At 61.3% G+C, this 53523-nt stretch carries 63 protein-coding genes and 1 pseudogene (1 of these 64 only partly in view); 32 read left to right on the top strand and 32 right to left on the bottom strand.

What is annotated here, in order from left to right:
* Positions 1-446, bottom strand: the 5' portion of a protein-coding gene (locus tag ACSV9I_RS17195) for a Tll0287-like domain-containing protein (protein ID WP_438330072.1). The gene continues 451 nt to the left of window position 1, outside the view; the window shows 446 of its 897 coding nt (coding positions 1-446); its start codon is at positions 444-446; its stop codon lies off the left edge, out of view.
* A 263-nt stretch (positions 447-709) separates the two neighbouring features.
* On the opposite strand from ACSV9I_RS17195, the gene ACSV9I_RS17190 reads away from it, so the two are divergent.
* A complete protein-coding gene (locus tag ACSV9I_RS17190; protein WP_438330071.1) occupies positions 710-1273 on the top strand; it encodes a methylated-DNA--[protein]-cysteine S-methyltransferase in 564 nt (187 codons plus the stop codon).
* Between the two features lie 68 nt (positions 1274-1341).
* On the opposite strand, the pseudogene ACSV9I_RS17185 reads toward ACSV9I_RS17190, so the two are convergent.
* A pseudogene (locus tag ACSV9I_RS17185) lies at positions 1342-1479 on the bottom strand (GMP synthase); the annotation flags it as partial.
* A gap of 64 nt (positions 1480-1543) precedes the next feature.
* Between ACSV9I_RS17185 and ACSV9I_RS17180 the strand changes: the two are divergent.
* From ACSV9I_RS17180 to ACSV9I_RS17170, 3 genes are all read left to right on the top strand, one after another.
* Positions 1544-1891, top strand: a complete 348-nt coding sequence (locus ACSV9I_RS17180) for an ArsC family reductase (protein ID WP_438330070.1) — start codon at positions 1544-1546, stop codon at positions 1889-1891.
* A gap of 4 nt (positions 1892-1895) precedes the next feature.
* Entirely contained in the window at positions 1896-2369 is a 474-nt protein-coding gene (gene ybaK, locus ACSV9I_RS17175) for a Cys-tRNA(Pro) deacylase (protein ID WP_054156336.1), read from the top strand.
* 73 nt (positions 2370-2442) lie between these two features.
* Complete coding sequence (locus ACSV9I_RS17170; RefSeq protein ID WP_438330069.1) at positions 2443-3693, top strand: aminopeptidase; 1251 nt, start codon at positions 2443-2445, stop codon at positions 3691-3693.
* Here ACSV9I_RS17170 and ACSV9I_RS17165 read toward each other — a convergent pair whose 3' ends face one another.
* The 7 genes from ACSV9I_RS17165 to ACSV9I_RS17135 form a co-directional block, all read right to left on the bottom strand.
* On the bottom strand, positions 3694-4812 hold the full coding sequence (locus tag ACSV9I_RS17165) for an endonuclease/exonuclease/phosphatase family protein (protein WP_438330068.1): 1119 nt from the start codon (positions 4810-4812) through the stop codon (positions 3694-3696).
* 131 nt (positions 4813-4943) lie between these two features.
* Positions 4944-5279 (bottom strand): hypothetical protein, encoded by a 336-nt coding sequence (locus tag ACSV9I_RS17160; protein WP_156318437.1) that lies wholly within the window; start codon positions 5277-5279, stop codon positions 4944-4946.
* A 136-nt stretch (positions 5280-5415) separates the two neighbouring features.
* Positions 5416-5796, bottom strand: coding sequence for a DUF6481 family protein (locus ACSV9I_RS17155; protein ID WP_054156340.1), 381 nt, complete (start codon positions 5794-5796; stop codon positions 5416-5418).
* 34 nt (positions 5797-5830) lie between these two features.
* Positions 5831-6055, bottom strand: a complete 225-nt coding sequence (locus ACSV9I_RS17150) for a hypothetical protein (protein WP_054156341.1) — start codon at positions 6053-6055, stop codon at positions 5831-5833.
* Between the two features lie 133 nt (positions 6056-6188).
* Positions 6189-6398: a cold-shock protein gene (locus ACSV9I_RS17145; protein ID WP_025427963.1), complete on the bottom strand. Its 210-nt coding sequence runs from the start codon at positions 6396-6398 to the stop codon at positions 6189-6191.
* A gap of 309 nt (positions 6399-6707) precedes the next feature.
* Positions 6708-8333: an exodeoxyribonuclease VII large subunit gene (gene xseA, locus ACSV9I_RS17140; protein WP_438330067.1), complete on the bottom strand. Its 1626-nt coding sequence runs from the start codon at positions 8331-8333 to the stop codon at positions 6708-6710.
* A gap of 105 nt (positions 8334-8438) precedes the next feature.
* A complete protein-coding gene (locus tag ACSV9I_RS17135; RefSeq protein ID WP_438330066.1) occupies positions 8439-10274 on the bottom strand; it encodes a hypothetical protein in 1836 nt (611 codons plus the stop codon).
* A gap of 154 nt (positions 10275-10428) precedes the next feature.
* On the opposite strand from ACSV9I_RS17135, the gene ACSV9I_RS17130 reads away from it, so the two are divergent.
* The gene (locus ACSV9I_RS17130) at positions 10429-11448 is read left to right on the top strand and encodes a glycosyltransferase (RefSeq protein WP_438330065.1); all 1020 of its coding nucleotides are present in this window, start codon (positions 10429-10431) and stop codon (positions 11446-11448) included.
* Positions 11445-11819 carry a GtrA family protein gene (locus tag ACSV9I_RS17125; protein ID WP_438330064.1) on the top strand — a complete coding sequence of 125 codons (375 nt, stop codon included), beginning with the start codon at positions 11445-11447 and terminating at the stop codon, positions 11817-11819. The genes ACSV9I_RS17130 and ACSV9I_RS17125 overlap by 4 nt, the downstream gene beginning before the upstream one ends.
* 15 nt (positions 11820-11834) lie before the next feature.
* Here the strand turns inward: ACSV9I_RS17125 and ACSV9I_RS17120 are convergent, their stop codons facing one another.
* Positions 11835-12821 carry a Gfo/Idh/MocA family protein gene (locus ACSV9I_RS17120; RefSeq protein WP_438330063.1) on the bottom strand — a complete coding sequence of 329 codons (987 nt, stop codon included), beginning with the start codon at positions 12819-12821 and terminating at the stop codon, positions 11835-11837.
* A 191-nt stretch (positions 12822-13012) separates the two neighbouring features.
* On the opposite strand from ACSV9I_RS17120, the gene ACSV9I_RS17115 reads away from it, so the two are divergent.
* The 4 genes from ACSV9I_RS17115 (at position 13013) to ACSV9I_RS17100 (ending at position 16106) form a co-directional block, all read left to right on the top strand.
* Positions 13013-13573 carry an isochorismatase family protein gene (locus tag ACSV9I_RS17115; RefSeq protein WP_054156347.1) on the top strand — a complete coding sequence of 187 codons (561 nt, stop codon included), beginning with the start codon at positions 13013-13015 and terminating at the stop codon, positions 13571-13573.
* 14 nt (positions 13574-13587) lie between these two features.
* Positions 13588-14556, top strand: coding sequence for a GlxA family transcriptional regulator (locus ACSV9I_RS17110; RefSeq protein ID WP_438330062.1), 969 nt, complete (start codon positions 13588-13590; stop codon positions 14554-14556).
* Positions 14557-14704: 148 nt separating this feature from the next.
* Positions 14705-15655 carry an aldo/keto reductase gene (locus ACSV9I_RS17105; RefSeq protein ID WP_438330061.1) on the top strand — a complete coding sequence of 317 codons (951 nt, stop codon included), beginning with the start codon at positions 14705-14707 and terminating at the stop codon, positions 15653-15655.
* 4 nt (positions 15656-15659) lie between these two features.
* Positions 15660-16106, top strand: a complete 447-nt coding sequence (locus ACSV9I_RS17100) for an N-acetyltransferase family protein (RefSeq protein WP_438330060.1) — start codon at positions 15660-15662, stop codon at positions 16104-16106.
* A gap of 6 nt (positions 16107-16112) precedes the next feature.
* Here the strand turns inward: ACSV9I_RS17100 and ACSV9I_RS17095 are convergent, their stop codons facing one another.
* Positions 16113-17003, bottom strand: a complete 891-nt coding sequence (locus tag ACSV9I_RS17095; protein WP_438330059.1) for a LysR substrate-binding domain-containing protein — start codon at positions 17001-17003, stop codon at positions 16113-16115.
* A gap of 147 nt (positions 17004-17150) precedes the next feature.
* Here ACSV9I_RS17095 and ACSV9I_RS17090 point away from each other — a divergent pair, with 147 nt between their 5' ends.
* Positions 17151-18146 (top strand): aldo/keto reductase, encoded by a 996-nt coding sequence (locus ACSV9I_RS17090; protein ID WP_438330058.1) that lies wholly within the window; start codon positions 17151-17153, stop codon positions 18144-18146.
* Between the two features lie 3 nt (positions 18147-18149).
* Here the strand turns inward: ACSV9I_RS17090 and ACSV9I_RS17085 are convergent, their stop codons facing one another.
* Positions 18150-18899: a helix-turn-helix domain-containing protein gene (locus ACSV9I_RS17085; RefSeq protein ID WP_438330232.1), complete on the bottom strand. Its 750-nt coding sequence runs from the start codon at positions 18897-18899 to the stop codon at positions 18150-18152.
* A gap of 281 nt (positions 18900-19180) precedes the next feature.
* On the opposite strand from ACSV9I_RS17085, the gene ACSV9I_RS17080 reads away from it, so the two are divergent.
* From ACSV9I_RS17080 to ACSV9I_RS17070, 3 genes are all read left to right on the top strand, one after another.
* On the top strand, positions 19181-20095 hold the full coding sequence (locus ACSV9I_RS17080; RefSeq protein WP_438330057.1) for a DMT family transporter: 915 nt from the start codon (positions 19181-19183) through the stop codon (positions 20093-20095).
* A 162-nt stretch (positions 20096-20257) separates the two neighbouring features.
* Positions 20258-21280 (top strand): ribosome small subunit-dependent GTPase A, encoded by a 1023-nt coding sequence (gene rsgA, locus ACSV9I_RS17075; RefSeq protein WP_438330056.1) that lies wholly within the window; start codon positions 20258-20260, stop codon positions 21278-21280.
* A gap of 151 nt (positions 21281-21431) precedes the next feature.
* Positions 21432-21593, top strand: a complete 162-nt coding sequence (locus ACSV9I_RS17070) for a hypothetical protein (RefSeq protein ID WP_438330055.1) — start codon at positions 21432-21434, stop codon at positions 21591-21593.
* A gap of 131 nt (positions 21594-21724) precedes the next feature.
* Here ACSV9I_RS17070 and pheT read toward each other — a convergent pair whose 3' ends face one another.
* From pheT to infC, 10 genes are all read right to left on the bottom strand, one after another.
* A complete protein-coding gene (pheT, locus tag ACSV9I_RS17065; protein WP_438330054.1) occupies positions 21725-24148 on the bottom strand; it encodes a phenylalanine--tRNA ligase subunit beta in 2424 nt (807 codons plus the stop codon).
* A gap of 12 nt (positions 24149-24160) precedes the next feature.
* Positions 24161-25246, bottom strand: coding sequence for a phenylalanine--tRNA ligase subunit alpha (gene pheS, locus ACSV9I_RS17060; protein ID WP_438330053.1), 1086 nt, complete (start codon positions 25244-25246; stop codon positions 24161-24163).
* Positions 25239-26114, bottom strand: a complete 876-nt coding sequence (locus ACSV9I_RS17055; RefSeq protein ID WP_438330052.1) for an RIO1 family regulatory kinase/ATPase domain-containing protein — start codon at positions 26112-26114, stop codon at positions 25239-25241. The genes pheS and ACSV9I_RS17055 overlap by 8 nt, the downstream gene beginning before the upstream one ends.
* 98 nt (positions 26115-26212) lie before the next feature.
* Positions 26213-26617, bottom strand: a complete 405-nt coding sequence (rplT, locus tag ACSV9I_RS17050; protein WP_054156358.1) for a 50S ribosomal protein L20 — start codon at positions 26615-26617, stop codon at positions 26213-26215.
* A gap of 37 nt (positions 26618-26654) precedes the next feature.
* A complete protein-coding gene (gene rpmI, locus ACSV9I_RS17045; RefSeq protein WP_054156359.1) occupies positions 26655-26858 on the bottom strand; it encodes a 50S ribosomal protein L35 in 204 nt (67 codons plus the stop codon).
* A 164-nt stretch (positions 26859-27022) separates the two neighbouring features.
* A complete protein-coding gene (locus ACSV9I_RS17040) occupies positions 27023-28354 on the bottom strand; it encodes a sensor histidine kinase (protein WP_438330051.1) in 1332 nt (443 codons plus the stop codon).
* On the bottom strand, positions 28351-29016 hold the full coding sequence (locus ACSV9I_RS17035) for a response regulator transcription factor (protein ID WP_054156361.1): 666 nt from the start codon (positions 29014-29016) through the stop codon (positions 28351-28353). The genes ACSV9I_RS17040 and ACSV9I_RS17035 overlap by 4 nt, the downstream gene beginning before the upstream one ends.
* A gap of 3 nt (positions 29017-29019) precedes the next feature.
* On the bottom strand, positions 29020-29547 hold the full coding sequence (locus ACSV9I_RS17030) for a PepSY domain-containing protein (RefSeq protein ID WP_438330050.1): 528 nt from the start codon (positions 29545-29547) through the stop codon (positions 29020-29022).
* 146 nt (positions 29548-29693) lie between these two features.
* On the bottom strand, positions 29694-30263 hold the full coding sequence (locus ACSV9I_RS17025) for a hypothetical protein (RefSeq protein WP_438330049.1): 570 nt from the start codon (positions 30261-30263) through the stop codon (positions 29694-29696).
* A gap of 188 nt (positions 30264-30451) precedes the next feature.
* Complete coding sequence (infC, locus tag ACSV9I_RS17020; RefSeq protein WP_438330231.1) at positions 30452-30988, bottom strand: translation initiation factor IF-3; 537 nt, start codon at positions 30986-30988, stop codon at positions 30452-30454.
* A 177-nt stretch (positions 30989-31165) separates the two neighbouring features.
* Between infC and ACSV9I_RS17015 the strand changes: the two genes are divergently transcribed.
* Together ACSV9I_RS17015 and ACSV9I_RS17010 are read left to right on the top strand one after the other, a co-directional pair.
* Positions 31166-31957 carry an alpha/beta hydrolase gene (locus ACSV9I_RS17015; protein WP_438330048.1) on the top strand — a complete coding sequence of 264 codons (792 nt, stop codon included), beginning with the start codon at positions 31166-31168 and terminating at the stop codon, positions 31955-31957.
* 193 nt (positions 31958-32150) lie between these two features.
* The gene (locus ACSV9I_RS17010) at positions 32151-32768 is read left to right on the top strand and encodes a transglutaminase-like cysteine peptidase (RefSeq protein ID WP_054156364.1); all 618 of its coding nucleotides are present in this window, start codon (positions 32151-32153) and stop codon (positions 32766-32768) included.
* 15 nt (positions 32769-32783) lie between these two features.
* On the opposite strand, the gene ACSV9I_RS17005 is transcribed toward ACSV9I_RS17010, so the two are convergent.
* Together ACSV9I_RS17005 and mbfA are read right to left on the bottom strand one after the other, a co-directional pair.
* A complete protein-coding gene (locus ACSV9I_RS17005) occupies positions 32784-33971 on the bottom strand; it encodes an MFS transporter (protein ID WP_438330047.1) in 1188 nt (395 codons plus the stop codon).
* A 91-nt stretch (positions 33972-34062) separates the two neighbouring features.
* Entirely contained in the window at positions 34063-35046 is a 984-nt protein-coding gene (gene mbfA, locus ACSV9I_RS17000) for an iron exporter MbfA (RefSeq protein WP_438330046.1), read from the bottom strand.
* A 128-nt stretch (positions 35047-35174) separates the two neighbouring features.
* Between mbfA and ACSV9I_RS16995 the strand changes: the two genes are divergently transcribed.
* The 5 genes from ACSV9I_RS16995 to ACSV9I_RS16975 all read left to right on the top strand — a co-directional run bounded on the left by ACSV9I_RS16995 (position 35175) and on the right by ACSV9I_RS16975 (position 39037).
* Positions 35175-35645, top strand: coding sequence for a group III truncated hemoglobin (locus ACSV9I_RS16995; protein ID WP_438330045.1), 471 nt, complete (start codon positions 35175-35177; stop codon positions 35643-35645).
* A gap of 164 nt (positions 35646-35809) precedes the next feature.
* The gene (locus tag ACSV9I_RS16990; protein ID WP_438330044.1) at positions 35810-36907 is read left to right on the top strand and encodes a TRAP transporter substrate-binding protein; all 1098 of its coding nucleotides are present in this window, start codon (positions 35810-35812) and stop codon (positions 36905-36907) included.
* A gap of 120 nt (positions 36908-37027) precedes the next feature.
* On the top strand, positions 37028-37228 hold the full coding sequence (locus ACSV9I_RS16985; RefSeq protein ID WP_438330043.1) for a hypothetical protein: 201 nt from the start codon (positions 37028-37030) through the stop codon (positions 37226-37228).
* Between the two features lie 177 nt (positions 37229-37405).
* The gene (locus ACSV9I_RS16980; protein WP_438330042.1) at positions 37406-38095 is read left to right on the top strand and encodes a winged helix-turn-helix transcriptional regulator; all 690 of its coding nucleotides are present in this window, start codon (positions 37406-37408) and stop codon (positions 38093-38095) included.
* A 96-nt stretch (positions 38096-38191) separates the two neighbouring features.
* Positions 38192-39037: a class I SAM-dependent methyltransferase gene (locus ACSV9I_RS16975; protein ID WP_438330041.1), complete on the top strand. Its 846-nt coding sequence runs from the start codon at positions 38192-38194 to the stop codon at positions 39035-39037.
* Positions 39038-39093: 56 nt separating this feature from the next.
* On the opposite strand, the gene ACSV9I_RS16970 is transcribed toward ACSV9I_RS16975, so the two are convergent.
* The 4 genes from ACSV9I_RS16970 to ACSV9I_RS16955 all read right to left on the bottom strand — a co-directional run bounded on the left by ACSV9I_RS16970 (position 39094) and on the right by ACSV9I_RS16955 (position 41876).
* Entirely contained in the window at positions 39094-40122 is a 1029-nt protein-coding gene (locus ACSV9I_RS16970) for a histone deacetylase family protein (RefSeq protein ID WP_438330040.1), read from the bottom strand.
* Between the two features lie 134 nt (positions 40123-40256).
* Positions 40257-40613 carry a hypothetical protein gene (locus tag ACSV9I_RS16965; RefSeq protein WP_438330039.1) on the bottom strand — a complete coding sequence of 119 codons (357 nt, stop codon included), beginning with the start codon at positions 40611-40613 and terminating at the stop codon, positions 40257-40259.
* 122 nt (positions 40614-40735) lie between these two features.
* Positions 40736-41272 carry a GNAT family N-acetyltransferase gene (locus ACSV9I_RS16960; protein ID WP_054156372.1) on the bottom strand — a complete coding sequence of 179 codons (537 nt, stop codon included), beginning with the start codon at positions 41270-41272 and terminating at the stop codon, positions 40736-40738.
* Between the two features lie 31 nt (positions 41273-41303).
* Positions 41304-41876, bottom strand: coding sequence for a helix-turn-helix domain-containing protein (locus tag ACSV9I_RS16955; RefSeq protein WP_438330038.1), 573 nt, complete (start codon positions 41874-41876; stop codon positions 41304-41306).
* A 122-nt stretch (positions 41877-41998) separates the two neighbouring features.
* Between ACSV9I_RS16955 and ACSV9I_RS16950 the strand changes: the two genes are divergently transcribed.
* The gene (locus ACSV9I_RS16950; RefSeq protein ID WP_438330037.1) at positions 41999-42745 is read left to right on the top strand and encodes an MOSC domain-containing protein; all 747 of its coding nucleotides are present in this window, start codon (positions 41999-42001) and stop codon (positions 42743-42745) included.
* On the opposite strand, the gene ACSV9I_RS16945 is transcribed toward ACSV9I_RS16950, so the two are convergent.
* Complete coding sequence (locus tag ACSV9I_RS16945; protein WP_438330036.1) at positions 42730-44421, bottom strand: FAD/NAD(P)-binding protein; 1692 nt, start codon at positions 44419-44421, stop codon at positions 42730-42732. The two genes, ACSV9I_RS16950 and ACSV9I_RS16945, sit on opposite strands and share 16 nt — an antisense overlap.
* A 172-nt stretch (positions 44422-44593) precedes the next feature.
* Between ACSV9I_RS16945 and ACSV9I_RS16940 the strand changes: the two genes are divergently transcribed.
* Positions 44594-44824 carry a DUF2171 domain-containing protein gene (locus ACSV9I_RS16940; RefSeq protein ID WP_054156376.1) on the top strand — a complete coding sequence of 77 codons (231 nt, stop codon included), beginning with the start codon at positions 44594-44596 and terminating at the stop codon, positions 44822-44824.
* A gap of 98 nt (positions 44825-44922) precedes the next feature.
* On the opposite strand, the gene ACSV9I_RS16935 is transcribed toward ACSV9I_RS16940, so the two are convergent.
* Complete coding sequence (locus ACSV9I_RS16935) at positions 44923-45327, bottom strand: ketosteroid isomerase-related protein (RefSeq protein WP_054156377.1); 405 nt, start codon at positions 45325-45327, stop codon at positions 44923-44925.
* Between the two features lie 81 nt (positions 45328-45408).
* Here ACSV9I_RS16935 and ACSV9I_RS16930 point away from each other — a divergent pair, with 81 nt between their 5' ends.
* From ACSV9I_RS16930 to lepA, 4 genes are all read left to right on the top strand, one after another.
* Complete coding sequence (locus ACSV9I_RS16930; RefSeq protein WP_438330035.1) at positions 45409-46002, top strand: GNAT family N-acetyltransferase; 594 nt, start codon at positions 45409-45411, stop codon at positions 46000-46002.
* Positions 45999-46874, top strand: a complete 876-nt coding sequence (locus ACSV9I_RS16925) for a carbon-nitrogen hydrolase family protein (protein ID WP_438330034.1) — start codon at positions 45999-46001, stop codon at positions 46872-46874. Before ACSV9I_RS16930 ends, ACSV9I_RS16925 begins: the two co-directional genes overlap by 4 nt.
* 76 nt (positions 46875-46950) lie before the next feature.
* Positions 46951-47220: a CopG family ribbon-helix-helix protein gene (locus ACSV9I_RS16920; RefSeq protein ID WP_438330033.1), complete on the top strand. Its 270-nt coding sequence runs from the start codon at positions 46951-46953 to the stop codon at positions 47218-47220.
* Between the two features lie 405 nt (positions 47221-47625).
* Positions 47626-49476, top strand: a complete 1851-nt coding sequence (gene lepA / locus ACSV9I_RS16915) for a translation elongation factor 4 (RefSeq protein WP_438330230.1) — start codon at positions 47626-47628, stop codon at positions 49474-49476.
* 48 nt (positions 49477-49524) lie between these two features.
* Here lepA and ACSV9I_RS16910 read toward each other — a convergent pair whose 3' ends face one another.
* Positions 49525-50337 carry an NAD(P)H-binding protein gene (locus tag ACSV9I_RS16910; RefSeq protein ID WP_438330032.1) on the bottom strand — a complete coding sequence of 271 codons (813 nt, stop codon included), beginning with the start codon at positions 50335-50337 and terminating at the stop codon, positions 49525-49527.
* Positions 50338-50408: 71 nt separating this feature from the next.
* On the opposite strand from ACSV9I_RS16910, the gene ACSV9I_RS16905 reads away from it, so the two are divergent.
* Positions 50409-50810: a winged helix-turn-helix transcriptional regulator gene (locus tag ACSV9I_RS16905; protein ID WP_438330031.1), complete on the top strand. Its 402-nt coding sequence runs from the start codon at positions 50409-50411 to the stop codon at positions 50808-50810.
* Here the strand turns inward: ACSV9I_RS16905 and ACSV9I_RS16900 are convergent.
* A complete protein-coding gene (locus ACSV9I_RS16900; protein WP_438330030.1) occupies positions 50786-51142 on the bottom strand; it encodes a winged helix-turn-helix transcriptional regulator in 357 nt (118 codons plus the stop codon). The two genes, ACSV9I_RS16905 and ACSV9I_RS16900, sit on opposite strands and share 25 nt — an antisense overlap.
* Before the next feature lie 99 nt (positions 51143-51241).
* On the opposite strand from ACSV9I_RS16900, the gene ACSV9I_RS16895 reads away from it, so the two are divergent.
* From ACSV9I_RS16895 to ACSV9I_RS16880, 4 genes are all read left to right on the top strand, one after another.
* Entirely contained in the window at positions 51242-51547 is a 306-nt protein-coding gene (locus ACSV9I_RS16895; protein WP_054156384.1) for a putative quinol monooxygenase, read from the top strand.
* Between the two features lie 57 nt (positions 51548-51604).
* Positions 51605-51835 (top strand): type II toxin-antitoxin system CcdA family antitoxin, encoded by a 231-nt coding sequence (locus ACSV9I_RS16890; RefSeq protein WP_438330029.1) that lies wholly within the window; start codon positions 51605-51607, stop codon positions 51833-51835.
* Positions 51836-51837: 2 nt separating this feature from the next.
* Positions 51838-52137 carry a CcdB family protein gene (locus ACSV9I_RS16885; RefSeq protein WP_438330028.1) on the top strand — a complete coding sequence of 100 codons (300 nt, stop codon included), beginning with the start codon at positions 51838-51840 and terminating at the stop codon, positions 52135-52137.
* A gap of 82 nt (positions 52138-52219) precedes the next feature.
* Positions 52220-52585 carry a YegP family protein gene (locus ACSV9I_RS16880; protein WP_054156387.1) on the top strand — a complete coding sequence of 122 codons (366 nt, stop codon included), beginning with the start codon at positions 52220-52222 and terminating at the stop codon, positions 52583-52585.
* Positions 52586-53523: the final 938 nt, after the last annotated feature.

Below are 53523 nucleotides of genomic sequence, written 5' to 3'. Positions count from 1 at the left end.
GGCCGTGCGAGAAAGTAGCGGCGCTCGGCGCCTTCGCCCGCCTCGCCGGAAAGTTCGGCAAGGCCCGCATCTCTCTGGAAATCCTGGAGCAGCGTTACCTCCCAGTCGTTCGCCCGGTCCGCGATATTGGTCGGATTGAGCGATGCCTCGCGATAACGATAGTCGGGAAATTCTTTGCGCAGCAAGGCCAGCGTCGTCTGCGCCCCATAGGACGGCACCATCTGGGGATGAAACTCTTCATAACCGAGTTTCCGGACGATCGGCGCCAACTGACTGCTTGTGTAGTTTCGCATGGCAAGCCCCATTTCCAGCAGAACGCGGGACTTTTCGTTGACCTCGCTCCGGGCCTGGCGAAACTCCAGTGTGTAGGAGATGTAACCTGCAATCAGCAGGCCGAATACGAAACAGACGGCAAGGATCAGGCCGAGACGAAACTCTATTCGCATAGTCCCTCCGGGAGTTGGCAGTGTCACGGTTATGCGAAGTGATGCAGATGATGCGGTGCAGCATAATCCTTGCAGAGGAAGTGGCAATCTGTCGTATCGTCCAAAAATGGCTGGTTTTCTGGTTTGGCGCGTCGGGGAAAGGCTGGCAAGCCGACTGCTTGGCTGCCCTGCACACCCGTTGAAAGTCTTTGCGGTCCAGGCATGAATCGGGTTGATCGATCACGTGAAGCGGGCCAACCTGTACCGTCAGGAGAGGATGCTTGATGATGGTGACCAACCACGCGTTTGCTGTGTTCGAAACTAAGAGTGGCACCTGCGCGATCGCCTGGAGCGATGAAGGAATTTGCGGCTTTCACCTGCCGGGTGACGAGACGGAGCAGGCAGAGCGCGCCATACGCCGACGTTTCGCGGGGGCGGAGCGCGCGTCTCCGATCCCTGAAATCGCTGTCGTCATCGATCGCGTGCGAGCCTACTTCGAAGGCGAACGCAGCGACTTCTCCGATCTGCGCCTTGACCTTTCCGCCCAAACGGAACTGTACCGCGAGATCTATATGGCCACCCGCCGTCTTGGCTGGGGCAGCACGACGACCTATGGCGGCCTCGCCGGAGAGCTTCAGTTTGGGCCGGCAGGCGCGTGGACGGTCGGCCAGGCCATGGCCAAGAACCCGATCCCGCTGATCATCCCATGTCACCGGGTTCTCGCGGCAGGACGAAAGATCGGCGGCTTTTCCGCCCCCGGCGGATCAGATTCGAAGTTGCGAATGCTGGAGCTGGAAGGTGTCGAATTGCCAGACACGACGCCGGCGCAGCAGTCCTTCTCCTTCTAAAGGACATAAGAAAAACGGAGGGCGATAGCCCTCCGTTTCATTGGTTTACTGAGCCTGAGGCGTTCGCCTCACTCCCACTCGATCGTGCCCGGCGGCTTCGAGGTCAACTCGTAGACGACGCGGTTGATACACCGGACTTCGTTGATGATGCGAGTCGCCGCCCGTCTGAGGAATTCCCTGTCGTAGTGGTAGAAGTCGGCGGTAAGGCACCGCTAGGAATCGGGTAGGCGCTTTGCTATCTCTCGCCCGGACTGTTGAGGAACGAAAAGAATGGCAACGATCTACGGCATCAAGAACTGCGACACAATGAAGAAGGCGCGCACCTGGCTGGACGATCATGGGGTCGCGCATGACTTCCACGATTACAAGGCCAAGGGCATCGATGCGGCAACCCTCGACACCTGGATCGGCCAGGTCGGTTGGGAAGTGTTGCTGAACAAGGCCGGAACAACCTTCAAGAAGCTCGACGACGCGCAGAAAGCGGATCTCGATGCGGCAAAGGCCAAGGCGCTGATGCTGGAGCAGCCGTCGATGATCAAGCGGCCGGTGCTGGATGTGGACGGCACGCTCACGGTCGGCTTCAAGCCCGAGATCTATCAGCAGACCTTCAAGGCCTGATCCCATGGCCAAGACCACACGCGCCACACAGTTTCTCGACAAGGCCGGTGTGGCCTATACCACCGCGACCTATGACTATGACCCGAATGCCGAGCGCATCGGGTTGCAGGCGGCCGAGGCGATCGGCGAGCACCCCTCTCGCGTTTTGAAAACACTGATGGCCGAGCTCGACGGCAAGCCTGTTTGCGTTGTCGTCCCCTCTGACAAGGAGGTGTCGATGAAGAAGCTGGCCAGCGCCTTTGGAGGCAAGTCGGCGGCGATGATGAAACCGGCCAATGCCGAAAAGCTCACTGGCTTCGTGGTCGGGGGCATCAGCCCCTTTGGACAGAAGAAGCAGGTCCCGACAGCGATCGAGATATCGGCGATGGAAGAGGTGTTCGTTTACATGAATGGCGGACAGCGCGGCCTGCAGATCCGCCTTTCACCAAGGGATGCGCTTGCGGCGTTGGGCGCGATCGCCGCCCACCTTACAGCCTGATCGTCTGCCTCAGTCTGGACTTCGCCAACTTTGCCCTTAAGTCTGACGTGACTGTCAAAACAGGAATGCCTCCATGACCCTTCCCGATTTTTCCACCTCCATCGATCCCGTCAAACTCGACAAGCTTGCCGAGGTGGCGATCAAGGTCGGCCTGCAGCTGCAACAAGGTCAGGATCTCGTTCTGACCGCTCCGCTTGCCGCCGTGCCGCTGGTGCGCCTGATTACGGCCCATGCTTACCGGGCGGGTGCCGGCATCGTCACCACCTTCTATTCCGACGAGGAAACCACGCTTGCGCGCTATCGGCACGGCCACGACGACAGCTTTGACCGAGCTTCGAACTGGCTCTATGACGGCATGGCCAAAGCCTATGAAAATGGGGCCGCGCGTCTGGCCATTGCCGGCGACAATCCGATGCTGCTCGCCGAGCAGGACCCGATCAAGGTCGGCCGCGCCAACAAGGCGAATTCCATCGCCTACAAACCGGCGCTGGAGCACATCTCCAATTTCGACATCAACTGGAACATCTGCTCTTATCCCAACCCGTCCTGGGCAAAGCTCGTGTTCCCGGATCTGCCGATCGAAGAAGCCGTGCGCAAGCTGGCTGACGCCATCTTTGCTGCTTCGCGGGTTGATCGCGACGACCCGATTGCCGCCTGGGCCGAGCACAATGCGGAACTGAGGAAGCGTTCGACCTGGCTGAATGGCGAACGTTTCTCGGCGCTCCATTTCACTGGCCCGGGTACTGATCTCACCGTAGGCCTTGCCGACGGGCATGAATGGCATGGCGGCGCCTCGACAGCAAAGAACGGCGTCACCTGCAATCCGAACATTCCGACCGAAGAAGTCTTCACCACGCCGCATGCACTGAAGGTGGAAGGTCATGTCTCCTCGACCAAGCCGCTCAGCCATCAGGGCACGCTGATCGACGATATCCAGGTGCGCTTCGAAGGCGGCCGTATCGTTGAGGCCAAGGCTTCGAAGGGCGAGGCTGTGCTCAACAAGGTGCTCGATACTGACGAAGGGGCACGGCGTCTCGGCGAAGTGGCACTGGTGCCGCATTCTTCGCCAATCTCAGCCTCCGGCGTGCTCTTCTACAACACGCTGTTCGACGAAAATGCTTCCTGCCATATCGCGCTTGGCCAGTGCTATTCGAAGTGCTTCCTCGATGGGGCCTCGCTCAGCCAGGAGCAGATCAAGGCGCAAGGGGGCAATTCATCGCTCATCCATATCGACTGGATGATCGGCTCGGACAAGGTCGACATCGACGGCATCCGTGCCGATGGCTCCAAGGTGCCTGTCATGCGCAAGGGCGAATGGGCGTAATCAAAGGTCGAGATCGACCCACAGCGCCGCGTGATCGGAGGCCGCGTCCTGCGGCCTCTTCAATTCCTCATAGGTATCCCAGCGCTTCGGTTTGGAGCCAGGCCACATGCCTGTCCGGACGATGCCGCCCTTGTCTACCTTTGCAAAGAGTTTCGGCGAGAGCAGCATGTAGTCGATCTTGTTGGACGGATTGCACAGACCATAGGTCCCGGCATACCCACCATTATCAAAAGAGGGGTGGGTAAAGACGTCCTGCATCGGACTGTCCTTGACCAGAGGCTTCAGCGGATCACTGTCCGGCGTATCGTTCAAGTCTCCCACCACAGCAATGTAATCCCAGCCGTCTGCCAGTCGTTCTGCGCAGATCTCGGCGACCCGGGTTGCCTGCGCCGTGCGGCGCCGGTTGGACTCTGCCGTGCCGCCGAACCCCTTGCTCTTGAAGTGGTTGACCATCACGAGCAGCCGCTCCCCCTTCGCCGTGGTCACCTCGAATTCGGGGCAGTCTCTGGAAAAGACCGTGCGATCACTGCCATCGGACAGGCGGTCATCAACATGGCTTCGCATCCGGCCGATTGGAAATGCCGGCCCGGAGAGCAGGCCGACATCAATGCCGCGCTCATCGTTTCCGTCGATCAGCATGACATGGCGAAAGGCCGTTCCCTCAACGAAGGGCAGGATCTCGTCGTTGAAGGCTTTCAGAACTGGCCGGCTTTCCGCCTCGACCACGCCCAGCACGTCGGCCTTCAGGTCGCGGATGACGCGAGCGGTGTTGCGCATGGCATGTTCATTGATCGGCTCGTCCCGAAGCTCCAGCGAGCCGACCCAGTCTGCACGACCGGTCGCGGTGATCTCGACGCCACCGGCCTTGGGTCTCACGAGAAGACCTCCATGGTTCCGGCGCAGGATGACAAAGGGGCCGGTATCGCTCTTTTCCATGCCGAGTTCGACCACCAGTTCTGCCATCCGGCGACGGTCTTTGTCACTGTAGGTGATCTCACCCAGCAAGGCGTTGAGCTCGGCGAATTTCTCCAACACTGGCCGGCCTTCCGCCCAGGTGTCCAGATTCATCGCCTTGGCGCGATCAAACAGGTTTTCGACATTGTAGACAGCAAGGCGCATGACATCCCTCCCTGGATACTCTGTCCAAGGAAGCTATCACAACATCATGATACTCGCATGTCGGGAAATTGGGCGCATTGCACCGGATAAGGGCGGAGGCCTCGCAACGGAGACCTCCATATCGTCGGTATTCAGCGGTAGTAGACGACCTTGCCGCCATTGAAAGCGGTCTGTACCCAGAGCACATTATGCGGAGCGATGCCGCGTGCTTCGAGGGCTGCGACGAGGCTCGGATCTTCCTTCACTTCGCCCTGTGCCCGTCCAAGCGAGTTGCCGGTCGGATAGCGGGCCTGCATGGGATAGGTGTGGCGCTCGAAACCACCGCGATCAACGCGGATCGCCGTGACATTGCCATTATACTGCTTGCCAAGCAGGATTTCCTTCGGCGTCCAATCGCCGGCGCTTGCCGCGGTTGCTCCAAGGGTTGCTGCCGCGAGTGCGACAGCCAGCGTGATCTTCATCTTCATATCAAACTCCAATGTCGGCGGGGACCGTAAGCGATCCCGACTCCGCCGATATGGTGTTTATCATAACTAATTTCGATGGTGATCACGCGTCGTTGACCAGAAATGTTGGTCAAGCGTCGAAAGCGATGCCGCTCGTTCAGCGCTGACGGGCCTTGCGGGCTGCATAGCGACGATCGCGCTCAGCCTTGCGGGCCGCTTCGTCTTCGATGACGCGGGAGATGCGGCCGTTTTCGGCTGCGTCACGCGCATCTGCTTCCGCACGGGCAGCGGCAGTGGCTGCGGCTTCCCGCTCTTCGGCTTCCGCCTTTGCGCGCGCCAGTTCGGCGGCCTTCATTTCTTCACGCTCGATCCGGCGCTGTTCGCGCGCTTCAGCGATCGCGACGCGTTCGGCCTGACGTGCTTCCTGATCCGGCAAGGATGCCTCACGCGCCGCACGGAATGCGGCCAGCTGCGCAGCCTTGGCATCGGCGGCAGTGCCGCGACGCTCGGATAGTCCATTGTCTCTCGTAAACTTCAAGTTCAGCTCCAGTTGGTGTGTCTAGTTGCAGGGGTCAGGTCTTGAGCGCGCGCTTGGCGACCAGAGCGGCCGTGGCGCTTTCCACGTCGTGGCGCTCCTTGGCAAGGCGAGCCTCGCGCAGGCGCATCGTCTTCTCGTCACGTGCAACCGTGATTGAGACCTGTTCGTCGATCGCCCGTCCACGCGCCAGGAACTGCGATTGCGTCTTGGCAAAGGCGGCCTCTGCCGTCTGGCGGGACTTGGTGAGAATCTCGGTCATGTCGTTTCCTTTCGGGAAGCTTTACCGGAGATAAAAATAAAAAAGGCCAGGCATTTGGCCTGACCTTCCAAGGGATCTTGCTTTCGGCAGTGCCAGTACATCCGTGGTCAAGGGAAAGCAGATCCCGGATCTATCAGGCAGCCTGCAGGTTGCAAGCAGACATCTTGCCCGACTTGTTGTCGCGCTCCATGTCGTAGGCAATCTTCTGGCCTTCGACGATTTCGCGCATTCCGGCGCGCTCGACGGCAGAGATGTGGACGAAAGCGTCCGGGCCGCCGTTGTCAGGCTGAATGAAGCCGAAGCCCTTGGTGGAATTAAACCATTTAACTGTGCCAGTGGTCATGATGAACCCTTTCATAGCGCATAGATTTCCGACAGCGCGACTGCACTCCGGACAGAATAACGATTTTTGAAAGGAAGGTTCGCTCAAAGCGCTTGTGCGCGGTAACCAAATCTAGGCAAACAAATATCGACAAGCCCTACATAAGAGACAATCCAGCAAAAGTCAACCTTCAGTCGTGGCTTTGAGAATTTCCGCAGCTTCGCCTTGTTTCTTCATTCCAAAAGCGGATTTTTTCTGGCTCTTTTCGTCAGAAATCCGAGAAATATTGAGTGAATTCGCAGAAAATCCAGAAATTTCGGTGACTCAGCGTCAGAAAAGACTGCCTTGGCCGGCTGGTGGCTCAGCCTTTCTCGCCGGTTTCGGTCCGGCTCCAGACTTTGCGGACGATGGCCCGAAAGCCTGAGAGGGCGACGGTTCTGGCGGCATGACACCTTCACCGGCCACCGCCTGGACGCGACCGTCCGAGAATTCGATGGCGATCGACTGCCCATGCGACAGCTCTTCTGCACGCGAGACGGGTCGGTCATTTTCGTCGCGGATAACAGCATAGCCGCGCGCCAGAACATTCTTGTAGGACAAGGACTGCAAAACGCGATCCTGCGAGACAAGCGACTGGCGCGCCCGGCGCAGGTCATTCGCCATGGCGCCATCGGCCCGGCGGCCGAGGCTTTCCAGCCTGTCCTTCGAGCGCTCTGTCATCGCCTTCAGGCGGGCAGGCACAGCCGTCAGCGTTGCATCATAGCGGCCGAGACGCGCCTTGTGGCGCTCAATCAGCCGCTCGACGATGCGCTCGGCAAGCGTGGCCCGCTCCAGAACCCGCTGCCGGCGCTCCACCAGCCGGCGCGCCAGCATGTCCGGAGACAGCTTGGCCGCGGCACGCTCGAAGCTGCGACGCTTGTTCATCGTGTTCAGCTCAAGGCCGCGGCCGAGCCCGGTTGCCGCCTCGTCAAACCGACGGCGCGGCAGGGCGAGAAGCTGGTCGAGCGAGGGCAGCGCCCGAACCAGCGCGCGCAGGTTCTGGCGTCGATGATCCATCTGGCGACTGATCGCACCGGAGAGGCGCGCGCCCAGGGTGGCGATCTGTGCTTCGAGTTCCGCCTTGACCGGAACGGCCATTTCCGCAGCCCCCGTCGGGGTCGGCGCACGGACATCCGCCGCATAATCGATCAGGGTCCAGTCGGTTTCATGACCGACCGCCGAAATCAACGGGATCTCGCTTGCCGCTGCTGCTCGGACGACGGCCTCGTCATTGAAGCTCCACAGGTCTTCCAGACTGCCGCCGCCACGGGCGACAATCAGCACGTCGGGACGCGGGATATCCCCGGCTTCATCCAGGGCATTAAAGCCCCTGATGGCATTGGCCACCTCATCCCCGGAACCCTCGCCCTGCACTTTGACGGGCCAGACCAGCACATGCACGGGAAAGCGGTCGGAGATGCGGTGCAGGATATCCCGGATGACGGCACCTGTCGGTGAGGTGACGACGCCGATGGTCTTTGGCAGGAAGGGCAGCAATTGCTTCGCAGCCGGATCGAAGAGGCCTTCTGCGGTGAAGCGGCGCTTGCGCTCCTCGATCAAGGCCATCAGTGCGCCGGCACCGGCGGGCTCGAGCTGTTCGATGACGATCTGATACTTGGACGAGCCCGGGAAGGTGGTGATCTTGCCCGTGGCGATCACTTCCATGCCCTCTTCAGGCCGGTACTTCAATTTCGAGAAGGAGCCCTTCCAGATCACCGCATCAATGCGCGCCTTGTCGTCCTTCAGGCTGAAATAGGCATGACCGGAGGAATGCGGGCCGCGATAACCAGAGATTTCGCCGCGCACCCGCACGTGATCGAAAGCCGTCTCGATGGTGCGCTTGATCGACCCCGACAGTTCCGAAACGGAGAATTCGGTGAGATTGGTCGGCGAATCGCTGTCGAAAAAAGTGCTCATGATCGAGCAATAGCCGAAATGGTCGCGTGTTTCAGCCCGATCTGACCGGCGGATAGCCGATTTCCAATGCCACGCTTTCCCAGAGAGTGCTCTATAGCCGTCGCCTCAGGGCAGCACGACACGATAGATCTGCAAGCTGGTTTCGCCCTTGACCGTGATGGGCACGAGATAGGCGGGCACCACACCCCGACCGAGCGTGGCGTAAAGACCATCCGGCTTGGTTTCGGCAATCCGCTGCGTCTGGCCCTCGTCGGGGCAGAATGCCAGGATGCCGGCCTTGACGCCGCGCAGAAAGGCAGGCGCTTCTTCCGGCGTTGCAAGGCCGATATGGATCTCGGTCAGCATGCCGGCCTGATTGCGGTGATACGGCCCCGTCAATGCGCGATGATGGGTGAAGCGCAGGATCTCGGCGCCGTAGTCGGAAGGTGCCACGACCAGGGTCGCAGGCTCCCTGGCAAGCGCTGCAAACGCATCCGGCGTCTCGCAGGCAGGCTTCGCCTCGACGGCCGGTTGAGTGGCGAAAATGTCCTTCAAGCGGCTCGACACACCTGCCGTGCCTTCCGCTACCATTACGCCGCCGAGGCCCCAGACGCTCGGCACAGAGAGAAAGGCCGTCAGGGCGAAAAGCAGTCCAGCTCCCAGATGCTCCGGTTGATCATTGGCCTTGCCGCGCAATTCTGAGATCAGCAGCGCGAGGGGCGGGATTGCCAACAGGTTGGCGAAGATACCACCCCGGACCTGTACCAGCGCAACGAGGAAACTCACGAACAAGAGTGCCAGCAGGATACCATGCTGCACGAGGCGGTCCCCGTCCACGACACGGAAGACACAGACCGCGATCGCAAAGAAACCGACGGCATAGAAGACACCGATCGTCGCCGGCTCTTCCGCCAGCTGGGCAAAAAAGGATCGCGCCTCGATGACGCCATTGAGCCACAGCGTATGGAGCAGTGGATCGAGCTCATTCAGCGGGTTCTGCAGGCATTGCGGCGCGACGAATATGGCAGCGCCCGCCACCAGAAGGCCAATTCCCGCCAGCACTGCGAAGCGTGGGGTCAATCCAAGCGCGCGCGGCAGGAAGGAAGCGGCAAACAGCAATCCCGTGCCCACGGCCAGAATCGCGTAGTAGCCGATCGACAGGCTGTCGCAGGTGACAACGGCATAGTGCTGCGGTGGCACGGTCGCGACGAAAAGCAATGACAGCCCAAGGAGCAGGGCAAGCGAAAAGGCACGAGCAGCCGCAGCAAAGACCGGCCCGTAAAGGCCCCACAACACGGCAACGATGGCGCAGACGACGGCGATCAGCGGCGTCGTTTCTGCCCCGATGGCGAGCGCTGCCGCACAGGCGAGACCGGCCACAGCGTAACTTGGGCCCGCTCGGCGCGGATCGAGCAAAGCGGCCGCGATGACCGCGACAAGGACCAGTTGCAGATTGTGGTGATCGATGGCACCCGGCAGGAAGCGGTTGCTGGTGATGACGAAGACCGCTGTCAGCATCAGGGCAACATGGACGGTCACGGCCGTTCCGATACGCCGGCCGGCAACGGCCATGGCGATCATCAACGGCGCTACCAGCAGAAGCGGCCAGACGGCCAAAGCCACAGCTTCGGCCTGTTGCATCGGCAAGAACTGGGCGAAGAGCCGGATAAGAAGCATGATCGGCAGGTCGACCAGACGCGACCAGTGCATCAGCGTGCCGCCATCGGGCCCCAATCGATACTGCGTCAGGTCGAACCACCCTTGGCCGGCGAGGAGATCACGCACCTGAACGAGGCGCATGACGTCATCATTGTCCTCCCCCACGTAGTCGCGCATCGCGGGCAGATTGAGCAGGAGCACGATCCCGATGGTCAGGAGCACATAGGCTGCGGCAACCCAAGCGAGGGGCGCGGTCGGTGCACGACGAGCAGGGTCCGGGCCCAGTCCAAAGGGTTCAGCCATGGCGATTGTACTCCTCGCAGCGGCTCTTCTACGGCCTTGTCCTGCAATATTACGGGGCGTCCTGTTTGCCGAAACCTAGCCTTAACCTTCTCAAGAAATAGTAAAGCGACAGGCGGTCACCGGGATCGCCAGATATGTGACAGGTTTTGCGTTCATGAGTGCTTCGGCCGCCATCCAACCCGATATCGCCGTTCTTTTGCCCTGCTATAACGAGGCTGCAACGATCGGTCAGGTGGTGCGCGATTTTCGGAACGCGCTGCCGGACGCACGCGTCTATGTCTATGACAACAATTCCACCGACGGCACGGCCCTGACCGCCATGCTCGCTGGCGCCACCGTCGTGCGCGAGCGCCGCCAGGGCAAGGGCCATGTCGTTCGCCGCATGTTCTGCGATATCGATGCCGACATCTACATCATGGCTGATGGCGACGGCACCTATGGGCCTGCCGACGCCGAGGAACTTGTCCGCACGCTGATCACCGAGCGGGCCGACATGGTGGTTGGAACACGACGCGGCGTGCATGACGATGCCGGCCGTAACGGACATGCCTTCGGCAACCGCCTGTTCAACTCACTTTACCGGCTGCTCTTCGGCAATGACTTCACCGATATCCTCTCCGGCTATCGTGCCTTTTCGCGCCGTTATGTGAAGAGCTTCCCGGCTGTCTCTGGCGGCTTCGAGATCGAAACCGAAATGTCGGTGCATGCCTCTCGGCTGAAGCTGCCGGTCTGCGAGATCGAGCTCGACTACGGACGCCGGCCGGAGGGTTCGCACTCCAAGCTTTCGACCTTCAAGGACGGTTTCAAGATCCTCTGGATGTTTGCCATGCTGATGAAGGAAACGCGGCCCTTTGCCTTTTTCGGTCTGATCTCGGCCGCCCTGATGGGGCTCAGCCTCGGCTTCATGATGCCGGTGCTGTTTGAGTTTTTCACCACGGGCTTTGTTGCCCGTGTGCCGACCTGGATTCTCGCGGTCACGCTGATGCTGACCTCATTCCTGTCGTTCACTGCAGCGCTGATCCTCGATTCCGTCGCGCGGTCCCGGGCCGAGCAACTCCGGATCCACTATCTGACCCTGCCCTCCCTGTCACAGCTGTCTGCCCCGCCGAAAGTGCAGACAACACAGCCGAAGCGGGCGCCGAAAACGAAGTCCGACACGTCGCGGGCCGCATGACCAAATTCCTGCGCTTCGCCATTGTCGGGGCCACGGGTTTCGCGGTCGATATGGGCGTGCTCTGGCTGTTGCTCACTTTCACGCCGATCGGCCCGCTGGCCGGCCGGGTGATCGCGATTGCGCTTGCCATGATCGCGACCTGGCAGCTCAACCGGAACTTCACTTTCGGAGCCTCGAAGCGCACCATCGTCGTCGAGGGTTTTCGCTACGGCTTCATCGGGGTGATTACGTCGATCGTCAATTATGGCGTTTATGCGGGGCTGCTCATCGCCGCCCCGCTGCTCAGCCCCTATGCGGCTCTGATCGCCGCCTCAGTGGCGGCGATGCTGTTCAGCTTCTTCGGCTATTCACGTTACGTCTTCCGGCGCTGACGCTTCAAATGCCGGTCAGACCGGCTCCCAGCCATCCTTGTCCGCTGCGCGATAGATGGCGTCGATCAGCTTCTGGTTCGCCTTGGAGCTTTCCAAGGTCACCACCTCGCCGGTCGTTCCCGCCACGGCCCGGGCGAATGCTTCTGCTTCCAGCTTGTACTGACGGCTGTCGGGGAAGCGGAAGATTTGCGAGACATTGTGGCCGCGATTGGTCAATTCGATTTCCTCGGCACCCCAGCGATCGGCATTGAAGGGGGACTTGACCTCGATGAAACCATCCGTGCCGTGGAAGACCATGAGCTGGCGGTTGGCCATCTGGGTCGAGACGTAGAAGTTCAATTCAAAGTCCGAGAAGTCTGCCTTGACGCTGGCATAGATGTCCGTGCCGAAATCCGGATCGCGCTCGATGGTCGACTGGACGCGCACCGGCTCCTTGCCGGTGACGAAGCGCGTCGTGATCGTCGGATAGACACCGATATCGGGCAGCGCGCCACCACCAAGTTCAGGGATGTTGCGCATGTTGCCGGGGTCGCGATTGAAGTAGGTGAAGGAGCCCTGCACCATCTTCAGCGTGCCGATGGCGCCCTCGCTCAGAAGTTCGCGGACCTTCAGCCAGACGGGGGCGTACGTCACCATGTAGGCTTCCGTGATCAGCACCTTGTTGCGCTCGCGCGCCGCGATGATCTCGTCGATCTCGGCCGCCTTCAGCGCAATCGGCTTTTCGCAGAGCACGTGCTTGCCGGCATTGGCGGCCTTGATCGCCCATTCGACATGCTGCGAGGTCGGCAGCGGAATGTAGACAGCATCGATGACGTCCGAGGCCAGCATCTCTTCGTAGGAGCCAAAGGCATGCGGCACGGAGAAGCGGTCTGCCATCGCCCGGGCCTTGGCCAGATCGCGGCTTGCCACCGCCGTGACGACGGCATTTTCCGCGTCCTGAATGGCGGGAACGACGAGTTCTCGGCCGATCTTGGCCGTCGACAGAATTCCAAAACGCAGCATCGCAAATCCTCCTCAAGATGTCGGGGCGGACATTAGGGGAAGGCTTGACGAGGCGCAATGTCGTTCGGGAAGGCAAGCGAAATCCAGGAACACAGGCGTGACCGAAAATGTCCGCGTTTCGTCCGGCCTGCGCATGGTGGCTCATTTCCAGAGCTTTATGCTAGTCTCCATCACAACGACAGGAGACAAATATGTCCGCTCACGACACAGCCCTCATCGTGATTGATGTGCAGGAGAGCTTTCGCCATGCCCACTACTGGGACGGATCAGAACTTGACGCCTACCTCTCAAGGCAGCAAGCCCTCATCGACGGAGCGAAGGCTGTCGGCATGCCCATCGTGCAGATTTTTCACGTCGGCAAAAATGCGCCCTTCACGCTAGAAGGCGGCCTCGTACGCACGATGGATGGAATTGCGCTTGCGCCCGATGTGACGTTTCACAAACACGTCCATTCGGCCCTGGTCGATACGAGCCTTGAGACCTGGTTGCGGGAACGAGGCATCCGCCGGGTCATTGTTTCAGGCATCCGCACCGAGCAGTGCTGCGAAACCACCACCCGACACGCATCCGATCTCGGCTTCAAGGTTGACTTTGTCACCGAGGCAACGCTGACCTTCCCGATGACGCATGCCTCTGGCCACGTCTTCTCGGCGCAGGACATCCGGATCAGAACCGAACTGGTTCTCGCCGGCCGCTTTGCCCGGATTGCCACGGTCGAGCAGGCGCTCGCACCGCTTGCCACACAAGGCTGAGACGGAGACCCAAGATGGAAGTGATCCCGGTTCTCATTCTCGTGCCGCCAGACACGCTGCTGATCGATATTGCCGGTCCGCTGGAGGTGTTGCGCTACGCGAACCAGGAGCAGGACCGGGTGCGCTTCGACTACCACTACATCTCCGCCGAGCGGCGCCAGCAAACGTCGATCGGGCTCTTTCTCGATGGGCTGGAGCCTCTGCCGGACAGACTGCCGGGGAATGCCGTTCTCGTCATTTCCGGCAGTCTTTCGGTCGGCAAGGGCGAGATGATGCGCGATCCCCAGCTGAAAACCCTGACGCGCTGGCTTGCCGGCAGCGTGCGGCATGACACCCGGCTTGTCACGATCTGTTCGGGCGCGCTGCTCGCCGCCGCAGCAGGTCTCATGGAAGGGTATGAGTGCACCACGCATTCCGATTGTCTTGGCACCCTGCGCCAGCTCGCTCCGACAGCGACCGTGCTCGAGAACCGCCTTTATGTGGAGGATCGACATCGCTTCTCCAGCGCCGGGATCTCAACCGGCATTGACCTCATGCTGCATATTGTAAGCCGTTTTGTCTCGCCGCAGGCCGCACTCGCCGCAGCCCGCAAGATGGTGATCTATCTCAGACGCAGCGGTCAGGATCCGCAACTGTCGCCGTGGCTGTCAGGACGCAACCACATCCATCCGGCAATCCATCGGGCACAGGATGCCATTATGGCCGACCCGGCACGGCAATGGTCGCTTCAGGGACTGGCTGAAATCGCCCATCTCAGCGAACGGCACCTGTCTCGCCTCTTCCGCGAGCATGTCGGGCAATCCGTTGTCGACTACATCAACCTCATGCGCGTGACGCTGGCGCAAGAATTGCTCAAGCAATCGAGGCTCGACATGGAGAGCCTGGCGCTGCGGGCAGGCTTCGCCTCGTCCCGTCATATGCGTCGGGTTTTTTCCCAGCACCACGGCGTGCCGCCCAGCCAGTTTCGCAAGACGGCGAATTGAGCCGATCCGTCGCGAATTGCGGACCGTGGCGGCGCTGGACCGCGCGCTGTCGGGACAATCTCGCTTGTGCATCGATCAGTGCTTTTGAATGGTGTCTTCGAGCTCTTCTTGCTAGCGTTCCCTGCCCCCGATCCATTCCGAGGATTTCATGCAGAAACGTGCACTTGGCCGAACAGGCCTCTCTATCGCCCCCGTCGTCTTTGGCGGCAATGTCTTTGGCTGGACAGCGGATGAGAAGACATCCTTTGACCTGCTGGATCGCTTCTTCGACGCAGGCTTCAACACGATCGACACGGCGGATGTCTACTCCGCCTGGGTCGACGGCCATAAGGGCGGCGAGAGCGAGACGATCATCGGCAAGTGGCTGAAGCGCGGGTCTTTCGCGCGCGACAAGGCGATTATCGTGACCAAGGTCGGCTTCGACAACGATGGGACCAAGACTGGGCTTTCGGCCAAATGGATCGAGCAAGCCGTCGAAGGCTCGCTGAAGCGGCTCGGAACGGACTATATCGACCTCTATCTCGCCCATAAACCCGATATCGAAGTGCCGATCGAGGAGACGCTCGAGGTTTTTTCGCGGCTGAAGGACCAGGGCAAGATCCGCGCCATCGGCTGCTCAAACTATGAAGCCAGTGAACTTCAGGCCTCGCTTGATGCAGCAGCGCGGGACGGACTTCCGCGCTTCGACGTTCTGCAGCCGGAATACAATCTCTACACCCGCGAGCGGTTCGAAGGGCCGATCCGGGATCTCTGCCTTGCCGAAGACATTGGCGTCATCAGCTACTACGCGCTGGCCGCCGGCTTCCTCACCGGCAAGTATCGCGCCAAGGCCGATACCGAAGGCGCTGCCCGTTCCTACCGCGTCGGCGACTATCTCGACACACGCGGCCTCGCGATCCTCGGCGCCCTTGATCAGGTAGCCGCCGAAACCGGGATAAGTCCTGCAACAGTCGCCATCGCCTGGGTCGCGGCACGGCCGGGCATCACCGCACCGATCGCGTCTGCCACCAGCCTCGGCCAACTCGAGAGCCTGATCGCTGCCGGGCAACTGGTTCTGACGGATGCGCAACTCGCCCATCTCAACGACGTCGGAACCTGATGTCATGGCGCTTGTTATCCGCGATGCCATCGCCGCCGACGAGGCCAGCTGGCGTGGCCTCTGGAGCCAATATCTGACCTTCTACAAGGTGGAGCTTGCCGAGGACGTGACCGCCCATACCTGGGCCCGCATCCTTGATCCATCCTCGCGTGTTGCCATGCGGGTGGCGGAAGTCGACGGGGTACTGGCCGGTTTCGCCATACACCATTTCCACGATTCCACCTGGGTCAAGACGCCGGACTGCTATCTGGAGGACCTGTTCCTCGATGCCGCATTTCGTGGTCGCGGCATCGGCCGGGCGCTGATCGACGATCTCATCGCGATGACAAAGGCAAAGGGCTGGTCACGGCTCTACTGGCATACCGACCGGGGCAATGAAACGGCGCGCAAGCTTTATGACACTTACGCAGTGGAAGACGGCCATGTCCGCTATCGGCTGAAGCTTGGTTGACCGCTCTCAGCCGCGCCAGTGGAAGAAATCGATGAAGGCGCGCAGCGCCGGGCGCATCTGGCGGTGCTTCGGATAGTAAATCGAGAACCCATCGAAGGGCGGGCACCAGTCTTCCAGCACCCGGATCAGACGGCCCTCTCCGATGTCCGTCTCAACCCGGGCGTCGAAGATGTAGGCAAGGCCAGCGCCGTCTATTGCGGCGCGGCGCATCAGGGTCTGGTCGGACAAAATGAGGCTTCCGCGCACATCGACGGAGATAGCGCGGCCATCCTTCTCGAACTCCCAGCGATAGATGAGGCCGCTTGAAAAGCGCCGGCGAATGCAGATGTGGCTTGAAAGGTCGCGCGGGTGAAGCGGCCTTGCATGCTCCATGAAATAGCCGGGCGCTGCGACGACAGCACCGCGCCAAGGTCCACTCACCCTTACGGCGACCATGTCGGCCTCCAGATGTTCGCCGAGGCGCAGACCCGCGTCAAAGCCCTTCTCGACAATATCCTCGAAACGGTCGTCTGTGACGATCTCAAGCTCAATCTCGGGATAACGGCGGGAGAATTCGCCGAGGCGCGGCGCTATCACGTCCTGCGCCGCCAGAAGCGGCATGGTGATCCGCAAGGGACCGGCAGGATGGCCGCGTTCATCCGAAAGGGCTGTCAGCGCGGTCTCGATATCGGCAAGCGCTGGCCCCAAGATCGCGAGAAGCCGGCGTCCTTCCTCGGTCGGGGCGGCGCTGCGGGTGGTGCGCGCCATCAGTCGCAGACCAACGCTCCGTTCCAGCGCCGAGATCGCATGACTGACCGCCGAGGGGGCAATGCCGAGTTCTGCGGCGGCTGCGCGAAAACTGCCGTGTTGAGCCACGGATGCCAGCACCGCCAGTTGCGAAAGTTGAGTCCGGTTCATTGTTCGAATTTATAGATCAACACATGACGATTTACACCCATTTTCAGCATTGAGACTGAACCCTACATTGCGCTTGTCTGCTGTGTCGGTTCGAGCCGGCATGGTACATTCACATTTCAGGTTCACGTCCTAAAGGAGGCTGTCATCATGCAGTCACGCCGTCTCGGTTCCCTCACCCCCTCCGCCATCGGCCTCGGCTGCATGGGCATGAGCCATGCCTATGGCACCAATCTGGAGGAGGCTTCCGCCCAGGCGCTTATCGACCGCGCAGTCGAACTCGGCGTTACCTTCTTCGACACGGCCGAGGTATACGGTCCCTTCACCAATGAAGAACTGGTGGGCAAAACGCTCGGGCGGCACCGCGACAAGGTGCTGATCGCCACCAAGTTTGGCTTCACCATTGGCGACGCGGAAAAGGCGGAACGCCCTTCCGGGCTCGACAGCCGGCCGGAGCATGTCCGCGCCGTCGCAGAAGCGTCCCTGAAACGGCTCGGCATCGAGACGATTGATCTTTTCTACCAGCACCGCGTCGATCCTGATGTGCCGATCGAGGAGACGGTCGGGGCGATGGCAGACCTGGTGAAAGAGGGAAAGGTGAAGGCCCTGGGCTTGTCCGAAGCCAGTGCTGCAACTTTGCGTCGGGCCCATGCGACCCATCCGATTGCTGCCATCCAGAGCGAATACTCGCTGTGGACCCGCGACCCGGAAACGAACGGGGTTTTCGAGACCTGCCGCGAACTAGGTATCGGCTTCGTTCCTTTCTCTCCGCTCGGGCGGGGCATGCTGACCGGCGCCTTGAAGGATTTGTCCAAGCTCGGTGCAAACGACTTCCGCCGGGGCCTGCCGCGTTTCGACCAGGAGAATTTCGACGCCAATCTGGCGCTGGTCACCGCTCTGGAAGACATGGCCGCCGACAAGGGCGTCACAGCCGGACAGCTGGCACTGGCCTGGGTTCTGGCCCAGGGCGATTTCATTGTGCCGATCCCCGGCACCACCAAGATCGCCAATCTGGAAAGCAATGTCGCGGCGACCGCGATCACGCTCACACCTGACGAAATGACGGCGCTCGGCTCGATTGTCGCGCCCGACAAGGTGGCCGGTGCTCGCTACAACGAAGCGATGTCGAAGATGGCTGGTCGGTAACGATCAGCCGCTGCCCGTCACGCTGCGGCGATAGGCAGACGGCGTCGTCCCGGTCACGCCCTTGAACATCCGTGTCAGGTGGCTCTGGCTGCTGAAGCCGCAGATCGCGGCGATCTGAGCGATCGGTTCGCCGTCGGCCAGCATCTGCCGTGCGCGGTCGATGCGACGGTGAAGGATGAAGCCGTGGGGTGAAACCCCACAGCTGATCCGGAACATCCGCTGCAGATGGAATTCGCTCAGATCTGCGATCCTCGCCAGATCCTGCAAGCTGATCGAGCTGTCGAGGTTGGCCTCGATATGGTCGATCAGCCGGCGGCGCATCGCCGGTGCAAGCCCGCCGCGCAACGTGATCCGCTTTTCGCCGCCATAGCGCGGATCGCCGAAGAGATCGCCGACCACCGATACCAGCGCCTGCTCGGCCAGGAGCCTCTCGCCTGTGCGCGTCGCCCGCGCCAGCTGGCCCAGCGCGCCTGCAAGATGCGGTGCCTCGTCAAAGGTGGCTTCCGGGATCACCATCAGCCGCGCATCGCGATCAAAGGTCTCGGCAAACAACCGGCGCAATTCCTCGTCCGAGACATAGAGGTGGATGAATTCGAACCGGTCGGTGATTTCCCATTGCGAGGACGCACCCTGCGGCATGACGCAGAGCGCGCCGGGCCAGCCATGGATCGAGCCTGCATCCAGCCGCCGCGTCCCGTCGCCGCCCTCCAGATAACAGCTGAAGGTGTGGCCATCATTGCGCTCGTAGCTCATCCGGTCATGGCTGTTGCGCCACAGGGCACTTGCCCGTCCCTGCCCCAGGTCGAGCGCATCCAGCCGCTCGGCGCGGGGCGAGGCGGATAGCGAACTGAAGACGGAAGAGGCGTGCAGCATTCGAAGGCCCAGATGATCAGAGGCACACTCTAGCGCAACCGCGCCTCGGCGGCACGGTCAAATCGGGTGTTTGCTCTCGCCTGGTCCATGTTCACCGCAAGATCGTGCAAGAACTCCGAAGTGTCGCGGCGCTAGGTGTCGTCCATCATCAAGGGACGCTCATGACCAACTTCCTGCTGTTTTCCTCCACCGTGCTGATCTGGGGCACGACCTGGATTGCCATTGCCCTGCAGATCGGTCCGGTGCCGGTTCTGGTCTCGGTGTTTTACCGCTTTGCCACCGCGGCGTTGATCTTTCTTGTCGTGCTCATTGTCATGGGTCGCCTGAAGGTGCCGCCGCTGCGCCAGCAACCCTTCATCCTTGCCCAGGCGCTCTGCCTGTTCTGCTGCAACTTTCTCTGCTTCTATCACGCCGCAAGCTACGTCCCCTCCGGCCTGATCTCAGTCGTCTTTTCGCTGGCGACGATCTACAATGCCGTCAACGCCCGGATTTTCTTTGGCGACAGGATCAGCCCGCGCACGCTTCTGGCTGCTGCGCTCGGCGCCACCGGGCTGGTGCTGCTGTTCGGCATGGATATTCTGGTCAGCATGAATCCCGACAGCTGGAAGGGCATCGGCTTGTCTGCCCTCGGCACGCTTTTCTTCTCGCTTGGCAATATGGCGTCCCGGCGCAACAGCGCGGATGGCGTCCCGCCAATCACGGCCAATGCCTGGGGCATGAGCTACGGTGCTCTCACCCTGTTTGCCCTGATCCTCGGGACCGGAACTCCGATCGTAGCACCGCCGACCGCCACCTATCTCGCCGCCATGCTGTACCTCGCCGCCATCGGCTCCGTCGTCGGCTTCACCACCTATCTGATGATGGTCTCCCGCATGGGCTCACAAAAAGCCGCCTATGCGACCGTCCTCTTTCCCGTGGTGGCGCTTACGCTGTCGAGCCTGTTCGAGGATTATCACTGGACGCCACTCGGCGTGCTTGGCCTGATGCTGACGCTGGCCGGCAATGCGGTGATGTTTGCAAGGCTGCCGATGCGCCGTCCCGTGCTCGCTGCGGAAGCGGTCGATCTCAAGGGCTAATGGCGCGGGTCCCGACGCGGGAACGGCATGAGGGTGCCATTCTCCGGGACCGGGCAGATTTCACGCGTCAGCCGGCGCAATCTGCGCTAAGAGAGGCCTCAACGCCTTGTCCAAAAAACTGAAAGCGCCCATGGCCCCACGTTTTCATCCCGTGATCTGCCCTTGACCGGCCTTACCGACACCAAAGCACTTGAGCGGCTCGGTTTTTCCGCCTTCTTCACCGATCAGGTGACAGCGGAAGAAGCCGACCTTCTGGTTCGCCGCATTTCGTCCGTGCACCGTGACCGCCTCGACGCGATCGATGGCAGCGGTCCGGTTGCGATCGAACTTCCGCCCAACAGCAATACAGCAGACTATGCCGTCGGCGACTGGGTCCTGGCCTCGCCCCATACCAGCCTTGTGGTGCGCCGGCTCGATCGCCAGACCGTGCTGCAAAGACGCACCGAAGGCGCCTTCGGCCAACAACTGGCTGCCGCCAATGTCGATACGCTGTTCATCGTTACCTCCTGCAACGCGGACTTCAACGCCTCGCGGCTCGAGCGCTATCTGATCATGGCAAACGAGGCCGGCACGCGCCCGGTGATCGTGTTGACCAAGGCCGACATCGTGGATGATGCCTCCGTCTTTGCCGATGAGGCGAAGGCGCTGCAGCGCGACCTTCCTGTTGTCATCGTCAATGCCCGCACGCCCGAGGCCTTGGAACCTTTGAAGCCCTGGTGCGGGCCTGGCCAGACCGTTGCCTTGGTTGGTTCGTCCGGCGTTGGGAAATCGACGCTGGTCAACACGCTGGCCGGTCCGGATTCCGAAACCTCGCAGAAAACCGGTGCGATCCGCGAACATGATGCCAAGGGCCGTCACACCACGACGGCGCGCTCCCTGCACGTCATCGCAGGCGGTGGCTGGGTGATCGACACACCGGGTATTCGCACGCTCTATGTGAGCGACGTGACCGACGGGATCGACACGCTGTTTGCCGAAATCACCGACCTTGCGCCGGATTGCAAATTCCGCGATTGCTCGCATTCCCACGAAAAAGGCTGCGCCGTGCAGGCCGCAATCAAGTATGGTTCGCTTGATCCGGCGCGCCTCGATCGCTGGCGCCAGTTACAGGCGGAGAACCGGGAGCGCACGCCCGTCTATACAGGGCCCAAGGGCAACAAAAAGCTGGGCAAGAAGAAGTATTGAGTTTTCGCTTCAGGCACCCCACATAGAGGTTCTGGACGACGCCCTTCGCACGCGTCGCGCGGGCTCCACACTGGCGAGCCGCTTTTCCCCGTTCAACGCGACATCACTGGCTTCGGCGTCCTGCCGGAGCGTTTTCGGATTGGAGACCATCATGGCAGACGACAAGAACACGGCCGTCGCGGCCCAGGCTTACGAAGCCATTCCCTTCGCCAAGAAGCATCGCATCTCGGTCGAAGACGCCAAGGAGATCCTGGCCAAGCACGGCACGGACCGCAAGTCCGCCGACAAGGAAGGCCGTCGCGTCAGCCTCTAAGGCCTGATGTGATAAGCCCCCTTCCGGTCCTTGGCCGTAAAGGATTACCAAGCCAGATCAAAAAGCCCTTTCTCCGGAATACGGAGAAAGGGCTTTTTCTTGTTTGGCATGGGCTGCCTGTCGGCAACCGATCAGGCGCGCAGCGTACCACCCGTCGACTTCTCGACATTGCCGACGATCTTCTTCGTCAGCGCATCGAAATCCTCGTCGGTCAGGGTCTTGTCGCTCGGCTGGATCAAAACCTCGATCGCCACCGACTTCTTGCCTTCACCAACGGATGCGCCTTCGAAGATATCGAAGACATTGACGCCCGTGATCAGCTTGCGGTCGGCGCTGGTCGCCGCCTTGATGATCGCGCCGGCTTCGACCGCCTTTTCGACAACGAAGGCGAAGTCGCGTTTGACCATCTGGAAGGGCGAAAGCTCCAGCGCCGGCTTGGTGCGGGTCGCCTTCTTCTTCGGCTCCGGCAGGGCATCGACATAGATCTCGAAGCCGCAGAGGGTGCCTGACACGTCGAGCGCTTCCAGCGTCTTCGGATGGAATTCACCGAAGGTGCCGAGGATGACCTTGGGGCCGGCCTTGATCGTGCCGGAACGGCCGGGGTGATACCATTCGGGGCCACCCTGCTCGATCTGCACATTGCTCATTGGAATGCCGCAGGCTTCGAGCACGGCGAGTGCATCGGCCTTGGCATCGAAGACGTCAACCGGCTTGCCGCCGCCCTTAGCGCTGTTCGACCAGGAGCGACCGGCACCGGCCATCGAGGCCGTGCCGCGACGCACGCCGCCAGCCACGCGACGCTGCGTCTCGGGCGTATCGCCTTCATAGGTGCCGGAGACTTCGAAGATGGCCACATCGCCAAAGCCGCGATCGGCATTGCGCTGGGCTGCCGTCAGCAGGCCCGGCAGAAGCGAGGGACGCATGTCCGACATGTCGGCGGCGATCGGGTTGACGAGCTTCAATGCCGGCTTGCCGCCGCCAAAGAGCGCAGCCTGATCGGCCGGAATGAAGGACCAGGTCACTGCTTCCATCATGCCGCGCGACGCGAGCGCCCGGCGGGCGGAGCGCGTGCGGATCTGCAGCGTGGTCAGGATCTTGCCGTTCACCGAGCCGGTGGGCGGCAGCGGTTCCGGCTTGATGTTGTCGACGCCATGCATGCGCATGACCTCTTCGACGAGATCCGCCTTGCCGTCGACATCAGGGCGCCAGGAGGGAACGGAGACCTTGGCGGCCTTGTCGTCGCCCGAGAGGATCTCGAAACCGAGGCCGGTCAGGATCTGGCGGGATTCGTCGTTGGAGACGGTAAGGCCCGTCAGCCGCTTCACTTCCGCGAAGGGGAAGTCGACGACCTTCTTTTCGTGGCCCTTATAACCTTCGACCTTGGCCGCTGCAGCCGTGCCGCCGCACATTTCAAGAACCAGCTCGGTCGTGCGCTCCAGACCCGGGATCATGTATTCCGGGTCTACGCCACGCTCGAAGCGATAGCGCGCATCGGTGATGATGCCATGGGCGCGGCCGGTCTTGGCGATGTTGATCGGATCCCAGAGCGCCGACTCGATCAGCACGTTGACGGTGTTTTCGTCACAGCCCGAATGTTCACCACCCATGATGCCGCCGATCGATTCCGGACCGTTGTCGTCAGCGATGACGACGTTGTTCGGGTTCAGCTTGTAGGTGCGGGTGTCGAGCGCGAGGATTTCCTCGCCCTCCTTCGCCCGGCGAACCACCAGCGCACCCTTGACCTTGTCGGCGTCGAAGACATGCATCGGACGGCCCTGGTCGAAGGTCATGTAGTTGGTCACGTCGACCAGCGCGGAGATCGGACGCAAGCCAATCGACAGCAGGCGCTGCTGCATCCACTTCGGGCTCGGACCGTTCTTCACGCCGCGCACCAGGCGATAGGCGAAACCGGGGCAGAGATGGTCTTCGAGCTCCAGCTTGACCTCGACCGGAGTGTCACCCTCGACCTTGAATGCCGGTGCCTTCGGCGCCTTGAGCGTGCCAAGACCGGAGGCTGCGAGATCGCGGGCGATGCCAAAGACGCTCGTGCAGTCCGGACGGTTCGGTGTCAGGTTGATCTCGATGACCGGATCGTCGAGGCCGGCATAGGACGCGAAGGAGGTGCCAACCGGCGCATCCTCAGGCAGATCGATGATGCCGTTGTGGTCGTCGGAGATGTTGAGCTCCTTTTCGGAGCACATCATGCCATGGCTCTCGACACCACGGATCTTGCCGACGGAGAGCGTGACATCGATGCCCGGCACATAGGTGCCCGGACGCGCCAAAGCGCCGATCATGCCGGCGCGGGCATTCGGTGCGCCGCAGACGATCTGAACCGGCTTGCCGTCGCCTGCATCAACCGAGAGCACCTTCAGACGGTCGGCTTCCGGATGCTTCTCGGCCGTCAGGATCTTGGCGATGACGAAGGGTTTGTAGGCCGCCTTGTCATCGACATCCTCAACTTCGAGGCCGATCGCCGTCAGGCGCTCGCAGATTTCCTCGAGCGAGGCGTCGGTTTCCAGGTGATCCTTGAGCCAGGAGAGTGTGAATTTCATGTGTCTATCTCCTTAAACGCTCAGACCGCCAAACAGCGTCGGCACGTCGAGCGGGCGGAACCCATAGTGGCTCATCCAGCGCACATCGGCGTTGAAGAAGTCGCGCAGATCCGGCATGCCGTATTTCAGCATGGCGATGCGGTCGAGGCCCATGCCCCAGGCGAAGCCCTGGTACTCGTCCGGATCGAGACCACCGGCGCGCAGCACATTCGGGTGCACCATTCCGCAGCCGAGGATTTCCATCCAGTCCTTGCCTTCGCCGAACTTGACGATCGGGCCCGAGGAGCGGTCGCACTGGATGTCGACTTCGAAGCTCGGCTCCGTGAACGGGAAGAAGGACGGGCGGAAACGCATGGTGACGCTGTCGACCTCGAAGAAGGCCTTGCAGAATTCTTCGAGGATCCAGCGCATGTGGCCGACGTTTGCGGTCTTGTCGATGACGAGGCCTTCGACCTGATGGAACATCGGCGAATGGGTCGCGTCCGAATCCTGGCGATAGGTCTTGCCCGGGATGACGATGCGGATCGGTGGCTTCTGCGCCTCCATGGTGCGGACCTGCACAGGCGAGGTGTGCGTCCGCAGCACCTTGCGCTCACCATTCTCGTCCGGTGACAAGAAGAAGGTGTCGTGCATCTCGCGGGCCGGATGGCCCTCGGGGAAGTTCAGTGCGGTGAAGTTATAATAGTCGGTCTCGATATCCGGACCTTCAGCAATCGAGAAGCCCATGTCGGCGAAAATCGCGGTGATCTCATCGACGATCTGGCTGATCGGATGGATGCGCCCGCGCTCGGCCGGCGAGGAGCGCACGGGCAGCGACACGTCCAGCGTCTCTGCCTTCAGGCGCGCGTTGATCGCGGCATCCTTCAAGGCGCTCTTGCGCGCCGTGATCTCGTCGGTGACTTCGGTCTTCAGCGCGTTGATCGCTGCCCCCCGGGTCTGGCGCTCTTCCGGCGTCATCGAACCCAGCGTCTTCAGGAGTTCGGACACAGAACCCTTCTTGCCGAGGGCGGCCACACGCACGGCCTCGATTGCCGGCTCGTCGCCGGCTGCGGCGATCTCCGCCAGAAGCTGTGCCTTCAATGCGTCTAGTTCAACCATCTTGTCCTGCCTTGGCGATGTTCGAGCCCTCTGCCGCACCCAGCGGAGCCCTTGTCAGAAATTCTGTTGCCATGATGAAGCGTCGCAGATCACTACCCATGTGAACGCGGCCGATCAACCGGGCGAGCGGCAAAATTCGGCCGATCACACGTGTCAGGCCGCGCAATTCGCGCAGGGCCGCTGCGGGCGCATGCTGCGACCACGCTTCTAGCGCCTGCGGGCATGTCCGGTGCGGCTCAATCGCCACAGAGGACACGACGAGGAAGTAGAGCAGCACGTCCCGCGCCTGTGCCATTGGAAGCGGCATGGCCGAGGCCGGGTCTTCTTCGAAATCCATGAAGCCGACCTCGCCGTCGCGGAGGAAGAAATCGCGAACATGCGGACGGCCGTGACAAAGGCCATTGGCATGGACGCGGCCCAGCGCCTCCGCCGCCTGCACCAGCAACGCATCATGGGCTGCCGGATCCTCCTGTCGCAAGACCTTGAGCCGATGCGCGAGCGTCAAGCCCGCATCGTCCATCACCATGGCCGTTTTCGATGCATAAAGCACCGTCGGCACGGGAAAACCCTTTGCGGCGAAAGCCTTCATTCGTGCCATTTCCCGTGCCTGCATCGCCTCTGGTGCAAGCTGCGGCGAAGGACGAAGGTAGGGAATTCTCAAAAGGGCAGCGGCCAAACCCTGCAGGGGAACGAGGACGGGCAGAACCTTGCTCCCCTGGCGCTTGATCCACAGGCGGCCGCGCGGAAGGTCAAGACATTGCACCCTGCCGTCACTTGAGACGAGGGCCCTCAGGACTTCAGCGATTTCGTCGTCGGTTAGCTCGGCGCCACTTGTCAGCGCACCAAAACTTTCACCCAGATAGGCCATCTCCAACCCCTGCCACCCTCGCGGCATAAGAAAAACCCGCGCTGGTTTCGCCAGCGCGGGTTTCCCAAAATAATCGATAAAGTTCGGGAAGCGCTGGCTTACTTGACCGCGCTTTCAAACTCGTTCGCAGTGCCGGCATCCTTGAGGTATGCGAGCGCCTTCTTGGCAGCTTCCACGAGCTTGCCGAAAGCAGCCGCTTCATGGATGGCCATGTCGGACAGGACCTTGCGGTCGACTTCGATGCCAGCCTTGTTGAGGCCGTCGATGAAGCGGCCGTAGGTCAGGCCGTGTTCGCGAACAGCAGCGTTGATACGCTGAATCCACAGAGCGCGGAAGTTGCGCTTGTTGACCTTGCGGTCGCGGTAAGCGAACTGCTTGGAACGATCGACGGCAGCCTTTGCGGCCCGGATCGTGTTCTTGCGGCGGCCGTAGAAGCCCTTGGCTGCCTTGAATACCTTGTTGTGCTTGGCGCGGGAAGTTACGCCACGTTTTACGCGTGCCATGTCATGATCTCCTTAATTGTCCAACAGCGAATGGGTCTCAGAGACCGTTCGGCAGGTAGTTCTTGATGACCTTCTTGCCGTCAGCTTCAGCCAGAACCATCGTACCGCGTGCGTTGCGAATGAACTTGTTGGAACGCTTGATCATGCCGTGGCGCTTACCAGCGCCGGCCGCGAGGACCTTGCCGGTTGCGGTGATCTTGAACCGCTTTTTGGCGGAGGATTTCGTCTTCATCTTGGGCATTTTGCTACTCCATTGTTCTTGTATCGAAACAGGCTGACGAATGCCCGTTTTCAAGCATAAAGAACGGCCACGGCATGCCCTGCCGGACCGTTCGGACGGGGGCTTATAACCGCGAAGCCCATAAAGCGCAACGGGTCACACGCCTGAATCTTGAGCTTTGGCCTTCAGGTGCGGGCCGGAAGCGTCAGAGATATGCGCAATCCACCGATCGGCGCCCTTAAAATCGCGATCTGCCCGCCATAGGCGGCGAGAATTTCGGCGGTGATGGCAAGGCCAAGCCCCGTCCCTTCACCCTCTTCCAGATGAACCCCTCGCGTGACGATTCCGGCCAAGGCAGCCTCATCCACACCTGGTCCGTCATCATCGATATCGAGCCGAACCGTATCACCCGTTTCAGCCTGGCGCGTCGCCTTGATGGCGATCAGCGAGTTTGCGAAGCGCGTGGCATTGTCGAGAACATTGCCCAGAGCCTCCGCAAGATCGGCCGGATCCATTTCCACCATCAGCCCTTCATCGATCGAAACACTCCAGGCAATGCCGCGCGGAACCGTGACCGGCTGCAGGACGGAGACGAGCTTTCCGGTCAGCAGAGCGAGATCGGTCTGGGTCATCTGCTCCACGCCGAGACGCGCCGACTGTAATTGCCGATCCGCCCGCTGGCGGATCAATTCCACCTGCTGGCGCACCAGCAGGCGGTCACGGTCGGAAAAATTGTCAGCGAGCTGTGAGAGCACGGTCAGGGGCGTTTTCAGGCCATGGGCGAGGTCACTGGCGCGCGCCCGGGCCCTTGCAATTGCGGTCTCGCGATCCTTGAGCAGATGATTGAGTTCTCCAACCAGCGGCATCAATTCGCTCGGCCCCTCGCCTGTCACCTGGTCGGCAAGGCCGGAGCGAACGCGGGCAACGGCGCTCTGCAGCCGCCACAGCGGCGCCAGCCCGACCGCCACCTGAAGGACCGCTGCACAGATCAGAACGCAAGCGGTCAGAACCAGCATGGCCCAGAGCGAGCCATGATAGTCAGCGAGCGCCTGATCGATCATCTTCCGATCGAAGCCTGCCAGAATGGTGAAGGTGAGCGGTCCACTGCTCGTTTCGAGGACGACCTCCCGCTCCTCCACCAGAACGGCGTCGCCATCCGGCCCCACCGCCTCGCAAAAGCCGTAGGGACCCGGCGGAATATCACCAGCAGGCAATTCGATATCCCACAGCGATCGCGACTGCAGCACCTCTCCGCTTGCCGGTCTGACTTGCCAGTAGAGACCGCTGCCGGGCAGATCGAAACGCGGATCACTCGGCTCGGCCGATAGCGAAAAGCCGTTTTTCCCGACCTCCAGGCTCGCCGCCAACTGATCGATGATCGCCGACATGTCGGCGCGGTAACGATCGGCGACATAGCTGGAAAAGACACGACTGAGCCCAAAGCCAACCAGCAGAAGCGCAAAGGCAACCGCAAGGACCGCCGCGACCAGCAGGCGCAGGCGCAGCGATCGGATCATGCTCCCTCACCGATCAAGGTATATCCGAACCCCCGGCGTGTCGCGATGGCGCCGGGATGCGTCTTGCGGCGGATCCTGGCGATCATTGCCTCCACGGCATTGCGGGCCGCATCATCGTCACGGCCCTGGACCTGACGTGCAATCTCCAGCGGATCGAAGACGCGGCTTGGTTCGGCAATCAGCAGCGCCAGCAGGCGGTATTCAAGCGGCGTCAGCTCGATCGGCCGGCTCTCGAAGGTGACACGCCGGGCGGCGTCATCGAGCACAAAGGCTCCGGCCGTTACTGTTGCCTTTGCCCGGCCACCGGCACGGCGCAGCAAGGCCTTGAGCCGGGCGATCAGCTCTTCACTGCGGAACGGCTTGGGCAAATAATCGTCGGCCCCGGCCTCGAAGCCGTCCACCCGCTCCATCCAGGAGCCTCGCGCCGTCAGAACGAGCACCGGCGTTTCCACACCTGATGCCCGCCAGCGTTTCAGGATCGAAAGGCCATCCATGCCCGGCAGCCCGAGATCGAGAACGATCGCCGCGTAGTCGCCGGTCTCGCCTTCCGCCCAGACTTCCGGGCCTGTTTTGACATGCTGAACGAAGTAACCCTCCGCCTCCAGCTTGCCCCGGGTGTGATCGGCGATGGTCTGGTCATCTTCGGCAAGCAGAAGGCGCATGCGTCACCATCCGAACAGATTGAGTTTCCGCCCCGTCGAAGCATCGAGCTTGATGGTTTTGACACGCGGACCGTTTTGCATCTTGAAGGTATAGTAGGGCTTTGCGGACTTTAAGTTCAAGTCGACGGAGATCACCCTTCCGGAGTCGATCGCCTCCACCTTTTTCAGGATCTCGCGAAGCGGCAGGATACGACCGTTCTCGACGGCTTCGCGCAGCCGCTGGCGGTCCTTGCCGCTGCCGGAGCGACCAGACGAACCGCTGCCATTGCCGCTGCTGTCGTCCTTGTCGTCATCCTTCGCGTCGTCGTCGCTGTCATCATCCCCGTCATCGCTGCCACTGCTGTCATCCCCGTCGTCACCATCATCGTCGTCGTCGTTGGAACTGCCGGAGTTGTCGCTATCTTTGCCGCTGTCGCTGTCGCTGTCGTTGTCGTCGTCTTCTCCATCTTTCGCCATGGCGACGCGCACGCTGCCCGGTCCGGCCAGGCAGGTCGCGCTCAACAGCAGCACTAGGAAAAGACGACGGTCCATATTCACTCTTCAACACCACAAGACACATTAGCGCGCGTTGGTTGCGCCGCCAACTCAGAAAGAGCATCCCCGCCCGGCGGAGCCGGACGGGGGCGGAACGACGGGGGGCACCCGCGGCGGATCGGGTTCGCCGTCCCGGTAGAGGGTCAGGGAGCGGGAATGACTGTTACCCCTGTCAGGGTGCCCTTCGGCGCGCGCAATTTGATTTCCTTCTGGCCATGCTCTTCCTCGACTTCGAAGCCAAGGCGCTTGCCATTCTGGTCTACGGGGATCATCGAGCCGCTCAAAAGCCCCTGCAACTGGCCTTCGTTGACGATCAGACGGATTTCGTCGCGATCACCGCCACGGCCGCGGCCCTTGCGATCGTCGCTATCATCATAGGCGTCGTCATAGTCATCATCGGAATCGTCCGAGCTATCATCGTCGTCGTCATCATCCGAGCTATCGTCGTCATCGTCGTCGTGGGAATCGCGGCCCGAGCTGTCATCGTCATCATCGTCGCTATCGTCGTCGCTGCTGTCGTGATCGCTGCCGCTGCTACCGCCGCTGTCGTCGTCACCATCATCACCGTCGTCATCGCCACCACGGGCCTGGGCCTGCTGATCGACATAGGCCGACAGCGATCCGGGGAACATGTCGCCGGCAACCGGAACAAGTGTAAGGGCTATCAGGGCTGTGCTCGATACGAGCAAGACGCGTCTCAATGCTGTTGTCATGGTGCAGATCCTCCAGGTCCGATGGTGAAGTCCTTCCGTGAAGTCCTTCGATGGAGTGATCATGCCTCAATGGCCCTGACAGACCGGCTTTGGCGTCAGTCAGCATTCTGTCAGCGAAAACAGGAATTGCGGGCATGAAAAAGCCGCCTCGAGGGCGGCTTGATCGGGACCGGACTGAAACAGTCGGTTCAGCGCGGTGCAAGCACCATCATCATCTGGCGGCCTTCGAGCTTGGGCTCGGCTTCCACCTTGGCAACGGTCAGAGTGTCTTCCTTGACCTGAAGCAGAAGCTTCATGCCGAGTTCCTGGTGGGCCATTTCGCGGCCGCGGAACTTCAGGGTCACCTTGACCTTGTCGCCTTCTTCAAAGAAGCGGTTCATCGCCTTCATCTTCACCTCATAGTCATGGGTGTCGATGTTCGGGCGCATCTTGATTTCTTTGACTTCAACGATCTTCTGCTTCTTGCGTGCTTCAGCCGCCTTCTTCTGGTTGGCGTATTTCAGCTTGCCGAGATCGAGGATCTTGCAGACCGGAGGCTCCGCATTCGGAGAAATCTCGACCAGATCCAGGCCGGCCTCTTCCGCCATGCGCAGAGCCTGATCCGTCGGCACGACACCGAGGTTCACGCCCTCTTCATTGATCAGCTGGACTTTCGGTATGCGGATTTCTCGGTTGGAGCGCGGCCCGTCCTTCACGGGGGCATCGGTCTTGAACGGTCTGCGAATGGTCGTGGTCTCCTTAAAAATTACCAGAATGCCGCAGGATAGCCCGCGCACACGCACGTTTCATGGCTATGTGATATCTGCGGCGACAGTGTCAATAGCACGCTTCCGAAAGAAAATCACCTGTTGTCCGCGTCCTGGCGAATGTGTTTTACAACCGGCAACACAAAGGAGCGAAAGATGAGCCATAGCGCGAACATCCTGGCGGAGACGACGATCACCGTCGGCGCGGCCGAAGAGGCCCGCAACATCGCCACAATCACGCGGATCGGCGCCGTGGACAAGCCGGCGCTCGTCTGGCTCGGCGGCTACCGATCCGACATGTCGGGCACAAAAGCGATCGAGATGGACGCGCTGGCGGGCGAACAGGGATTGTCCGCCATCCGCTTCGATTATTCCGGCCATGGCGTCTCGGGCGGCGAGTTTGTGAAAGGCACGATTTCGCGCTGGACCGAGGAAGCCATCGCCGTGATTTCCGCCTCCGGTCAGAAAAAGGTCGTGCTTGTCGGCTCATCGATGGGCGGATGGATCGCACTGCGCGTCATTCAGGAGGCGCGTCGTCGCGCGCTCGGCTTCAGCGTCACAGGCCTCGTCCTCATTGCTCCCGCCCCTGATTTCACCAGTGATCTCATCGAGCCGCATCTCACAGAGGCCGAGCGGCAATCGCTGACCGACCGGGGCTATTTTGAAGAGCCGTCCGAATACAGTTCCGAGCCGAACATCTTCACCCGCGCACTGATTGAGGATGGTCGGCAGAACAGGGTCTTGACCGACCTCATCGAGACGGGGTGCCCGGTGCATATCCTTCAGGGCATGAAGGATCCTGACGTGCCGCATAGCCACGCGCTGAAGCTGATGGAGTTCCTTCCGCTCGATAACGTGGTGCTGACCCTGATCCGAGATGGCGACCATCGCCTATCACGGCCGGAAGATATTGACCGCATGCGGGCCGCAATTCTGTCACTAATTTAGGTCCGCGACGACCTAAACCCCAAGAATGTCAGGGTTTTTCCCGTCAGGTTGAGAGGCGAACCACAGACCCCTCGTTAGAAGTGTCGCATTTTAACCATACTGCGGGAATTGCAGCGGTGAGACTCATTGCTGCCGTTGACTTGCATCGCCTGTCCACCTTAACGTTTTGTTAAGGATACGAGGGGACAGGTTCATGAAGAACGGGTCACGCGCCATCATGGCGCTCGTGGTTGCCGCTGCGGTTTTGGCTCCAGCCAGTGCTGGCTTTTCCGCATCGAGTGCACCGCTGTCGATGATCACGGGTCACGTGACATCGCAGCCGATTGGTCACTACGAGTTCTGCCAGTCCTATCAGGACGAGTGCGCTATCCGCACCCGTTCCAGCATGCCACCCAAGGTCACCGAGCATGGCTGGAAGATGCTTCACCGGATCAATAACGAGGTCAACAGCAGCATCATCCCGATGACTGATCTCGAAATCCACGGCAAGGAAGAGTTCTGGACCTACCCCGTCCTGGCCGGTGACTGCGAAGATTTCGCGCTTCTCAAGCGCAAGAAGCTGGTCGAGGCCGGTTTCTCTCTTGCTGATCTTTTGATCACCGTTGTTCGCAAGCCCGATGGCGAAGGCCATGCCGTGCTGACCGTTCGCACACAGTCCGGCGACTTCGTGCTCGACAACCTGAACGACGACGTGAAGCTGTGGACCGAAACGCGCTACACTTTCCTCAAGCGTCAGTCGAGCACTGACACTGGTCGCTGGGTGACCATCGAGAACGGCAGCTCCGACGTTCTGGTCGGCGCTCTGCGCTAACAGGCGCAGTTCATCTCACCTTGCGGCCGGCTTTGCCACGGCCGCAAGGGCGGCAATTGCGCCCAAAGAGACGCAGGCAGCCACGAGGATGCAGGCAATGGCTGCGACCGCGCCCGAGACCTCATTCAACCAGATCACCGTGACAGGCGCGACGGCGGATAAAACGATGCGCGCCGAAGCGAGGATCCCGGTGCGCCGCCCGTAACCTGCCGCGCCGAAGTAATGCAGCGGCAGCACGCCGCGCGCAATTGAAGTCAGCCCCTGGCCGGCGCCGTAAAACAGCGCAAAGGACAGTGCAAAGGCAGACAGTGGTCCCATCAGCGCTCCGCCCAGCAGCAGCATCACGCCCAATGCCATGGCAGCTGCCGCGACCACGGCGGTGACCGGCGGAGAGAAGAGGTTGCGGCGGATATAGCCGAACAGACGAGCGGCGACCTGGCTCGGGCCGATCAGGCTTCCTGCCACCGTGGCCACCGTCGTCTCGTAGCCAAGACTGTGAAGCAGCACCAAAAGGGTTGCCCCTACGGCCGAAACCACGAAGCCGCCGGCAGCAAAGGCGACCGCCATCAGAGCCATGGCCTGCCGGCCATTGTCGGGCAAACCGTGTGCGACAGCGTCCACTTCACCGGATGGGTCATGGGCGTCGGTTCGCCTCTGCGGCAATGCGAGATGGATCGGCAGTGCGATCGCCACATTCATTGCCGCCAGGACGAAATAGATCTCGCGCCAGGTGATCTGCGTCAGCAGCCATTGCAAGAGCGGCCAGTAGATCGTGGAGGCGAAGCCGGCGATGAGGGTAACAAGGGTGATGTGGGCGCGTGCCTCTCGCCCATGGATCTGGGCCAGTGCGGCAAAACCGGCCTCATACTGAACGGCAAGCGCGATGCATTCGGCTGCCACGGCCAAGACCATGAAGTGAGCGGCATTCTGCATCAACCCCAGAAGTGTCAGCACCCCCGCCGCCGCCAACGATCCGAGGCTCAGCACGATGCGCGCACCGAGACGATCGACGAACCTGCCGAGCGGCGTTGCAACGACTGCGCCTGCCAGCAGGCCGGCGGAAAAAATACCAAAGACAAAACTCTCCCCCCAACCGAATTCCCGCGCAATTTCGGGTGCGAGCACAGAGAAGGCGTAATAGAGCGTCCCATAACCGATGGTCATGGTCACGCCGAGGCCGATGGTCGAAGGGGAAAATTTCATGCCCTCCGCTCTATGCGGTTCAGATTGCAGCTTCGTGAAGCCTGCATGGCCAGATCATGCCTGCGCACCCGTAAACAGAAACGGCGCTGCGCTAACCCTGCCCGATCAGCACACCGGCCGCCAACACCAGCGAACCACCGAGCACCACCTGCATGGCCGCGCGCCAGAAGGGTGTCTCCATGTAGCGGTTCTGGATAAAGGCAATCGCCCAGAGTTCGAAGAAGACGATGATGGCCGCAGTGATCGTCGCCGTCCAGAAATGCGGGATGAGGTAGGGCAGAGCGTGGCCGAGGCCGCCAAGCGCCGTCATGATGCCCGAGGCAAGACCGCGCTTGATCGGGGAACCGCGCCCCGACAGCTTGCCGTCGTCATGGGCGGCTTCGGTAAAGCCCATGGAGATGCCGGCGCCGACGGAAGCGGACACACCGATCAGGAAGGTCGACCAGGTGTCGCCAGTGGCAAAGGCGGCCGCAAAGATCGGGGCGAGCGTCGAGACTGATCCGTCCATCAGGCCGGCCAGACCGGGCTGGACATAGGTCAGGATGAACTGGCGCCGCTCACCTTCATCCTCTTGGGACTTCGCATCCTCGGACACATGTTTTTCGGTCAGCATTGCCGCGACCTGCTCATGGCCCTGTTCGGCCAGAGCCAGATCTCCGAGCAGCTTGCGAATACCGGCATCCGAGGTTCGCTGGGCGGCCGCGATGTAGAAGCGATAGGCGCCCTGCTCCATCGCTTCGGCTTCCGTCCGGATTTGGTCGAGTGTCAGGTTCTTGCGCAGCCAATCCGGCTTGCGTTCGTAAAATCCGCGCACATGTTCCCGGCGGATCAGCGGGATGCGCTCGCCGAAATGCTCACGGTGCATGTCGATCAGCATGTTGCGGTGGGCATGCTCGACCTCCGCCATGTCCTCGAAGACCTTGGCCGATTGCGGCGCCGTTGAGCGCAGCTGGTCGGCATAGGCGAGATAGATGCGCGCATCATCCTCTTCGGAGGAGATGGCGAGACCCAGCATTTCCTGCTCGCTGAGGCTGTCGAAGTCGCGCTTGGCGCCAGAAAGGGAAAGACCGAACATCCACAAATATCCAATTTAGAATTATTCTAAAGATAGATCCGATTGCGGTTTGGATCAAGATGCCGCATGGACCATTTGCAGAAGACGCAGGATGGGAATTGTGCCCCGCGTTGCTGAGGCGAATTGAGATGACAACAGATATGACCGGCCGCGCTGCCCATCGGGCGGAGATCACCGCACGTGTGGCGGCGGACATGGCTGCCATGGGGGTCGACCCCGCATTTATAGACCGGTTGGTCGAGACCTTTTACGGGCATATCCGCCAGCATGCCTCGCTTGGCCCGGTTTTTGAGGGGCGCCTTGCCGGCCGCTGGCCGGATCACATGGTCAAGATGAAAGCCTTCTGGGGATCGGTCGCCTTCAAGACCGGCGCTTATGGCGGCAAACCGGTTCAGGCGCATCATGGCGTGGACGGCATGGCGGAAGGGCTCTTCCTGGAGTGGTTGCAACTCTTTTCCGACACCTTGTCGGAGGTCGGTGCAAGCGAGGCGGCGCATGCCTGGTTCCTGACCAGCGCCGAGCGCATTGCCAAAAGTCTCGTTCTCGCCCTCTTCTACAATCCCGCCCTGGATGATCCCTCCTTGAAGAGCAGCCGGTAAGCATCGTTGCGCAGCAAGCTTCCCCGGCGCAACAAATCGCAAGTGAAAATGTCTTTTCGGACAACAAAACAAGCCAAGCGGCCTTGCGCTCCCAGGCGCGTGTCTTTAGACCCGCCGGCGGGAGCGGGGGAGATTATGTCACGACAGATCAAGGCAAGAACATCATGAATCGCCGTCAATTCTTCCAGAAAGCCGGGATTGCCGGCGTCGGAGCCGCTGCGCTCGCAGCCCCTGCCATCGCCCAGGAAAATCCCAAGATCACCTGGCGTCTCGCCTCGTCCTTCCCGAAGAGCCTCGACATCATCTTCGGCGCTGCGACCGATATTGCCGAAAGCGTGTCCAAGGCAACCGGTGGACAATTCGAAATTCAGGTCTATGCCGCCGGCGAAATCGTACCGCCGCTGCAGGTCGCGGACGCGGTCGGCGAAAACACGATCGAAATGGGACATACCTGCTCCTACTACTACATCGGCAAAGACCCGGCGTTTGCGCTCGGCACAGCCGTTCCCTTTGGTCTCAATGCCCGTATGACCAATTCCTGGCTGACCGCCGCCGGCGGCAACGACCTGCTCAACGAATTCCTCGCAGGTCACAAGCTCTATGCGCTGCCGGCCGGCAATACCGGTGCCCAGATGGGCGGCTGGTATCGCAAGGAAATCAAGACGATCGATGACCTCAAGGGTCTGAAGATGCGCATCGCGGGTCTGGCCGGCGAGATCATGCAGAAGGTCGGCGTCACGCCGCAGCAGATCGCAGGTTCGGACGTCTATCCGGCGCTGGAAAAGGGCACGATCGACGCCACCGAATTCGTCGGCCCCTATGACGACCTGAAGCTCGGCTTCTACAAGGTCGCGCCATACTACTACTACCCGGCATGGTGGGAAGGTGGCCCGGTTGTGCATGCCTTCTTCAACCTGGAAAAGTTCAACTCCCTGCCGGAGAGCTACAAGCGTATCCTGACCGATGCCTGTGCTGCGGCCAACGCCCGCATGCTCGCCCGCTACGATGCCTCGAACGCGGCTGCCCTTCGCGAACTCGTTGCCGGTGGCGCACAGCTGCGCGCCTTCTCCTCCGACATCCTCGACGTCTGCCACAAGGCCGCGAAGGAGACCTATGCGGATCTCTCGGCAAAGAACGAGTGGTTCAAGAAGCTCTATGACAGCCAGCAGGCTTTCAAGCAGGACGCCTATCTCTGGTCCCAGGTCGCCGAATACAGCTTCGATACCTATCAGATGATCCAGCAGCGCCAGGGCACGCTCTGACACTTTCGACCGTCTCAAACGACAAGAGGCCCGGGCATCCACCCGGGCCTTTCGTTTTTTGGCCCCCCGGCTTAGTGACAGCAGCCGATCACGCTTGCCACCCTTTCGGATGCACTGAGCATGTCGGCGCATACGCTGCAGCGGCGGCTGGCGGATGAACAGACCTGCCTGCGCGACCTCGTGCGCGAGACGCGACAGGCCATCGTCGCCACGCAGATTGCAGCGGATGTACAGAAATCGCGTATCTCCGAAGTGCGCGGCTATGCGGACTCGACCGTCTCGTGGCGGGCGCAACGGGGCTGGAGCCGGCATCGCGACTGAACGGCGGCGGCGGACGTCAAACGCGCGCAGACGATGCGGCTGACATCGGTCTGCCTGTCGATACCGGCCGGATGATTGACCCGCGGCCTGACATCGAGCCGGAATGTTCGAGGCGCTACACTATCTGGACTGGACTGCCATGGGCTGCGGGGCGCAGGATGGAGGCTGGAGGCCATCATGGCGAGTGACGGGTACAATCAGTTCTGTCCGGTGGCCAAGGCCTGCGAGGTGCTGGAGCCCCGCTGGACCCTGCTGCTGCTGTCGGAAATGTGGTCCGGTTCGACCCGGTTCAACGAGATCCGTCGCGGCGTGCCTGCTATGTCGCCGACACTGATGTCGAAGCGGCTCCGTGAAATGGAGCATCGCGGCCTCGTGGTGCGCTCGAAGCATCCCGGGTCTGGAGCGATCAATTACCGAACCACCGCGGTGGCGGACGAGCTGGAGCCGATCGTGCGCGCACTTGGCCAATGGGCGCATCGCAACATCGATGCGGATGTGACGCTGGAGAAGCTCGATGCGCGCCTGTTGATGTGGAACATGCGCCGGAAGATCAATCCGGCCTCCCTGCCCGCTACGCGTCGCAGCGTCATCCGCTTCATCTATCCGGAACTGCCGCGCGACGAGCAGAGCTACTGGCTCTTGTGCAAGCCGGGCAATCCCGTCGATCTCTGCTCCTCCGATCCCGGACACGACGTCGATCTCTTCGTGACAGCCGATCTCAAGGCTCTGACATCCGCATGGATCGGGCTTTCGAGCCTCGGCGCCGAAATCGCGCGCAACAAGATCACCCTGGTTGGCGATCCGTCGATGGCAGCCACGATCGGCTCCTGGATGGTGCGAAGCTCCTATGCCACGGCACCGCTCTGACGGTCCCTTTTCTGTACCGGTCGCACTCCAGCTCCTACACTGGCCTAGGCTCTTCCTAGCCGCGACACTGCTCCTTCCACCAGAAGGAGAAAGACCATGGAGACTTTGGCCATCATCCCCACGCCCGTCGCCTCACCCCCTGTGCCCGACCTGATCGCGCTGAAAGCCCGCCAGCAGGGGGCGTGGGCATCCGGTGACTATGCCGTCGTCGGCACGACCCTGCAGATCGTCGGCGAAACACTGTGCGAGGCGCTCGATCTGCGAGCCGGTGAAACCGTGCTCGACATCGCCGCTGGCAATGGCAATGCGACGCTGGCTGCGGCACGCCGTTTTGCCGTCGTCACCTCGACTGATTATGTCCCGGCGCTTCTCGACCGCGGCCGCGACCGCGCCGAAGCGGAAGGTCTGAAGGTGACCTTTCAGCCAGCGGATGCCGAGGCCTTGCCCTTCGAGGGCGAAGCCTTCGACGTGGTCGTGTCCACCTTCGGTGTCATGTTTACGCCGAACCAGGATCAGGCCGCCCGGGAGATGGTGCGTGTCTGCCGCCCGGCAGGCCGCATCGGCATGGCCAACTGGACCCCGGATGGCTTTATCGGCCAGATATTCCGCACCATCGGCCAGCATTTACCGCCACCGCCCGGCGCACGCTCTCCGGCTTTGTGGGGAACAGAGGCCCATCTTGAGATGCTGTTTCCAAACGCCCGCGAGATCACTGCGCAGAACAAGGCCTTCACTTTCCGCTATCGTTCACCCGCCCATTGGCTGGAGGTATTCCGCACCTGGTATGGCCCCGTGCACAAGGCTTTCGCCGCCTTGCCGGAAGACGGCCAGTCAGCCCTGGCGCAAGAACTCCTGGCGCTGATCACCCGGTTCAACCGGGCAACCGACGGGACCATGGTCGTGCCGAGCGACTATCTCGAGGTCATCGTGACCAAGGCTTGAGGCCAAGCGGAGGCGCCGCTCGGCAGCGGGGCCTCCCAATCAACACGGCGCAAGTCTCAGGCTTCCAGACCCTTCAGCATATTGGCCACGTTGAGCCCGATCTCGGGCACGCCGTAGCCGCCCTCCATCAGGGTCAGCACCGGAATGCCGCTTTGGGCGATCATCTCGCCCATCCGGATATAGTCGTCGGATTTGAGCTTGAAGAAGCTGATCGGATCCTTCTCGAAGGTATCGACGCCCAGCGAAACCACGATGGCTTCAGCACCATAGGCCCTGATGCGCTCCAGGCTGTGGGCGAGCGCCTTGGCCCAGACGTCCCAGGGCGTGCCACGCGGCAGCGGATAATTGGCGTTGAGGCCCTCGCCTTCGCCTTCACCGGTTTCATCGGCATAGCCCAGGAAATAGGGGAAGGCATCCTGCGGCTCGCCATGCAGGGAGGCAAAGAAGATGTCGCCGCGCTGATAGGTGATGTCCTGGGTGCCATTGCCGTGGTGGAAGTCGACATCCAGGATCGCGACTTTCTTGGCACCCTGATCGATGAGGCTCTGTGCGGCGACAGCGGCATTGTTGATGAAGCAATAGCCGCCGAAGAGGTCGCGGCCTGCATGATGGCCGGGCGGGCGGCAGAGCGAGAAGGCAAAGCGGTTGCCCGCATTCAACCAGTCGGCGCCGGACAGCGCCACATCCATCGAGGCGATCGCGGCCTCATAGGTACCCTTGGAAATCGCGGTTTCCGCCGAATTCGTGTAATAGCCGAGCGCCCCGTCGATATTCTTGGGCACGCGCGCCGTCTGACTGCGGCGGCAGGGAAAGGAAGTGGGAATGGCCTCGCCTTCGAACCCATGGGCCTCCCAACGGTCCCAGCACGTGCGCAGGAAGTCGAGATAGCCGGCGTCATGCACCTTCAGTGCGGTTTCAAGACCGTGGTCGGCTGGCGCATGCACATCCGTGAACCCGGCTTCCTGGACACCCGCCAACACCCATTCGGCGCGGAACGGCCCCTCGAAGGGCTTGACCAGCAGGCCGCCATGCAGCTCCGTCTTGGCATCGCGAAGCTTGTGTTTTTCGGAATAAAATACGCGCATGTTCGGCTCACCCTCATTTGTGCTTGAGGCGAAGGTAGCCCCGACGCGCAGCATCGGACAAGACGAAAAAGGCGGCTTTTCTGGTCGCTTGACCAGAAAAGCCGCCCCTTACCCCCGGCCCCCGCCGAACTTGGCTATTCTTTCAGATTGATCTGCTCGGTCTGGCCACCTTCGCAGGTGTAGCAGCAGTCTTCGCAGGTCTCGGCATTCTCCGGACCCACGCCCCAATAGGTCTGCTTGTCGCCCTCGATCCAGGCGCCATAGCAGATCTTCTCGCCCTCTTCGCAGGACAGCGGGATCTGCTTGGTTTCGCCATCATTGAGATAGAAGACCTGATTGTTGCCCGGCCACACATAGTCGCGGTCCTGGCTGTAGAGCTCAACCTCGACGGCGTTCGGATGATCGTTGCGCATCACGAAGGTCACGTCTGCGGCCATGGCCGGTGCGGCCACAAGAAGACTCGTCAAAACAACAAAACGTTTCAGCGCCATGAGATTCCCCCGCCTCTTCTCATGTGCGAGCCAGCCTCGCACCTCTTGGGGATGAGTTAGCATATCGCGAGAAGATGGAAAGTGTTCGGCACGGACGTTTTTTGGGCGCGGTTCTGAGGTCTTCAGGCCGGGGCCGCGTCAAGGCGCTTGTAGAAAACCACGGTGTCGCAATAGCGACCATCGGGAAAGAGGGCATAGTCTGGAATGATGCCCGAACGCTGCCAGCCGAGCTTCTCGTAAAGGCTTTCAGCCAGCTCGCCCCTTGCCGTGTCGAGCACCAGCAGCCAACGGCCCGCCTCCTTCGCACCGGCCTCCGCCGCCGCCATCAGGGCCTTCGAGAGACCAAGGCCACGGGCCTTGCGATGGACGAGAAGTTTCATCAGGTCACCGCGATGCGGCTGGTTCGGCTTCTGGGCAAACCCCACCTGCACCGTGCCAACGAGCCGGTCATCGACGAAGGCGCCGTAGAGCAAGACCTCCCCTCGACGCACACCACCCGCCACACCGCGCCAGAAGGCCTCGCCATCGGCTGGCTGCAAGGGCGGCATGAAGCCGACAGAGGCATTATCCTCGACGCAATCAGCAAGCACATCCTTGAGCGCCTCCAGGTTTTCCAGGGCTTCAGTCTCAGAGAGCAGGCGAATATCAGGCATGGGCATGGTCCTGTACGGCGTATCCAATGGATGAATTTCAGGGACCGAGCGCAATGACAACGGCATAGCGCGCGGGGCGATCGGTTGGGTTGCGATAGGCTTTGACGTCAGCGACATTCATGAAGAGGCAATCACCGGCTTCGAGCCGGTGGACCCCATCGCCGACTTCCAGTTCGATAGTGCCGTCGAAAACCCAGACATGCTGGGTCTGACTGCGTCCGGAGAGGTGGCCGGGAAAGCGGACTTCGGCACGGGCTGGAAAGTCGATTTCGATAATATCGGTTCCACTGCCGGTTCCGGCCGGCGACACGGCGCGGCGCAGATAACCGCTTTCCGGATCGCGCCAGACCGGCTGATCACGGCGGCGGGCGAGCGGTCCCCCCTCCTCCTCGTCGCTCGAGAAGAAAACCGACAGCGAGACGCCGAGCGCTGCGCAGAGCCGTGCCAGAAGGGCTGCTGTCGGGCTCGCTTCGGCGCGCTCGATGCGCGAGATCATGGCCCGGCTGACGCCCGAGACCTCCGCCAGCCCGTCCAGTGTCAGCCCCCGGCGGATGCGTAGCGCCCGGATCCGTTCGCCGACCGTCTTTTCGAATTCATCACCAACTTCCATGATAATAGAATTTATCGTTCTTATGATGGAGTCAAGGCTTGATCCATCTCCAACTTGACGAAAGACGGAACAGAAAGGGCCATGGCGGCTTAAAGTGACCGACGACAGCTGAAGGGAATGCCATGCGCAGAATCGGTCATGTGAAGGAAATCTGGCGCTATCCCGTCAGTTCTGTGGGCGGTCAGCGACTGGATGCACTCTCCGTTTCCCCAGCCGGCATCGAGGGCGACCGCCGCTTTGCCCTGTTTGATCCGCAAACCGGCCTGTCCGCAGCCCCGGAACGGGACCCGCGCTGGCGCCCTGCCCTGTTTCTTCAGGCGATGCGCGGCGAGACAGCCCATCTGCCGCAGCTGCGCTTCCCGGATGGCTCCCTCCACTGGCTCGACGACGCCCATCTCGATCAGCGCCTACTCGATCACTTCGGCTTTGCCGCTCATATCGGCGCCTATGGTGGACTGGCCGATGGCGCCGATATGCGCTTTCCTGTGGTCTCCAACCGCTATACGCCCGCCCCCTTGCATCTGGTCACGACCGCCTCGCTGACACGGCTTTCCGTCATCGCCGGTCTGCCCCCGCTGGATGGGCAACGCTTTCGCCCCTCCGTGCTGATCGAGACGGAAGAGACGGAAAGCGGATTTGTCGAAAACGCGTGGGTCGGCGGCAGCATTCGCATTGGCGCGGCCAAGGTGCGGGTGACCGAAGCCTCCCGCCGCTGCGGAATGACGATGATTGCCCAGCCCGGAATGAACGAACAGCCGGAGATCCTGCGCGGCATCATGCGGCACAATGCCCGCAATCTCGGCGTCTATGCCGGCGTCGAGGAGGCTGTAACCCTTGCCGTCGGTGATCCCGTCTATGCCGGGATCTGAAACAGGCGCGTTTCGCTTTCCATCACATCGGCGAGGATCGCATTTCCGACGGTCTCGCCAATATCCCGAGCACTGGTGATCCCCTGCACGAAGGGTTCCTTGTGCAAAAGGAAGGCGATGGCCGCGCAATAGAGCCGGTTGCTCATCGAGCTCGTCGTTTTCGGCCGATACTGTTCATCGACATCGATGCCGCCGGTCCGGACCGTGTCCAGCGCGCGGTCTGTCTCGCGGAGCGTGCCGGCAACCGGGGTCTCGGACAGCTTGACGCCACCCTGGGCAACCAGCGTCGGAAAGGGCAAGTCCGTCGCCGACAGGGTTTCCTGTCCCGTCGCATCGATAAAAGCACCAAAACGATAGGCGTCGCCCGCGACGGTCACTTCGGCACCCCGATCAAGCCCGTCTTCGGCGGTCCGGATTTTATAATCCTCACCGAGCTTCAGAATATCGAGCTTTCCAACCCGCGAAAGCGCCAGCAGGCGACGGATCGAGGTCAGCGGTACGGTCGCGTAGTCATCGATGAAGATGCCCTTGAAGTGGCGATGGAAGCGCTTGAGGTCCTGCTCATCCAGGTGCGGAATGACCCGGGCGACGATTTCATGGGTGATCAGGATGGCGTAGCGCCACGGCACCGTATGCTGCCGGATCCGGTTTTCTTCGGTTTCCGCCAGGTTGCGTGCGGCCCAGACAAAAGGATCGGACTCGACCCGGTCGCGGTAGTAGGCCGCGGCAAAGGTCTCGACGGTCAGCTGTGACAGGCCGATGCGCGCTGCATAATCGGGGTCGGCCGCCACGATCTCGCGGCGAAAGAGATCGAAGACATCGTCCAGCAGGTCATGGCGACCGCTCGCGATCAGCGCGTCGATCGCCTCCTCCGTGCAGATCCTCGGGGTCATGTAAGGCAGCGGACAATAGAAATCCGCTTCCGGCAGAAGCCCCTTGCGCGACATCATCGTTGCGTGGAAATCCTCCGTGCCCTCGGCCGGCTGATACTGAAGGTCGCCGTTCGCATCGGCATAGAACATGCCATGCGCGGTCGCGACCGTCATCAGGGCATCAATGCCGCTGAGCGAGGTTCCAAGGATGCCGACCCGCTCATTGCGCACCGTCTTCAAGGCCGCCGCCGGCCAGGGCGACACGAAGTAGCCGGGCCGGACCTCCGTGGTGTCAGGCCAGTTGTGACCCGTCGCCATGACCACGTGATCGAACAGCGCATCCGACTGGCCGTCGGCATTCTCCACCCGCAGCCGGATTTGCTCGGGCTGCAATTCAATGTCGATCACCTTGTGCCGGGCAAGCACGCTCAGATCGTGCCCATTGGCACGGGCCGTTTCGCAGAGCCGGTCGAACTGCTCCTGCATGTAGTCGCCAAGCACGACACGCGGATAGAATTCCCGATCGTCAATGGCATTACGCATGACGCCCAGCTCCATCAGCCGCGCATCGGTCTGGCGCCGTAGCCAGCCGACCAGCGTTTCGGTGAAGGCCGGAAGCTCGATGCTCGGAATGTTCGACAGCATCGCCGGATCGTTGACGTCGGGATGGTAGGGCGTGCCCTTGCCCGGCTCGCCTTCCGCTTCATAGAGGGTGAGCGACAGCGGCACCGTCGAGGCGACAAGCTGCTTGAAGGTATAGAGGCCGGTCGGACCGGTCCCAATGATCGCAATTCTGGGAAGCATGTGTGATCTCGCTCAGGCGCGCGAGGGATCTCGTCACGCAGGTGCGGGTCAATGCGCGTGACCGCTGGATGTTCCCGCCGCCAACCCCAGGCCAGGATCGATTTTTGCGGGAACAATCGCCCGGCTGAACGCTTAGTTTGGCATCGCAACCACGAAACAGGAGGATGACCCGATGATTTCTGCAGACCAGATCCGTGAGCATATGGAAGTTCGCGACGCTGACGGCGCGCATGTCGGCACCGTCGACCACATGGACGGCCAGAGCCGCATCAAGCTGACGCGCAAGGACTCTCAAGATGGCCAGCATCACTACATCCCGCTCGACTGGATTGACCATATCGACCAGCATGTCCACCTGTCGAAGAATGTCGACGAGGTGAAGCGCGACTGGTCGGTCAACTGACACTCTGCATGAGTGCGGGAAGTTACCGCCGTCATGAAAAAAGCCGCCACGCCCCAGGGCGTGGCGGCTTTTGACTGTTGGCAGAGAGGCCGTCGCCCTCAGCCGCCAACCTGGGCGATCCAGTCGGGCAGGCTGTAATAGTTGGAAATGCGGGCAACCTTGCCGTCTTTCAGTTCGAAGAAGGCACCGGCAGGCAGGCGATAGGTCTGACCATTGGCTTCCGGCAGGCCTTCATCGGTCGCGAGATAGGTGCCATTGACGATGAACTCGGCCGCACCCCGCGTGCCGTCCTCGGTCGCCATCACCACCATTTCGGTGAGTTCTTCCTTGTAGCAGCGGTTCATGTGATCCATGAATTTTGCGAAAGCTGCCTTGCCCACCTGGCGTTCGCCCTGGTTGATATCATGGGCGACATCCTCCGTCAGAAGCGAAAGGAAGCGGTCCATGTCGCCGGCATTGAAGGCATCGTAATAGGCGCGGATGGTGTCGGTGGCTGAAGTCATGGATCACTCCCTGGCATGGAACGGCTTTCGTGATGTCTCGCCCGAGGGTATAACCGCTCGGCAACGGACTGAAAACACTCTATGACCCTTACCATTCAATCCTTTTCTGGCAGCGACGCCGTCCCTTTCTTCGACGACCTCGCACGCCTGCGCGCCACGGTCTTCCGGGATTTTCCCTATCTCTACGAAGCCAATCCGGCCTATGAGCAGACCTATCTTGCGACCTACGCGAAATCAGAGGGCTCCGTCTTTGTCATTGCCCGCGACGGCGAAACCGTGGTCGGCGTGGCCACCGGAACGCCGATGGCGGGCGAGACCGATGAGGTCAAAGCCCCCTTCCTCGCCAGTGGCCGCGATCCGGCCGACTATTTCTATTTCGGCGAAAGCGTTCTGCTCTCCGCCTATCGCGGCCAGGGCATCGGGGTGAAATTCTTCGAGGGGCGCGAGGCGCAGGCCCGCAAGCTTGGCCTCAACTACGCCACCTTCTGCGCTGTCGAGCGCCCGGACACTCATCCGCGCCGCCCGGCAGACTATGTGCCGCTGAATGCCTTCTGGGCCAAGCGTGGCTATACCCATCATCCCGAGCTTGCCACGACCTTCTCCTGGCGGGATCTCGACGATGTCAGCGACAGTCCCAAGCCTCTCTCATTCTGGATCCGGGACCTGAGATCATGACCGCCATCACGCTTGCTGCCTGCCAATACAAAATAGAGCTGATTGAGAGCTGGGAAGCTTACGTCCTCCACCTCACGGGTCTGGTGCGCGAAGCGGTGGACCGGGGCGCAAAACTCCTGCTTTTGCCGGAATATGCAGGCCTCGTGCTTGCCGGCCAGCTCGATCAGGACACCCGTTCCGACCTGCATGGCTCGATTGCCGGCATACAGCCGCTGATCCCGGCCTGGGTCGAACTCTGCGAGGAGCTCGCCCGGACCCATGCGATTGTCTTCCAGCCCGGCTCGGCACCGGTGCTCGACCCGGATGGCCTCTACCGGAACCGCGCCTTCCTGTTCGGGCCGGACGGGTTGATCGGGCATCAGGACAAGATCATCATGACCCGCTTCGAGCGTGAGCAATGGGGCATTGCCGGCGCCGTCGACGGGTTGAAGGCCTTCGACACGCCGCTTGGCAAACTCGGCATCCTGATCTGCTACGACAATGAATTCCCGATGCTCGCCCATACCCTGGCCGAACAGGGCGTCGACCTCATCCTCGCGCCGTCCTGCACCGACACGCTGGCCGGCGCCTACCGCGTTCGCATCGGCGCCCAGGCCCGCGCGCTGGAAAACCAGATCGCCGTGCTCGCCTCACCCACCGCCGGCACCGCCCCCTGGTCGCCCGCCATGGACGAAAACCGCGGCCGCGCCGCCCTCTACGTTCCGCCGGACTACGGCATGCCGCCCACGGGCATCTTTGCCGAAAGCGACAGCGATTCGGTCGAGGAAAGCCACTGGCTGATCACCGAGATCGACATGACCGGCGTCGCGCGGCTCAGAACCGAAGGACAGGTTGCCACCCGCCGCGACTGGCCGGAGCAGTTCGGGGTTTGAGGCGGATCGCACTCGGCGTTCTGGTGAAACGATCGCGGGCACGCTATGATATCGCTGCAACGCGTGGAACAGCGCCATGTCTTCCCGTACAACGATGACGATTGAGATCGGCCAGCACGTCAAAGACCAGCTCGATGCGCTTGCATCGGACGCTGACCAGAGCAGTCAACGCCTCGCCGAAAAGGCGGTCATCGCCTTTGTCGAACAGGAATTCGCCTTGCGGCAGTCCATCGAAAGAGGCCTTGCCGAGAGCCGCACCGGTGATGTTGTCCCGCATGAGGATGTTATTGCCGAGATGCGTGCGATGATCGATGCGGCCCGTCGGAAACGGGCGGCTCGGGGATAAGGCGCCCGGTCGTTTGGGCGACCGAAGCCACTCGTGAGACGCTCGCGATCCTGCGCCACATCGCTGAAGACGACCCCTATTTCCCCGAGCCTATCGTCGACCTCATCGAAGCTGCGGGTCATCGCCTCGGCGATATCACGGCCGGTCACCCTGGTCGCGTCGCGGGCACCTTCGAGAAATCCCTCGCTCCCCTGCCGTGGATCCTCTGCTATGCCGTCGACAGGCTGCCGAACGGGGAGCGAATCTTGATCCTTTGGGTCATCCATACCGCCCGCGACTGGCCGAAGGGCCGTTGGCCTGAACTGTATTGAGCAGATCATCGCTTTCGTGGCGTCGAAAAAATTGCCCCCCTGCGACGTCAAAAGCACCGTGACCGCCTGCAAAACCCCATCTTTCCGCTTTGCGATGGAATGGCCCGCTGCTATATGCGCGGCCATGAGCACCGATCGCACGCCCCTCGACCATATCCGCAACTTTTCCATCGTCGCGCATATCGACCATGGCAAGTCCACCCTCGCCGACCGTCTGATCCAGTCGACCGGCGGCCTTGCCGACCGCGAGATGTCGGAACAGGTCCTCGACAATATGGACATCGAGAAGGAACGCGGCATCACCATCAAGGCCCAGACAGTGCGTCTGCACTACAAGGCCAACAATGGCGAGACCTATGTGCTGAACCTGATCGATACACCCGGTCACGTCGACTTCGCCTATGAAGTCTCGCGCTCGCTTTCGGCCTGCGAAGGCTCGCTTCTCGTCGTTGACGCCTCCCAGGGCGTGGAAGCCCAGACGCTCGCCAATGTCTACCAGGCGATCGACAACAATCACGAGCTGGTCACCGTCCTCAACAAGGTCGACCTGCCGGCCGCCGAGCCCGAGCGCATCAAGGAACAGATCGAGGAAGTCATCGGCATCGATGCGTCTGAGGCCGTCCTGATCTCGGCCAAGACTGGCCTTGGCATTCCCGACGTTCTCGAAGCCATCGTGCACAAGCTGCCGGCGCCGAAGAGCGAAGGCGGCGATAAGGCTCCCTTGAAGGCGCTGCTCGTCGACAGCTGGTACGACACCTATCTCGGCGTCATGGTTCTCGTCCGCGTGCTGGATGGCGTCTTGTCCAAGGGCCAGGTCATCCGCATGATGGGCACGGATGCCAAGTACACGATCGAGCGCGTCGGCGTGCTGACCCCGAAGATGGTTTCGGTCGACAGCCTTGGCCCGGGCGAAATCGGCTTCTTCACCGGTTCGATCAAGGAAGTGGCCGATACCCGCGTCGGCGATACCATCACCGAAGACAAGCGCCCGACCGCCAACATGCTGCCGGGCTTCAAGCCGGCTCAGCCGGTCGTGTTCTGCGGCCTCTTCCCGGTTGACGCTGCCGACTTCGAAGACCTGCGCGCCGCCATGGGCAAGCTGCGCCTGAACGACGCTTCCTTCTCGTTTGAAATGGAATCCTCTGCCGCGCTTGGCTTCGGCTTCCGCTGCGGCTTCCTCGGGCTGCTCCATCTCGAAATCATCCAGGAGCGTCTCGAGCGCGAATTCGATCTCGACCTGATCGCAACCGCCCCTTCGGTCGTCTACAAGCTGTTCATGACAGACGGCACGGAGCGCGAGCTGCACAACCCGGCCGATATGCCGGACGTGGTGCGGATCAACGAAATCCACGAGCCGTGGATCAAGGCAACGATCCTGACGCCGGACGATTATCTCGGCGGTATCCTGAAGCTCTGCCAGGACCGTCGTGGCATCCAGACCGAACTCACTTACGTCGGCAAGCGCGCCATGCTGACCTATCAGCTGCCGCTCAACGAAGTGGTCTTCGACTTCTATGACCGCCTGAAGTCGATCTCCAAGGGTTACGCCTCCTTCGACTATCATCTCGACGCCTATCGCGAGGGCAACCTCGTGAAGATGTCGATCATGGTCAATGGCGAGCCGGTCGACGCGCTCTCCATGCTGGTCCACCGTTCGGCCGCCGAAAAGCGCGGCCGCGACATGTGCGAGAAGCTCAAGGACCTGATCCCGCGTCACATGTTCAAGATCCCGATCCAGGCCGCCATCGGCGGCAACGTGATCGCCCGCGAAACAATCTCGGCCATGCGCAAGGACGTAACTGCCAAGTGCTACGGCGGCGACGCATCGCGCAAGCGCAAGCTTCTCGACAAGCAGAAGGCCGGCAAGAAGCGAATGCGCCAGTTCGGCAAGGTCGAGATCCCGCAGGAAGCCTTTATCGCCGCGCTGAAGATGAGCGACGAGTAAGACGAGTAAATATCGGGAGCCTCTCGCAAGGCTCCCGCCTCGGCCTCCTCATTTCGCTGCCCGTGCGGCCTCTAAGGCGATCGGCAATGTCGGCCGCGGTTTCGCGGAGATCAGGGCCGAAAGGTCCGTGTGGCTCGCCTGCAGAAATCCGGCGGCGGCACTCGAATAGATCGACATCAGCATTGGCGGCTGGAAGGGTTCAAGCGGCGCCCCGTTCAGGGACGCACGCGCCTCTTCGAGGCTCGATGGCCGGTAGGTGACACCGAGCGCATCTGCCAGATCGGCAACGCTCCAGGCGTCTGCCCCCGATAGCTCATAGACCCTGCCCGCATGGGCGGGTGGGTCCTTCAGAACCGTCACAGCGGCATCGGCCAGGTCTCTCCTTGCCACGGGCGACATCCGCCCCGTGCCGAAAGGCGCCCGGATCACCCCATCGACCGGGGTGGCCAGCGCGCCGATCAGCTCGGCATAAAGGCCATTGCGCAGAATGGTCCAGGCAAGGCCGCTGTCCTTCAGCCGGTTCTCGGTCCAGCGATGCGCAAGCGAAAACGCGAGGTGGTCGCCCGTTCCGCTGAGGCTCGTATAGACGACATGCCGCACGCCATCGCGGACGGCAGCCGCGATTGCCGCATCATGCCGGCGGATCACGACATCATCCTCCGCGTAGCCAGCGGAGATCATGAAGAGCGTGCCGATATCGCTGAAGCGAAGCGTTTGCGGATCGTCGAAATCGACCCGGCGTCGACTGCGGTCAGTCTCATTTGCCGAGCGAGTGCCAATGCGGATGTCGAGACCGGCGTCCTTGGCCCCCTCCGCGACGAGGGTGGAGAGTTGGCCGGAGCCTCCAGTGAGCAGTATCATGGGTTGCGTCCTTATCGTTGCGGGCGCATCTATTTATGGCGACCACTGGAACGACGTAAGGAGGCACATTGATGTTCGCCGCAAGACAGCCCGAGATCGAAACCCTCGAACCTTGCGGAGCGCCCGATCATGAGGATTGCGGCCTGCGTCTCACGCTCGATCGCCTCGGCGAAAAGTGGACGGTCATGACGATTGCCGAACTCTCACGCGGTCCGCGCCGCTACCGCGAAATCGAGCGCGCACTGTCAGGCGTCACGCAACGCATGCTGACCCTGACACTGCGCCGGCTGGAACGCGACGGCCTGGTCAACCGCCATGTCGAGCCCACCAACCCGCCATCCGTGACCTATTCGCTGAGCAGGACGGGTACGGATTTTGCCAGGATTGCCGCCAGTCTCGTCACATGGTCGCGGGCAAACAAGGCCGACATCCTGGCCGCGCGGGATGCCTATGACGCGCGCCCGCGATCCTGATCAACCGCCACCTTGGCCTGTCCGGCATGGAACAAGCCCCAGCCGCCCATGGCATTCAGCACCGGCACCAGTGATCGGCCATAATCGGTGTAGTCATACTCGACATAGACCATGTCACCCTCCTTCACCGGCGTGCGGGAAACAATGTCATCGCGGGCCAGCGCCAGCAGGTTTTCATGCAGGACCTTTTCGGAAATGCCGACCACACGGCGCAGATCGCCGAAGGTTGCTGGGCCAGCGCGCAGGTGCCAGAGGATGCGCGGTTTCCACTTGCCACCGATCACCTTGATCGTCTCCATGACAGGGCAATCCCGGATCTTGTCGATGGCCATCACATCCTCCTCCCGGACTCGGTACTTACCTTTGGGTAAGCTCTTGCCCCCACGCCGCACTCTGCCACCATGGGGTGCAGACTTGAGGAGGAGCCACCCATGATCGTCGAATATATCCGATACGAACTCAAGCAGCATCAGCCACACGACCTCATCACCGCCTATCGCCAGGCCGGCCTTCAGCTACAGGCCGCACCGCAATGCCTCGGTTATGAACTCTCGCACTGCGTGGAAGAACCGTCGAGCCTGACGCTGCGCATCCTGTGGACCTCGACGGATGATCATCTGCAGGGCTTTCGCAAGGGGCCGCATTTCCCACCCTTCCTCGCTGCCATCAGGCCCTTCATCGGCGAAATCGCGGAGATGCGGCATTATGAGACGACCGATGTGCAGTGGCAGCGTTGAAGACGCTACTCCAACCGATCCTTCCGCGCTATAATCGCGCATTCTTGGAGATGCGCCATGTCGACCAAAGCCCGCATGCAGCATGATTTGACTGTCAATGACGCTCTCATCAAGGAGGCGCAGGCGCTCGGCCTCGACGTCTCCGGCGCTGCAGAACAGGGCATTGCGCGTGCGATCAAGGCGGAGAAGGAACGACGCTGGAAAATCGAGAACGCTGAGGCGATCCAGGCCGACCATGACTATGTCGCCAAGCATGGCCTGCCACTCGCCAAATACCGGATGTTCTAGCCATGGCGCGATTTCAGGTGCACCGTCTGAAATCCGCAGACCAGTTGGTCATTGATCTCCAGTCCGATTTTCTCCAGGATCTTCCGACCCGGGTCGTCGCCCCTTTGCACCCCGTCGAAACTGTTTCCTGGTTGATCGCACGGCTTACGCCTCGCTTTGAGGTCGGTGATAAAACCTATGTCATGGCAGCACATCGCCTCGCTGCCCTTCCGCTGTCCGAAATCGGCCCCTCCATCGCCAACCTCTCCCACAAGGCCGACGAGATTACCGCTGCCACCGATTTCCTCTTCCAGGGTTTTTAAGCCCAGCTTGCTCATAGTTTTGCCCCAGGCTAGCATTTGAATGCAATCATAAGCCGATAGGCCTGATAACAGGGAGACGGGCATGCACAAGTTCAAGATCCTGAAGACCGAGAAGGGCGAGTTCCGCGTCCAGTTTGTCTACAATGCCGAAGTCATGGTCTGGTCGGAAAACTACGCTTCGAAGGCGAGCGCGAAGAATTGCGTCGAATCGCTGAAGAAGAATGTCCCGTCAGCCGCGGTCGTCGATCTCACCAAAGAGGAAACCGGCAGCGGCTATCGCTTCGAGATCGACGCAGCGAAGAACGGCGAAACCTTCATCCGCTTCCGCGCCGCCAATAGCGAGATCATGGTGCGCTCTGAAACCTACAAGTCAAAGTCGAGCGCCAGGAACTGCATCGAATCGCTGCAGAAGCGTGTGGCGGAAGCCCCGGTCGAAGAGGTGGAATAGGCCTCGGTCTTCATACCCATACCGATCCAGATCGCGTGCCTCTCTCCTCTTGTGGGAGGGGCTTCGGTGCGGTGGCCGAAGGCCAGTAATCGATCGAGTGAATCGATATCATCAAACATAGCCCAGAGCGCGTCGTCGCCCGAAGGCGGTGAAAAGGCTTGAGCCCGATCAGGGCTAAACTTCAGATTTTTGCGGGTGAGGGCCACGCCCTGACGGCACGCTTACTTGCGATTTCTGTCTGGGCCGCACGCGCTCGCCTCATTCATCATATTCGCTTGCTGCTGCGCCCCGAAGACAAGCTTGCCACACCCTTTACCCCTCATCCTGAGGCGCCCGACACAGTCGGGCCTCGAAGGACGAGGCCCATCTTGCAGCCATTGTCCGGATCCTTAGAGGCCCTCGCTCTCGCGAGCGCGCCTCAGGATGAGGTCATCACACAAGCCGCCGCCCCCTGATCCGGGTCCTGAGACTGTCGAAAGGCAGGATCATACGCATCCCACCTCCCCCCATGCGGGGGAGGACGGAAAATCGAAGGCTTAGGCGCGCGTAAGCCGCCTAAACTTCAGATTTTCCTGGAGAGGGGCACAGTACCTTTGGGCCGACATTACCGAGCCCCTCTCTTGCGAAATCTTAAGGTTTGACCCTGATCGGGCCAATTCCTCGATTTCGCTTTCTCCCCCGCAAGGGGGGAGATAGGCGGGGCTACCAAAAGCCCCTCAATTCCCGTAGTGGCCCGGGGATGAGTTTCGGGAAATCTCCAACGAAATCAGAGCCACATCTTGTTTTTCATCCCCGCTTTTTGCAGCCGCATTACACTCCTCCCCGTTCCGCCCTCGGATACACCTGACGATGCGATGTCAGGCGAGGCGGGATCGGCGCCGGGGCGATGTGCTGTCGCAGGCATAAAACCCCGGCCCGCTTGCAACGGTCTCCCTCCG

This window comes from Rhizobium sp. G187, from assembly GCF_051549525.1.
Taxonomy (GTDB): domain Bacteria; phylum Pseudomonadota; class Alphaproteobacteria; order Rhizobiales; family Rhizobiaceae; genus Allorhizobium.
This window is presented reverse-complemented; position numbering and strand designations above follow the sequence as displayed.

Bases quoted from the DNA above. Each gene is read 5' to 3' on its own strand.
- ACSV9I_RS17190 (WP_438330071.1), top strand. From the start codon at position 710: ATGATGGTGACCAACCACGCGTTTGCTGTGTTCGAAACTAAGAGTGGC.
- ACSV9I_RS17180 (WP_438330070.1), top strand. From the start codon at position 1,544: ATGGCAACGATCTACGGCATCAAGAACTGCGACACAATGAAGAAGGCG.
- ybaK (WP_054156336.1), top strand. From the start codon at position 1,896: ATGGCCAAGACCACACGCGCCACACAGTTTCTCGACAAGGCCGGTGTG.
- ACSV9I_RS17170 (WP_438330069.1), top strand. From the start codon at position 2,443: ATGACCCTTCCCGATTTTTCCACCTCCATCGATCCCGTCAAACTCGAC.
- ACSV9I_RS17165 (WP_438330068.1), bottom strand. From the start codon at position 4,812: ATGCGCCTTGCTGTCTACAATGTCGAAAACCTGTTTGATCGCGCCAAG.
- ACSV9I_RS17160 (WP_156318437.1), bottom strand. From the start codon at position 5,279: ATGAAGATGAAGATCACGCTGGCTGTCGCACTCGCGGCAGCAACCCTT.
- ACSV9I_RS17150 (WP_054156341.1), bottom strand. From the start codon at position 6,055: ATGACCGAGATTCTCACCAAGTCCCGCCAGACGGCAGAGGCCGCCTTT.
- ACSV9I_RS17145 (WP_025427963.1), bottom strand. From the start codon at position 6,398: ATGACCACTGGCACAGTTAAATGGTTTAATTCCACCAAGGGCTTCGGC.
- xseA (WP_438330067.1), bottom strand. From the start codon at position 8,333: ATGAGCACTTTTTTCGACAGCGATTCGCCGACCAATCTCACCGAATTC.
- ACSV9I_RS17135 (WP_438330066.1), bottom strand. From the start codon at position 10,274: ATGGCTGAACCCTTTGGACTGGGCCCGGACCCTGCTCGTCGTGCACCG.
- ACSV9I_RS17130 (WP_438330065.1), top strand. From the start codon at position 10,429: ATGAGTGCTTCGGCCGCCATCCAACCCGATATCGCCGTTCTTTTGCCC.
- ACSV9I_RS17125 (WP_438330064.1), top strand. From the start codon at position 11,445: ATGACCAAATTCCTGCGCTTCGCCATTGTCGGGGCCACGGGTTTCGCG.
- ACSV9I_RS17120 (WP_438330063.1), bottom strand. From the start codon at position 12,821: ATGCTGCGTTTTGGAATTCTGTCGACGGCCAAGATCGGCCGAGAACTC.
- ACSV9I_RS17115 (WP_054156347.1), top strand. From the start codon at position 13,013: ATGTCCGCTCACGACACAGCCCTCATCGTGATTGATGTGCAGGAGAGC.
- ACSV9I_RS17110 (WP_438330062.1), top strand. From the start codon at position 13,588: ATGGAAGTGATCCCGGTTCTCATTCTCGTGCCGCCAGACACGCTGCTG.
- ACSV9I_RS17105 (WP_438330061.1), top strand. From the start codon at position 14,705: ATGCAGAAACGTGCACTTGGCCGAACAGGCCTCTCTATCGCCCCCGTC.
- ACSV9I_RS17100 (WP_438330060.1), top strand. From the start codon at position 15,660: ATGGCGCTTGTTATCCGCGATGCCATCGCCGCCGACGAGGCCAGCTGG.
- ACSV9I_RS17095 (WP_438330059.1), bottom strand. From the start codon at position 17,003: ATGAACCGGACTCAACTTTCGCAACTGGCGGTGCTGGCATCCGTGGCT.
- ACSV9I_RS17090 (WP_438330058.1), top strand. From the start codon at position 17,151: ATGCAGTCACGCCGTCTCGGTTCCCTCACCCCCTCCGCCATCGGCCTC.
- ACSV9I_RS17085 (WP_438330232.1), bottom strand. From the start codon at position 18,899: ATGAGCTACGAGCGCAATGATGGCCACACCTTCAGCTGTTATCTGGAG.
- ACSV9I_RS17080 (WP_438330057.1), top strand. From the start codon at position 19,181: ATGACCAACTTCCTGCTGTTTTCCTCCACCGTGCTGATCTGGGGCACG.
- ACSV9I_RS17070 (WP_438330055.1), top strand. From the start codon at position 21,432: ATGGCAGACGACAAGAACACGGCCGTCGCGGCCCAGGCTTACGAAGCC.
- pheT (WP_438330054.1), bottom strand. From the start codon at position 24,148: ATGAAATTCACACTCTCCTGGCTCAAGGATCACCTGGAAACCGACGCC.
- pheS (WP_438330053.1), bottom strand. From the start codon at position 25,246: ATGGTTGAACTAGACGCATTGAAGGCACAGCTTCTGGCGGAGATCGCC.
- ACSV9I_RS17055 (WP_438330052.1), bottom strand. From the start codon at position 26,114: ATGGCCTATCTGGGTGAAAGTTTTGGTGCGCTGACAAGTGGCGCCGAG.
- rplT (WP_054156358.1), bottom strand. From the start codon at position 26,617: ATGGCACGCGTAAAACGTGGCGTAACTTCCCGCGCCAAGCACAACAAG.
- rpmI (WP_054156359.1), bottom strand. From the start codon at position 26,858: ATGCCCAAGATGAAGACGAAATCCTCCGCCAAAAAGCGGTTCAAGATC.
- ACSV9I_RS17040 (WP_438330051.1), bottom strand. From the start codon at position 28,354: ATGATCCGATCGCTGCGCCTGCGCCTGCTGGTCGCGGCGGTCCTTGCG.
- ACSV9I_RS17035 (WP_054156361.1), bottom strand. From the start codon at position 29,016: ATGCGCCTTCTGCTTGCCGAAGATGACCAGACCATCGCCGATCACACC.
- ACSV9I_RS17030 (WP_438330050.1), bottom strand. From the start codon at position 29,547: ATGGACCGTCGTCTTTTCCTAGTGCTGCTGTTGAGCGCGACCTGCCTG.
- ACSV9I_RS17025 (WP_438330049.1), bottom strand. From the start codon at position 30,263: ATGACAACAGCATTGAGACGCGTCTTGCTCGTATCGAGCACAGCCCTG.
- ACSV9I_RS17015 (WP_438330048.1), top strand. From the start codon at position 31,166: ATGAGCCATAGCGCGAACATCCTGGCGGAGACGACGATCACCGTCGGC.
- ACSV9I_RS17010 (WP_054156364.1), top strand. From the start codon at position 32,151: ATGAAGAACGGGTCACGCGCCATCATGGCGCTCGTGGTTGCCGCTGCG.
- ACSV9I_RS17005 (WP_438330047.1), bottom strand. From the start codon at position 33,971: ATGAAATTTTCCCCTTCGACCATCGGCCTCGGCGTGACCATGACCATC.
- mbfA (WP_438330046.1), bottom strand. From the start codon at position 35,046: ATGTTCGGTCTTTCCCTTTCTGGCGCCAAGCGCGACTTCGACAGCCTC.
- ACSV9I_RS16995 (WP_438330045.1), top strand. From the start codon at position 35,175: ATGACAACAGATATGACCGGCCGCGCTGCCCATCGGGCGGAGATCACC.
- ACSV9I_RS16990 (WP_438330044.1), top strand. From the start codon at position 35,810: ATGAATCGCCGTCAATTCTTCCAGAAAGCCGGGATTGCCGGCGTCGGA.
- ACSV9I_RS16985 (WP_438330043.1), top strand. From the start codon at position 37,028: ATGTCGGCGCATACGCTGCAGCGGCGGCTGGCGGATGAACAGACCTGC.
- ACSV9I_RS16980 (WP_438330042.1), top strand. From the start codon at position 37,406: ATGGCGAGTGACGGGTACAATCAGTTCTGTCCGGTGGCCAAGGCCTGC.
- ACSV9I_RS16975 (WP_438330041.1), top strand. From the start codon at position 38,192: ATGGAGACTTTGGCCATCATCCCCACGCCCGTCGCCTCACCCCCTGTG.
- ACSV9I_RS16970 (WP_438330040.1), bottom strand. From the start codon at position 40,122: ATGCGCGTATTTTATTCCGAAAAACACAAGCTTCGCGATGCCAAGACG.
- ACSV9I_RS16965 (WP_438330039.1), bottom strand. From the start codon at position 40,613: ATGGCGCTGAAACGTTTTGTTGTTTTGACGAGTCTTCTTGTGGCCGCA.
- ACSV9I_RS16960 (WP_054156372.1), bottom strand. From the start codon at position 41,272: ATGCCCATGCCTGATATTCGCCTGCTCTCTGAGACTGAAGCCCTGGAA.
- ACSV9I_RS16955 (WP_438330038.1), bottom strand. From the start codon at position 41,876: ATGGAAGTTGGTGATGAATTCGAAAAGACGGTCGGCGAACGGATCCGG.
- ACSV9I_RS16950 (WP_438330037.1), top strand. From the start codon at position 41,999: ATGCGCAGAATCGGTCATGTGAAGGAAATCTGGCGCTATCCCGTCAGT.
- ACSV9I_RS16945 (WP_438330036.1), bottom strand. From the start codon at position 44,421: ATGCTTCCCAGAATTGCGATCATTGGGACCGGTCCGACCGGCCTCTAT.
- ACSV9I_RS16940 (WP_054156376.1), top strand. From the start codon at position 44,594: ATGATTTCTGCAGACCAGATCCGTGAGCATATGGAAGTTCGCGACGCT.
- ACSV9I_RS16935 (WP_054156377.1), bottom strand. From the start codon at position 45,327: ATGACTTCAGCCACCGACACCATCCGCGCCTATTACGATGCCTTCAAT.
- ACSV9I_RS16930 (WP_438330035.1), top strand. From the start codon at position 45,409: ATGACCCTTACCATTCAATCCTTTTCTGGCAGCGACGCCGTCCCTTTC.
- ACSV9I_RS16925 (WP_438330034.1), top strand. From the start codon at position 45,999: ATGACCGCCATCACGCTTGCTGCCTGCCAATACAAAATAGAGCTGATT.
- ACSV9I_RS16920 (WP_438330033.1), top strand. From the start codon at position 46,951: ATGTCTTCCCGTACAACGATGACGATTGAGATCGGCCAGCACGTCAAA.
- lepA (WP_438330230.1), top strand. From the start codon at position 47,626: ATGGAATGGCCCGCTGCTATATGCGCGGCCATGAGCACCGATCGCACG.
- ACSV9I_RS16910 (WP_438330032.1), bottom strand. From the start codon at position 50,337: ATGATACTGCTCACTGGAGGCTCCGGCCAACTCTCCACCCTCGTCGCG.
- ACSV9I_RS16905 (WP_438330031.1), top strand. From the start codon at position 50,409: ATGTTCGCCGCAAGACAGCCCGAGATCGAAACCCTCGAACCTTGCGGA.
- ACSV9I_RS16900 (WP_438330030.1), bottom strand. From the start codon at position 51,142: ATGGCCATCGACAAGATCCGGGATTGCCCTGTCATGGAGACGATCAAG.
- ACSV9I_RS16895 (WP_054156384.1), top strand. From the start codon at position 51,242: ATGATCGTCGAATATATCCGATACGAACTCAAGCAGCATCAGCCACAC.
- ACSV9I_RS16890 (WP_438330029.1), top strand. From the start codon at position 51,605: ATGTCGACCAAAGCCCGCATGCAGCATGATTTGACTGTCAATGACGCT.
- ACSV9I_RS16885 (WP_438330028.1), top strand. From the start codon at position 51,838: ATGGCGCGATTTCAGGTGCACCGTCTGAAATCCGCAGACCAGTTGGTC.
- ACSV9I_RS16880 (WP_054156387.1), top strand. From the start codon at position 52,220: ATGCACAAGTTCAAGATCCTGAAGACCGAGAAGGGCGAGTTCCGCGTC.